The organism is Proteocatella sphenisci DSM 23131 (genome assembly GCF_000423525.1).
Taxonomy (GTDB): Bacteria; Bacillota; Clostridia; order Peptostreptococcales; family Filifactoraceae; genus Proteocatella; species Proteocatella sphenisci.
The window spans coordinates 1-57,671 of record NZ_AUID01000013.1 but is presented as its reverse complement, the minus strand read 5'-3'; the positions used below and the strand labels follow the sequence as shown (position 1 = coordinate 57,671).

Below are 57,671 nucleotides of genomic sequence, written 5' to 3'. Positions count from 1 at the left end.
TATCATTCCATATCTTATGATGAGTTTGATTGGATCTTTACTAAAATCATGTATAGTATTTACATTTTTTTCGCATACCATATCAAGGTGTCCCTGAAGTGCTATCGAAGGAAAATTTTCATATCCAGGCGTGGCTGTTTTTTTTATTATAATGTTGTAAATCTCATCCTGCCAGACTTCAAGATTTCTGTCCTTTGCGAACTTAACCATATAATCGCTTACTTCTTTTTCACTTCCAGAACATCTTGGAATTTTTGAGATTTCTTCAAAGAAATGAAAAACCTTACTTGACTCTAAATTTTCAAAATGATTCATTTTAAATACCTCCCTTAATTTTCATATAATTATGATAACATATTTTTCTGAGAAATCATATGCTATTTCCTAATATCAAATCATATTGACTTTAACATATAAAAGAAGTAATATTTTAGAAGAATTAAGTAATATTATAATGTCAAAATTAAGGGGACAATATGAATTATCAAATAATAAAAACAGATAGAAAGACACTGGCTATTTCAGTTTCAAAAGAGCAAAAAATAATAGTAAGGGCGCCAAAGTGCATTACAAAAAAAGAAGTGGATAATATAGTTAATAATAATATTGACTGGATAAAAAAACAACTTGAGATAATGAAAGAAAGATCTGAAAATGGGGTATTAAGCAGACTTGGCGAAGATGATATCATTAACCTGAAGAAAAAAGCGAAAAGTGTAATTCCAGATAAAGTAAGATACTACTCCCAAATTATGGGTGTAAATCCTCAGGGAATTAAAATAACTTCGGCAAAGACAAGGTGGGGAAGCTGCAGTTCAAAAAACAATCTGTGTTTTTCGTGGAGGTTAATGCTTCTTACAGATGACGTGATAGACTATATTGTCGTTCATGAACTTGCGCATATAAGGGTCAAGAATCATCAAATTAAATTTTATGAAGAAGTGAAAAAATACATGCCAGATTACAAAAAAAGAGAAAGCAAATTGAAAATCCTTCAGAAAGAACTATAGAATCTGATTAAATATATCCGGTTCTTTTTATATACATATTGACATAAAAAACAAATGTGATATACTACATAAATATAGAGTATCCTAAAGCGAGGTGAGTATTATAAATTTATCAAAAAGACAGCTTGAAATAATAGAAATTGTTAAAGAATCAGAGCCGGTTACGAGTGAAACCATAGCTGGAGAGTTAGGACTGACTCGAGCAGCGCTTAGATCTGATTTGAGTGTACTTACGCAACTTGGATACCTGGCTGCAAGGCCCAAAGTTGGTTATATACTTCAGAGAAATGTAAAAGTTTCATCGGAAAATATACTTAATAAAAAAGTGTCACAGGTAATGAGTATAGCAGTAGTAATAGATGAGAAAGAATCACTTCATAATGCAATGGTAAAGTTCTTTCTAGAAGACGTAGGAAGTATATTTGCAGTAAATGAAAAGGGTCTTAGTGGTATAATCTCAAGAAAAGATCTCCTGAAGAGCACAATTGGAGAAAAAGACATTAATTCAGTTCCAGTAAGCATGGCTATGACAAGAATGCCAAATGTGGTTACTGTAGATGAAAATGCAAATGTTCCAGAAGCAATCAACAAACTCATTGTCCATGAAATTGACAGTCTTCCCGTAGTAAGGGCAAGCGACAAATTAGAGTTTACAGAAATAGTAGGAAGATTTACAAAGACAAACGCTACAAAATTACTTGCAGAACTGATAAAAAATTAGATATAAGGAGTATATTTGATGAAATTAAACATATATGTAGTTTCAGACTCTCTGGGAGATACAGCTGAACAAATTGCAAAAGCTTGTGTGGCTCAATTTGATACAGGGAATTATGAAATAAAGAAGCGTTCATATGTACTTGACGAAGAAACTCTCATGCCAATTCTTGAAGAAGCAAAAAACTGCAATTCAATCTTAGTATATACACTTGTAGAACTTGAACTGGTTGAAATGATAAATAAATTTGCTGCTGAATATGGGATTTTGTGTATGGATATAATGGGCGAAACAATGAATGCCATATCAGAAAAATTTTCAATGGAGCCAAGCAGAGAGGCGGGAGTCATAAGAAAGTTGGATAAGGCTTATTTTAAAAGAGTTGAGGCTATAGAATTTGCAGTAAAGTATGACGATGGAAAAGATCCAAGAGGTCTTAAGTTAGCTGATGTAGTAATTTTGGGGATTTCCAGAACGTCAAAGACTCCACTTTCCATGTATCTTGCAAATAAAAATATAAAAGTAGCAAATGTTCCGCTAGTTCCAGAATCTCTTCCACCAAGAGAAATTTATGAGGTATCATCATCTAGGGTAATAGGGCTCATAAATTCTCCAGAAAAATTGAATCAGATAAGAGAAGAAAGACTCAAGGCCCTGGGCCTTACAAGTGGGGCAAATTATGCTTCAATGTCAAGAATACTTGAAGAACTGGATTATGCAGATAAAATAATGAAAAAAATAGGATGTCCGGTGATTGATGTTTCTAACAAGGCAATAGAAGAAACAGCGGATATAATAATTAACATTTTAAAAAAACAGGGTATAAGAATATATAATGATTAACAATTAAAAGGAGAAAACCTATGAAAAAATTTGTCTATAATTTTAAAGAAGGAAATAAGGACATGAAGAGCCTGCTTGGAGGAAAAGGAGCAAACCTTGCAGAGATGACCAATATTGGTCTTAACGTTCCGCCTGGATTTACCGTAACTACCGAAGCTTGCATACAATACGATGAAGAAGGAAAGACGCTTTGGCCACAGCTCCTTGATGAAATTTTTGAAAAACTTGCTCAGCTTGAAGATGAGACAGGAAAAACATTTGGACACGGAGAAAATCCGCTTCTTGTTTCAGTTCGATCAGGATCAGTATTTTCAATGCCTGGAATGATGGATACAATACTTAACCTCGGACTTAATGACGAGACTGTAATTTCTCTTATAAAAAAGAGCGGAAATGAAAGATTCGCATATGATAGCTACAGAAGATTTATACAGATGTTTTCTGATGTAGCAATGGGAGTTTCAAAGTCAAACTTTGAGCATGAACTTGAAAAAATGAAACATGAAAAAGGGTGTGAAAATGATACGGATTTAGATGCGTCCGATCTGAAGCTGCTTGTAGAAAGATATAAAGAAATATACAAAAGAGAACTTAAAACAGATTTTCCACAAGATACAAAAGAACAGCTTAAACTTTCTCTAAAAGCGGTATTTGATTCTTGGAATAACCCTCGTGCAGTAATATACAGAAATCTTAATGAAATTTCGCATAAACTGGGAACTGCTGTTAATATTCAGAGTATGGTATTTGGAAATATGGGCGACAGATCAGGAACAGGAGTTGCATTTACAAGAAATCCTGCTACCGGTGAAAACAAGGTTTTTGGTGAATTCCTTATGAATGCACAGGGCGAAGACGTTGTAGCAGGGATAAGGACTCCTCTTTCAATAGATGAGCTTGAGTCTATAATGCCTGCAGTTTATAATCAGTTCATGAAGACTACTCAGATTCTTGAAAATCATTACAGAGACATGCAAGATATTGAGTTTACGATAGAAGACGAAATACTTTATCTTCTTCAGACAAGAACAGGAAAAAGAACCGCAAAAGCTGCAGTAAATATAGCGGTGGATCTTGTTGAAGAAGGAAAAATCACTAAGTTGGAAAGTGTTGGAAGAATTGATCCGCATATGCTTGAACAACTTCTTCACCCAAGTTTTGACGAAAAAGAAGTAAAAAACCATGAGCTTCTTGCAAAAGGACTTCCTGCATCACCAGGAGCAGCTTCAGGACAGATATATTTTACCGCAGATAGTGCAGTAGAAGCTAAAGAAAAGGGAATTTCAGTAATACTTGTAAGACAGGAAACATCTCCAGAGGACATAGCAGGAATGATCAACTCTGAAGGGATTCTTACGGCAAGAGGAGGCATGACATCTCACGCTGCCGTTGTTGCAAGAGGTATGGGAAAGTGCTGCGTTGCAGGATGTCAGGATATCAGAATAGATGAGCACGCAAAAACTATGAAAGTAAAAGATATGGTTCTTACAGAGGGCGATGTAATATCACTTGATGGATCAACAGGTGGTGTGTATCTTGGAAGCATACCAAAAGCGAGCACGAGTCTTATAGAAAATTTTGAAGTTTTCATGCAGTATGTAAATGATTTTAAGACAATGAAAGTCAGAGCCAATGCAGATAATGCAAGAGATGCAAGAAAAGCTATAGAACTTGGAGCAGAAGGAATAGGACTTTGCAGAACAGAGCATATGTTCTTTGACGAGGAGAGAATCCTAAACGTAAGAAAAATGATAGTAGCAGAGACTCTTGAAGAAAGAGAAGCAGCACTTAAACTTCTCCTTCCATACCAAAAACAGGATTTTATAGAAATATATGAAGTGATGAAAGAACTTCCTGTAACAATAAGACTTCTTGATCCACCGCTTCATGAATTCCTTCCAAATACAGATGAAGATATAAAAGAAGTTGCAGATTCTATTGGAAAAACTTTCGATCATCTTAAGGATGTTGTAGAAAGATTGCATGAGTTTAACCCTATGCTTGGACATAGAGGATGCAGACTTGCGGTAACATATCCTGAAATATACAAGATGCAGGTGAGAGCTATTATAGCAGCAGCTATTGATATGAAAAAAGAAAATATAGACGTAAATCCGGAAATAATGATACCACTTATCTGTGCAAAGTCAGAGCTTGTATATATAAAGACATTCCTTATAGAAGAAATTAACTCGGTATTTGAGGAAACTGGAGAAACGGTTGAATACACTATAGGAACAATGATTGAGGTTCCTAGAGCTGCGATAACAGCAGATGAAATAGCAGAAGAAGCTGAATTCTTCAGTTTTGGAACAAACGACCTGACTCAGATGGGATTTGGATTCTCAAGAGACGATTCAGGTAAATTCCTTGATGATTATACTAAAAAAGGAATATTAGATTACAGTCCATTTGAAACACTTGATATTGCAGGAATAGGCAAGATGGTTAAAATGGCATGCACACTTGGAAGAGAGACGAATCCAGGAATAAAGCTTGGGATTTGTGGAGAGCACGGTGGAGATCCAAAATCTATCGCATTCTGTCAGAGCGTTGGGCTTGATTATGTGAGCTGCTCACCATTTAGAGTACCAATAGCAAGACTTGCAGCAGCTCAGGCAGCAATAGATGATGGTACAGTAAGAGACAAATAAGAACAAATATAGTAGATATAAGTAGAAAATCCTTATATATCAAGTGTTTTAAGGATTAGTTATAGAGTTAAATAGGGTGATACCTCTTAGTAAATTTTGAGGTGTTACCCTTTTTTATCAGAATAATGTATTTCGTAACAGAAAATAAGTTTAGCTATTATAGAACACTTTTTAAGTTTAATTTTGGAACGCTTTGTGTTAGAATAAGAGTATTAAAATTTGGACTTATATGGGGTGTTTAACATTAAATTAGGATATATAAGAGGAGTAGAAAACAGTCGTACATACAAAACACAAATGGACTTTTTAAATAGTTCAAATGTGTATAGGATATTTCATGAGAAGAATGTAGGAAATACAGTATTAAATGAGATGATTGATTATGTAAGAAGTGGAGACACAATCTTTGTGTATAGCATAGATTCATTAGGTAAGAATATCAAATCAATAATTAGGTTTATTGTTCAGACTCAAGAAAAGAATGTTTCCTTATACATAAGGAAAGAAAAATTTGATTCAGCAAGCCAGTTAGGAGAGTATACTTTGAGTGTATTAATTGCACTTGATGATATAAACAGTAAAACAGGTTTAATGGAGAGAACAGAGGCACCAAATGAAAAAGGTAGGATTCCTAGAGAGCTAGTAGATTTAAGGACTTATATGAAACTAAATTATAATATCAGAGAAAGGAAACACATATAATGGAATTTTCTATAGGTTTATATGTAAGGTGAAATAATGGGAAAAGAACAAATACTTAATGAGATAATTGGTTACTATTTAAATTCTTTTGATTTTAATGGATTGCCTGTTTATCAAATGGAGAACTATGATTATAAAATATTATGTGAATTGATAGACCAACAGCTCATCGAAGTGCTCTCCAGCAATGAGGTTTTAAATCCTCATATTAAGGGAGTTAACTTAAACATTCCAGCTGAGACACAAAAATCAAACATATCCCAAAAAACAATGTACTCAGTATTATACCCAACTCCAAAAGCATTAAAGGATATAGCGGTTGATTATGATAGTCCATATACTATTACCATGCAAAAAGGTGAAAATCAATTTAAGATAATATATTTTAATATAGAGATATTAGAGAGATATGCGAATAATCCTAAATTTATATTAATGGATAGTGGGTATAGAGGGAATATATATCCTAAGGATGAATACTGTGATGACAGTTTTATTGAGGATGAATACATAAAAGACTATGGTATGGCTTATATTGAAGGAGAATATTTAGAACGAGCAATTGGTGTTTTTATATGTGATTTAGCAAAGCTATCACCTCGAAAACAGATGCTTTGGAAAGGGTTCGAACTTCATAATCAAAGCCACTGTAAAATAGCCTCTGGTTTTATTGAGAATCTAATACATGGTAAATGGGCAACAAAAGCATGGATTTTTCATGCTTTGATTGACGAAATGAATGTTATTAATGAACAGTGTGAGGCAATGGGTATTCCAAAATTATTTAATAAAACATTTGGAACACATTTTTCAGAAATGCCGGAAGGATATAGAAACATCTTTTTACCTACTCTAAAAAACTACTACGATTTTGTACTTTTACTAGAAAAACTTGTTGTACATAACTTATCATATAAGATATTTCAAAAGTCAGCTCCTTACATTGCTAGTGTTTACCGATTTGATGAAAGTGGTAAAGAAAAAGGCAGTCTTGTAATGTTAGAAGAGTGGATGTGTAAAAATATACGCACTAAAGAGAATATTGAGGATATTATAATAAAACCGTTAAAAAACATACGACGTATACGTCAAATACCAGCTCATGAATTAACATCTAATAAATATGACATTAGTTTGTATCAAAAACAAGTTGATTTAATGAATGATACTTATGGTGCTATTAGGGCGATCAGGCTATTCTTTGCTAATCACCCGATGGTAAAGGATGTTGAAGTTCCAGAGTACTTAATTTCAGGAAGGGATATAGTAAATTATTGAATAGAACTGTGGATAAATATACTGTGAGGTGAGAGATATCAATGAAACTAGAAGACATTCAATATACAATTCCAGAAAAGCCAATTGACGAGAAAGACTTTGACATTGAGAAATGGCGTATTGATAATCCAATAGATTATCTTAAAGCAATATATTTAATTAATACATCATCGAATAAAAATGAAGTCTTTAATGAGATTTATAAAATTACAAGGTTATACATACCAGAAATATTGTTTAAGTATTATTCATTAACGGATGATATAGCTTTAAATGAGCAAAAGCTACAAACATTAGAACAGAAAAAGATATTTATGACTGATGCGAAATATTTGAATGACCCCTTTGATAATAAGGCGTACTTCCATAAGCCAGAGGAACTAAAAAGATTTGATAGGTTAGCTGGTTGTGATGGAAGATTGATAGATGATTTTTCATCTTTTTCAAAAGTATCAGCGTTGACTTCAAATAGTGAAAACTCAATGCCAATGTGGGCACATTATGCAAATAATCATACGGGTTATTGTGTTTCATATGATATGAAGTTGAATAATCAATTATCAGGTTGTACTTTTCCAGTTCAATATACTATATTACAAGTTTGATGGTTAAACAAGTGGAAAATATGATTAGAGAAATTGAAGTACAGTCAAGAAAGGTAAGAAAACAGATATTATTAGATGATTTATCACTGATATATTTGTCATCATTTTTTTGTAATATTAAACACGTTTCATGGAGTTATGAGAACGAGTTTAGATGTACTACAGGTGCAACTGCAAAAGGAATGCCTTACTTTTCAGCAATACCAAAAGAAATATATATCGGTATGAATTGTATGCAGTCATATAAAGACAGCATTATTAAAATAGCAAATAAGTTACAGATACCTGTATATAAAATGAAGTTAGATGAACAGGGATCGGAGTTCAATTTAATTGCAAAAAGGCTTTGAAGTTTTATTGAATTACAAGAAAGTGTAACATAATGTGCAAAAAATAACGATTGGTCTATTTTGATAGCCGCCGCGCAGGCAGCTATAAGCGATGGAACAGTAAGAGACAAATAAGAAAAAGATAGAACTATAAGGCCCTATTGTGAAAAATCACTTTAGGGTCTTATGGTTTGTTAATAAAAGGCAAACGTATATAGGCTATTGGTATATATAGAATTTCGTCCTTGATTTTTGCTGTTTCGTCCTGTTTGTGGTTTTTAAAGTGAGAGTTGGGTTATAATTGCTTTAAAGTTACTAATTATTTCAATCTAATCATTATATTCATACTTCATATTTAAATTTTTATTTTTATGATTATTATTGTTTTTTTGGAAAGTATTATATTAAAAAACATTAGTTGATTCAGAGGAGAATTTTATGAAAAGAATCCTGATGTTTAAACTTATGGATTAATTGAATTTATAACTGGGTATGTAGGAGGAAAACTTATAGACTTTATGCTTTCTGAAATAAGTAGGACATCGTATACAAAAATTGTAACAAGGAACGGAATTAAGTATTGTGTTATTTACGCAGGGAACCCTTGGGGTATAAGTCCCGATTCCTATAGAGTTTATACAAAGTAGAGGATGAGCAATGAGACTATACTCCATAATTAAAGATCTGCTTATTTTGATAACTATAATTCTTTTATTCATTATAAACCCTATATTTGCTATTCTAAGTGACAAGTTTGTCATACCACTTGCACTGTCTGTAGTAATAGTTGTGTATGCTATAAAAAAACGAGTGAATTCAAATGAATACATCTGGAAGAATGTTAACTTGGGATATTTTTTCAGACTGCTCGACAATCCGTGTAAATCTGATTTATACGTAGGTATGTTCACATTAATTTTAGGGAAATACGCAGCTCAGCTACTTGGATTCTCAAATAGTGAGATATTCACTGCGATATTCTTTTCATACTATCTTGTAAAGTGCGTTGTTATAAGCATGAAATATGAGACAACATAATTATAGAGGAGGAGATAAGAATGCAAAAAACAGGAAATAATATATTAATAGGAACTTTAGCGATTATGTTATTTATGTATATTGTATTTTCATTAAATTGCAATACTTTTAAATCTCCTCCTTTATCTGGTTTTGTTGGTACATACATCTTACAAGAAGAATCGAAAACGGAAGGGAGCTTTGCTTATATTGTAAGACATACTATGATCACGGTTCCGCATATAGAAAACAATCCAAACCATTATTATTACTATGAAGACTTTATGAATAACAGTGAGAACAGCATATACAGAGGTACATTTACAAAGTTATCCGAAAATGAATATTTGCTTTCTGGCAGAGATGAATCTGACAGAAATAAAATCACCATAGACAAAAAAGGAAATATCATTTTTGAAAAAAGTGGAGATTTTTACAAAAAATCCAGTGATGCATTTTCGGTTACACCACCGTTAAAACCTTTAATTGAAAACGACATCAATTTAAAGAATGAAGAACCATTGGTCTATGAACCTAATTTAGGAAATTAGTATAATTTTGGAAATTCGTGTAAAATTGAATAGTAGAATTTGAATCATAAAATCCTGTTGCATGAAACTGATGAGGATTTTATGATTTTTAAGATTTAGGATGGATTTTGGAGTATAATGATAAATAAGATTGGCACTTAATTTTAAAAACACGAAGAGAGTTGATATTTGAAGGTAATAGCTAATTTTTTTGTTCATTATGAACATATAAAGAAATTGCAAAAAGCAAATACTGGGGGAGAGCTCATGTTAAAAATAGCCTACTGTGATGATATTAAAAATGAGCGGGATAAAATCATGTCTTCACTTAGTTTTATTGAAGAAAAATGGAAAGAAGAATTCAACATAGCATCTTTTTCCAGTGGGGAAGAGCTTTGTGATGCTTTAGAAACACAAGATTTTCAGGTAATACTATTAGACATACTTATGAATGGAATGGATGGAATTGACACTGCAACAAAAATTCGTTCTATGGGAAAGGAAAGCCTGATTATTTTTATTTCCAGCTACGATAAAAGAATCAAAGAATTATTTGCTTTTCAAACAATAGCATTTATTGATAAACCGATTGATAAAAGTCAGCTAGAATCAGCGCTATTGAAAGCCTGTGAAATCATTCGAAAAGATAAAGAACGTATTTTTACTTACAAAAAGCAAGGAAAATTGCAATGCATTCCGATTCAAGATATTATATATTTTGAAAGTCAAAGAAATAATATAATATTATACTCAACCAAATTTGAAGAAATATACTGTGATACATTGTCAAGTACCTGGTCAAAGCTGCAGAACGTAGACTGTTTTATTATGCCGAGTAAATCTTTTATTTTCAATTTAAAATACGTAAGTGTGAAATCCGATGTTGTGATTATCAAAGGAAGACCACAGACCTATAGCATTGGAGCAAAATATAAGATGGATACAGAGCAAAGATACATGAAATATATTGAAAAGAGGTATTTATAACAATGATATCTATAAGCATGGAGATTTTTTTATATTCTTCGATTAATATTTTATCACTGTATACAATAGATCTTGCGATTAAAATCTTTTTAAAACCAGAAAAAAAGTTAAATAATTACAGAATGTTGTCTTATTTATTTTTTTTATTATTTGGATTTGCAACATATTTTCTGAATACAGAACCTGCGACAAATATATTAATCCAGTTGTTTACAGTTTTTATAATTGCATCTAATTATTCGGGCAGATATTTAGATAAATTTATCATTTCAATTGCATGGGTATTTTTAGGAGTAGTTTCTGAGCTAATTGTAGCAATAATTTATGGAATTTTGCTGAATTTTTCAGTAGAATTGATATTGCAAGATGAATTATCCAGACTGGTGGGAACGATCTTATCCAAAATTGTCACGCTGATTTCAATAAAATTACTGCAAACATATAAATTGAAAAAGGAAGATGGAGACAAGTTTGTTATTTTTGATTCATTTCAAGTTGTTATACTTCCAATCTGCAGTATATTTATAATATATACTTTTAGCACTATTGCTTACAATAAAACAGGAATTATTCAATGGCTGGTAGCCGGTTCGATTGTCAGTCTGGTATTTATAAATATATTCGTATACTATCTTTTTGACAAATTGAAAGAAATTGAAAGAGTAAAGTATGATAATAAATTTTTGAAATCTCAAATGAAATACTACATAGAGCGGGAACAAGTTGTAAGCAATTCTTTTGATAAAATAAGATCAATCAAACATGATTTAAACTATCAATTGCTGTATTTAAAATCAAGGTTAGAAGAAAATACAGAGAAATCGTTGATGGAATTAGAAGACAAACTAAATTTTTTAATTGGCGAAGAATTTAAAGGGGATTTAAAAATTTATACAAAAAATCAGGGATTGAATAGATTGTTAAATTATAAGTTGCAAGAAGCAAGCAATAAAGGAATTGAAACTGATACAAAGATAAATGTCGCAGTAAATGCAGAGATTGATGAAGATAGTCTGTACATTATACTTGGAAACGCAATAGATAATGCCATACAGAACTACAGCTCCGAAGTTTTAACGCAAAAAAGTATAATTATAAGAATATTTGATGATGATGGAAATTTATTTATAAAAATTTCGAATCCATATTCAGGAGTAATAGCATTTGATGGCGGATTACCTGTTACTAAAAAGGAAAATCCTGTTATGCATGGTATAGGAATTAAGAGTATCCAGGAATTAGTAAAAGAACAGAGCGGATACTGCAAAATAACCACAATTAATAATATTTTCTGTCTGGAAATAATGCTATATGATTTTGTTAAGTGAAATACTGAAAGTATCTTTAATCAGATATCTTTCATACTTATTTTATATTTCCATCACACTTCCGTCATATTTGATGGTTATAATAAGGATAAGACATAAGGAATTCAAGCTTACCTTTATATATGATAAGGAGATGAATAGTATGAGAAAGAATATCTTGAAAAAATCGGCAGGCATATTTTTATCTGCTGCGATGATAGTATCTGCAGTATCAGGAGGAGCTGTATATGCAGTTGAAGACAGCAGTATATCCACTGAAAAGTATGGCGCAGCAGCGGCTTCTTCAGACAGCAGCTATACCCTTGAGGAGATGCTTGTCTATGCTGTTGAAGATGAAAATCTTGCGCTTGCAGGGTATCAGATGATAATCGAAAAGTTCGGCGCTCAGAGGCCGTTCACAAACATTGTGAGAGCTGAGCAGAGGCATGTCAGTATGCTGCTTCCTCTTTTTGAAAAATATAAGGTGACTGTACCGGAAAAGGATTGGAAGTCTCTTGTTGAAATGCCACCATCACTACAGGAATCCTATGGCATAGAAATCAAGGCTGAGGAGAATAACATAGCAATGTACGAAAAATTCCTCAAAGAGGACCTGAACGATGATGTGAGAGCAATATTTGAAAGACTCATGAATGCATCCAAAAACCATCTGAGAGCATTTGAAAATGCCGCATCAGGAACATGCACAGGAACAGGCAATGGTACTGGAATGGGGCAGGGACGCAGAAATGGAAATGGCAATGGACAGGGTAGAAGACAGGCTTTATAATTTAAAACTATATGATTCATTATTTAAAAGGCTCGGAAACCATTCTGAGCCTTTTAAAATAGAGATTTATTGAATTTTAGTTACTAATGTTGTTATTCTAAAGTAGCTATAAGCTGATTATCGGTAACACGGTCACCTTCTTTTACAAGTATTTCGGATATAAGGCCATTAGCCTTCGAAAGTACGGTGGTTTCCATTTTCATAGCTTCTATAGTCATTATTGGCTTATTGGCTTCGATAGCGTCTCCTGCTTTTACAAATATCTTAACGACATTTCCAGGAATTGGAGAACCTATATGTTTTGGATTTGTAGAATCTACTTTTCTTTCATCGTACTTGATGATCTCAACTGAATGGTCAAGGATCTCGGTTTCTCTGGATGAACCGTTAACTTCAAAGCTCAGCGTTCTCATTCCGCTTGAATCAGGATCGTTCATTGAAAGGAATTTCATGTTGAGTACTTTACCTGGTTCTATTTCAACATCGACCTCTTCACCGACATCAAGACCATTAAAGAACACATTAGACGGAAGCTTGCTTATGTCGTTATAAAGATCAAGATGTTTGCAGTAATCATCATAAACTTTTGGGTATAGAGAGTAACTTACTACATTTCTTGAGTTTCCTCTGCCATCATAATTTTCATCAAGATATTTTTTGATAGCATCAAAATCTTCAGGAGGAAGAAGTTCCCCAGGCCTGCAGGTAATTGGAGTAGCACCTTTAAGAACAAGTTTTTGAAGTTCTTTAGGGAATCCGCCTTCAGGCTGGCCTATATATCCCATGAAATATTCTATAACTGACTCTGGGAAAGAGACATCTTTTCCTTTTTCCATTATGTTATCCTTGTTGATGTCATTCTTTACCATAAATATAGCCATATCACCAACTATTTTAGAAGATGGCGTTACTTTAACTATATCACCGAAAAGATCGTTAGCTTCTTTAAATGCTGCTTTAACTTCCTGGAACCTGTCTCCCAGACCAAGACTCTGAACTTGAGGAAGTAGGTTTGAATACTGTCCTCCTGGTATTTCATATTTATATATTTCAACAGAAGGGGTTTTTAACTCTGTCTCAAATTTTGAATATATGTTTCTTACGCCAAGATAGTATGCGCTGATTTCATTAAGTTTGTCTATATCAAGGCCGGTGTCTCTAGGAGTATGTCTTAGAGCCTCAACCACAGAGTTAAGTGATGGCTGGCTTGTAAGTCCTGACATTGATTCTATAGCGCAGTCAACTATATCTGCGCCTGCTTCTGCTGCCATAAGCACTGTACTTACCCCATTTCCGGTAGAGTCGTGAGTATGGATTTCAATTGGGATATTAAGCTCTTTTTTTAGGGCAGTTACAAGCTCTTTTGCAGCATAAGGTTTAAGCAGACCTGACATGTCTTTTATTCCTACGATGTGAACTCCCATGCTTTCGAGCTGTTTTGCTTTTTCTATATAATACTGGGTAGTATATTTTGTATTATTAGGATCAAGTATGTTTGAAGTGTAGCATATTGCTCCATGGACAATTTTTCCAGTCTTTAGAGCTTCTTCGATTGGTCTTTCCATGTTCTCTATCCAGTTAAGGCTGTCAAATATTTTAAATACATCTACTCCTCTTTCAGCAGATTGCTTGATAAATTCGGCAACTACATTGTCGGGATAGTTTTTGTAACCTACGGCATTTGAAGATCTAAGGAGCATATGCTGAAGCACATTAGGCATGAGCTTATTTAGTGTTTGCAGTCTTACCCATGGAGATTCTTTGAGGAATCTGTATGCTACGTCAAATGTAGCTCCACCCCATGTCTCCATAGAAAATGTATCTTTAAATACTTCGTTTGCATAAGGGGCTATCTTTACCATGTCGTGAGTACGAAGCCTTGTAGCAATCAGTGACTGGTGTGCATCTCGCATGGTGGTATCAGTAATATACAGCTTCTTTTCATTTTTGATCATCTGAGTGAAGTCTTTTGCACCCATTTTAAGGAACAAGTCTCTAGATCCAGGTGTATCTGTGATTGCAAATTTAGGAATATTAATCATACTTTCATCAAATCTGTTATTAGTACGCTCATTTACGGTTACATTACCAATAAAGTTAATCAGCTTGCTGGCCCTGTCTTTGCTGGCTTTTATATCAAAAAGTTCTGTTGTTTCCTCTATAAAGGAAGTATAACATTTTCCTTCAATAAAACTTGGGTGGTTCAGCACATTTATAAGGAAAGGTGTGTTTGTCTTAACACCTCTTATCCTGAACTCTCTAAGGGATCTGATGACTTTTCTAGTCGCTCCCTGGAAAGTTCTGTCCCATGAAGTGGTTTTTACTAGAAGACTATCATAATATGGGGTTATCTCTGAACCGGTAAAGCCGTTTCCTCCATCTAGACGTATTCCAAATCCTGAACCAGATCGGTAAACAGAAATTTTGCCTGTGTCAGGCATAAAACCTTTTGTAGGATCTTCAGTAGTCAAACGGCACTGAATTGAGTAGCCATTAACTTTTACATCTTCTTGTGACTGTATGTTTATTTCTTCAGATTTTAAAGAATGTCCCATTTCAATAAGAATCTGGCTTTGAACAATGTCTATTCCTGTAATCATTTCAGTAACTGTATGTTCAACTTGAATACGAGGGTTCATTTCTATGAAATAGAAGTTTTCCTGTTCATCAACCAGATACTCAAGTGTTCCCGCGCTCTTGTAGTTTACATGGTTTGCAAGTTTTAGAGCTGACTCAAGGAGCTTCTTTTTTGTATCTTCTTTAAGAGATATAGAGGGGGCAAACTCAATCACCTTCTGATGTCTTCTTTGCAATGAACAATCTCTCTCATAAAGATGAACTATGTTTCCGTAAGCATCTCCAAGGATTTGAACTTCTATATGTTTTGGTTTATGAAGGTATTTTTCTATAAATATCTTGTCATCGCCAAAAGCCTTTATAGATTCATTCATGGCAGATTGAAAATCTGTCTGCATCTGGCTGCTTGACCTTACGATACGCATTCCGCGGCCACCACCACCGTTAGAAGCCTTTACCATTACGGGGTAACCGATTTCTTCGGCAATTCTTATAGCATCTTCTACTGTTTTTATAGCGTCCTTTGTTCCAGGAATAGTGGGAACACCACATATATCAGCTATTTTCTTTGAACTTATCTTGTCACCCATCATCTCCATAGTTTCTACAGAAGGGCCTATAAATTCGATTCCATTGTCGCGACACATTTTTGCAAATAAAGGGTTTTCTGAAAGGAATCCATAACCAGGATGTATAGCATCAACTTTTTTGCTTTTTGCCAGTCTTATGATGCCTTCCATATCAAGATAGGCATCGATAGGACTCTTGTTCTCTCCTATAAGGTAAGATTCATCTGCCTTAGTCCTGAAAAGGGATAATTTGTCTTCTTTGGAATAAATTCCTACAGTTCTAATTCCAAGTTCTGTTAATGCCCTGAATATTCTTATGGCTATTTCTCCGCGGTTTGCTACCATTACTTTTTTAAATTGCTTTATTTCTTGAGACATGTATAAAAAACCTCCTATATTTGCGTTAAATTAGTATCAATATTAAAATGAAGTACAAAAAATTCTTTATATAAATATATCATGCAAGATTGAAATAGTCAATCATGCATTTATATTAAAACTATTTTTTTGAAAATCCATTTGTAACAATAACTTGAGCACTATAAAACACTTTGTTGCAAGAATGGAATTTATGAAATTTATGATTCAATTGTATCAAAAAATAAAAAAATTATGAATCTGTTGAAAAAACTTGTATTTATATATTAAAAAGTGTTATTATTAGTATGGTTATGAATAATTATAAACGTTATATAGAAAACAGAGGTTTCTTATGAGCTTAAAAGTCATTATACTGGCGGCTGGACAGGGAACAAGGATGAAATCTGAACTTCCAAAAGTAATGCATAAAGTATGTGGTCTGCCAATGCTTGAACATGTACTAAACAATACTGAAATAGATAATAGTGAAGCTGTTGTGGTTATTGGACACAAGAGTGAAGTTGTAAAAGACTACTTTGAACAAAGCGTAAAATATGCATATCAGACTGAACAACTGGGCACTGGACATGCTGTGATGATGGCGATAGACTACATTGCAGACGATGATGAGGTGCTTATTGTATGTGGAGACACTCCTCTTATAGAAAAAGAAGTTCTGCAAAATATGTATGATCTTAAAAAACAGGGGAATAAAGCTGTAATAATGACATCATTTGTAAAAGATCCAACTGGGTATGGTAGAATAGTAAAATCCCGTGATAAATTTATAAAGATAGTAGAAGAAAAAGACTCAGACGAAAACCAAAAGAAGATAAATGAGATAAATGCAGGTACCTATATAATAGAAGGAAAACTTTTAAAAAGTGAGCTTGCTAATCTTAGCACTAACAACAGCCAAAATGAATACTATCTTACAGATGTGCTTGAAAATATTGCGATAGCTCATCAGGTCTCAACATTTGTCGTGGACAGTGAATCTATACTGGGTATAAATAGTCGTTTGCAACTTTCTCAGGCAGAGTATGTAATGAGAAAGAGAATAAACGAAGGTCATATGAAAAATGGCGTTACAATGATCAATCCGGACTGTACTTATATAGACAAAAGTGTTATTATTGAAAAGGATTGTATGATACATCCTAATTGTTATATAAAAGGAAGCTCTGTAATTAAAAAAAATACAGAGATAAGAGAAAATACCACGATAGAAAACAGTATCATAGGTGAAAATGTAACTGTAAAATCATCAACAATATTGGATTCGAAAATTGGAAACAATACAACTGTGGGGCCATATGCGTATCTTAGACCTGGAACTAAAATAGGAAACAATTGTAAAATTGGTGACTTTGTAGAATTTAAAAATGCCAGTTTTGGAGATGGTTCAAAAGCTTCTCATCTAAGCTATGTTGGAGATGCGGAAATAGGTTCTAATGTAAATATTGGTTGTGGTGTTGTATTTGTGAATTATGACGGAGAAAATAAATTCAAGACGGTAGTTAAAGACAATTCTTTCATAGGGTCAAATTCAAACCTGGTAGCGCCTGTTACTATAGAAGAAAATGCATTTATTGCGGCTGGATCAACTATAACTCAGGATGTTCCAAAAGGCAATCTTGCAATAGCCAGAGGTCGTCAGGTCAATAAAAATGATTGGAATAATAAGTAAATATAACTTAATAATCTTTAGGAGGAAGTAATGAATACTAGTGGTAATAAGATTAAGATTTTCAGTGGAAATTCTAACAAGGAACTAGCTCAGAAAATAGCATCGCAGTTAGGCGTAGAGCTTGGTGACGCTGTAGTAACAAGATTCAGTGATGGAGAGATTTCTGTAAACATCAATGAGAGTGTGAGAGGTGTTGATGCTTTTATAATTCAATCAACATGTTCTCCTGTAAACAGACATCTAATGGAAATGCTTATTATGATAGATGCATTCAAACGTGCTTCTGCAGGAAGAATAACAGCTGTTATCCCATATTATGGATATGCAAGACAGGACAGAAAAGCGAAAGCAAGAGATCCAATCACAGCGAAACTTGTGGCTAATCTTCTTACCGCTGCAGGCGCAGATAGAATTCTTACAATGGATTTGCATGCAAACCAGATTCAAGGATATTTTGATATACCAGTAGATCATCTTCTAGGTGGAAGAATTTTGATGGAGCATTTTGAGAAGTTGAAAATTGAAGATCTTGTTATTGTATCTCCAGACCATGGAAGTGTTGCAAGGGCAAGGATTTTTGCACAGTACCTGGATTCTCCGATTGCCATTGTAGACAAGAGAAGACCAAAAGACAATGTTTCAGAAGTTATGAACATAATAGGTGATGTAAGAGATAAAAATCTTATTATACTTGATGACATGATAGACACAGCGGGAACACTTTGTAATGCAGCAGAGGCTTTGAAAAAATTTGGAGCAAAGAATATCTATGCATGTTGTACTCACCCTGTACTTTCAGGACCGGCAATAGAAAGACTTCAAAACTCTGATCTTACGGAGATTATAGTTCTTGATACTATACCTCTTCCTGAAGAAAAAAGAATTGATAAAATAAAAGTACTTTCAACGGCGCCACTTTTTGCATCAGCTATTGAAAAAATATTTGACTGTGAGTCTGTGAGTGTTTTATTCTCACCTGAACCACAGAAGTAAATAATAATTAAGAAATATGAAATATGAAATATGAAATATGAAATATGAAAGGGCCTTAATAAGGCTCTTTTTCAGCTGAAAAACAGGAGAAAAAAATGTATCTTATAGTAGGACTTGGAAATCCAGGAAAACAATACGAAACAACAAGACATAACGTGGGATTTGTAGCAGTTGATGAAATAGCAAAAGAACTTGATATAAAAATAGATAAACTAAAGTTCAAATCATTAATAGGAGAAGCAAGGATAGGAAGTGAGAAAATAATACTGGCAAAACCTCAGACATTCATGAATTTGAGTGGTCAGGCGGTGGTAGAACTCATGAACTATTATAAAGTGGATCCTTCTAAAATGATTGTTATATATGACGATATAGATCTTGACACAGGAAGAATAAGAATAAGAAAAAGTGGAAGCTCGGGTACTCATAATGGAATGAGAAATATAATATATATTCTTGGAAATCAGGATTTTCCAAGAATAAGGATAGGTGTTTCAAGGCCCAAACATGGTGAAGATCTTGCAAATTTTGTGCTTGGCAGATTCGATAAAACAGAGGCAGACAATGTTGTTGAATCAATCAAGAATGCTAGAAAAGCTGTAATTGAAACAGTTGAGACTAATCTTGATAAAGCCATGAATATGTATAACAAGTAGAGGTAAAAATGAATAATTATTTAAAAGCAGTACTGGACTCATCAATTGAGTATACAGAAATACTTGATAATATAGATTCTGGAAAAAAATCAGTGCTTGCCACAGGACTTATTGAAAATCAAAGATCGGAAATGTCTTCATTTCTTTTAAGAAAAGGAATTAGACATGCTGTCATTACTCACAGTGATGCAGAGGCACAAAAACTTCACAATGCTTTTATAAAAAAAAGAATAAATTCAGTCTATATACAAAGTGAAGATATTAGATTTTACTCAGTGGAAGCAAAAGATAGAAAACTTGAGGCAGAACTTGTAGAAAGTCTCTACAAGCTTTCCAACAATGACTACGATCTGGCAGTTTTTTCTTCGGATTCGCTTATAAAAAAATATGTACCAAAAGAGTATATATTAAGTAATTCCCAAGATATAGCTTTTGGACAGGTGCTAGACAAAAACCAATTGATTGAAAAATTGATAAATACAGGATATGTAAGAGAACACAAGGTAGAAGGTATAGGGCAGTTTTCCATGAGGGGCGGAATTGTAGATATATTTACGCCAGGAATTGAGAATCCGGTAAGGATAGAACTTTTTGACGATGAAGTGGATTCTATAAGAATATTTGATATTTTCACTCAAAAATCTATAGAAAAAGTAAATAAAGTAAAAATCCTTCCCGCAAGATCATTTATATATCCACAAAATCTTTTACAGGCAATTAAAGAAATTGAAGATGATATAAGTGATGTTACTAATCAAGACATATCTTTTGATCTGGAAAGAATTAAAAACAGGATATACTTTGAAGGTGTTTCAAAATATATCAATTATTTTTATGACAGAGAAAACACTATATTTGATTATGTAAAAGATATTTCTCTTTTTGAAGTTAATGATCCTAACAGGGTAGTTCAAAAACTTGAGAATGTTCATCAAGAATTCAGTGACAATTTTGAAGGAGCACTAGAAAAAGGCTTTGCTATAAAAAGAGAAGGTGAGTTGTTGCTGGCACCATCTTATGTGGTGGAAAAAATAAAAGAGAAAAAAAACATTTTCAATACAGCTGTGACTTCTTCTATAAAGGATTTTCCAGTTGATGCAATAGTTGATTTTGAAACTAGAGAAGCTAAAGTCTTTAACGGGAAGATATTTGACTTTATAAATGAGCTTAAGTATCTAAGAAGTAATGACTATGTGATTTTGATTTCACTTAAAGATGAAGAGTTTACAAAAAACCTTCAAAAAGCACTGAAAGAAAATAACGTGGGTTCTGTAAGAATTAATATAGGCACACAAGAATCGGAGCACTCAAATGTAATATTTACAGATGAGTATTTTGCTGGTGGGTCAATTTATTCAAAGCATAAGCTGGCAATATTTACAAAGAATGAAATATTTAACACTTCAAAAAGTACTGACAGAAAATTCAAAGATAAAGTTAAAACAAGTAAAATAGAGAGTTTTATTGAACTGAAACCAGGAGATTTTGTAGTACATGAAAATTATGGAATCGGGAAATTTGTAGCAGTGGAACAGAAGGAATTTGACAGTATTACAAAAGATTATATCAAAATAATATATGGTGGAGGAGACACTCTATACCTTCCTCTTGAACAAATGTCAAAAATCCAAAGATATATTGGAAACTCTGCAGAAGATGGAATAAAGCTTAGTAAACTAAGTAGTAATGAGTGGAAAAAAACAAGATCAAGAGCTAAGAAAATCATCGAACTTATAGCCAAAGACCTTGTAGAGTTATATGCAAAAAGGGAAAACACCAAAGGCTACAGATATTCACAAGATACTGTATGGCAAAAAGAATTTGAATATGATTTTCCATATGTAGAAACAAACGATCAGCTAAGAGCTATAGAAGACGTTAAAAACGATATGGAGAGCGAAAAGGTAATGGACCGTCTTATATGTGGAGACGTTGGGTATGGCAAGACAGAAGTGGCAATCAGGGCCATATTCAAGGCTTGTATGGAATCCAAGCAGTGCGCATTTCTTGTACCCACGACAATCTTGAGTCAACAACATTACAATACAATAAAAGAAAGATTTGAAAATTTTCCTATTAAAGTAGAGGTTTTAAGCAGGTTTAGAACTACCAAAGATCAAGAAAAGATTATAGAAAAGATATCTTCAGGTGAAGTGGATGTAGTTATAGGAACGCATAGATTACTTTCAAAAGACATAAAATTCAAAGATCTGGGACTGATAGTAGTTGATGAAGAGCAGCGTTTTGGTGTCAAGGACAAGGAAAAACTCAAAAAACTCAGAACTAACTCAGATGTAATAAGTCTTTCGGCAACTCCTATTCCGCGAACACTGCATATGTCGCTCAGTGGCATAAGGGATATGAGTTTATTAGAAGAACCGCCAAGAGAACGTCAAGCCATAATAACATATGTGATGGAAGCAAGGGAGAGTATAATAGCAGATGCTATAGAAAGAGAGATACACAGGGGAGGCCAAATTTATTTTGTATATAACCGTGTACAGACTATAGAAAAAATGTATCAAATGCTGCAAAGGATAGTTCCTTCGGCCAGAATAGCAGTAGCGCATGGACAGATGAGTCCAAGAAAATTGGAAAAGATAGTAAATGGATTTACAAATAAAGAATATGATGTGCTTATATCTACAACAATAATAGAAACTGGTATGGACATAAGTAACGCAAATACAATGATAGTATATGATGCAGACAAAATGGGTCTTTCTCAGCTATATCAGCTTAGAGGCAGAGTGGGCAGGAGCTCAAGGCAAGGATATGCATATTTTATGTACGAGAAAGACAAAGTCTTAACCGAAGTATCAGAAAAAAGACTTAAGACCATAAAAGAATTTACGGAATTTGGATCCGGATTTAAAGTTGCAATGAGAGATTTAGAAATAAGAGGAGCAGGAACACTCCTTGGAGAAACTCAGCATGGGCATATAGCAGATATAGGCTACGAAATGTATGTAAAAATGCTTGAACAAGAAATAATGAGACTAAAAGGTGAGACTGTAGAAGAAGATGTACCTGAAACTGAAGTGGCAATAAAATTGAATGCATATATACCAAATGACTATATAGAAAATGAGATGGATAAGATCGAGGTATATAAAAAAATATCCAGCATATCTAATCAAGAAGACAAGATGGATATTGAAATAGAAATTGAAGATAGATTCTCGGATATGCCATTTTCAGTAAGCGCGCTGATAGAAGTAGCCTACATTAGATCGCTTGGTAAAAAACTTAAGATAGCAAAAATTGTAAAAGACAAGAATACAATCTCATTTATTTCAAGAGAAGGTAAGATCATAGTGAAAAAGGACTTTGGAAAACTCCAAGATTACAAGTTGGTTAAAAGCATAGCGCAGTATCTTGAAAAGATGGTATAATTACAGAGTGAAAAATTAAATCTGAATTTAAGGAGATTGTTATGAAAAACAAGTTTTTTAAAATATTTTTGATGGCACTTTTAACTTCGCTTATTTTTACGGGGTGCAAAACCAGTGGCGAAGACGTAGTAGCTGTTGTTAATGGTACAAAAATAACCAAATCCGATTTTGAAAAAACCACTTTAAAAGTAGGCAAAGAATATGAAGCGATTTTTGGAGAAGAAATCTGGACCAGTGAAGTTGAGGGTGGAAAGACTTTCAAAGAGGAATTTGACAATGAAATATTAAATGTAATGATAAGTCAGGAAATAGTGTATCAGGAAGCTGAAAAACAAGGTATTACGGTTACTGATGAAGAAGTTGCAAATGAAATGAATTCATACATGCAGTTTATAGAAGATGTGGATGAATATAATAAATTCATGGAAGAAAATGGGATAGATGAGGAGTTTTTAAAAGATCATTTAAAAAAGACACTTATTTATGATAAGTACAGAAACAAAATCATGAGTGAAACTCAAACAAATGAAAATGAACTAAAAGAGCATTATAATACTCATATTGACGAATATAAAAAAGAGGAGATAAAGGCATCTCATATACTGATAACGACTCTTAATGATATGGGAGAACCTCTGTCAGAAGAAGAATCTGCCAAAAAAGAAGCAAAGGCAGCTGATATATTGAGTAAAATAAATCAGGGAGAGAATTTTGAAGCTTTGGCAAAGGAATATTCTGATGACAAAGCGTCAGCAAAAAATGGCGGAGACCTTGGATATTTTGCAAAAGGTGTAATGGTTCCAGAATTTGAAAAAGTAGCTTTTGAACTTGAAAAAGGCCAGGTATCAAATGTCGTAAAGTCATCATTTGGATATCATATAATAAAAGTATATGAGAAAAGAGAAGAAATAACGACATTTGAAGAAGAAAAAGAAAATATACTTGGATCAATAAGATATGAAATCTATGATAAAAAAATGGAAGAACTTAAAAAAGCTTCTAAAATTGAAATATTTGACGACATAATAAACAAATAGTGAGAGGTTAAGATGAGTGAAGAGAAAAAAAGTACATTTCTAAAAGGTGCTGTTATATTAGGCTTGGCTGGTGTAGTGGTTAAGATACTTGGGGCAGCTTTCAGGATTCCAATAACATGGATAATAACTTCGGAAGGACTGGGTTATTATCAGACAGCATATCCAATCTATGTGCTTCTGATATCAATAGCTACATCTGGATTCCCAGTTGCTATTTCTAAAATGGTTTCCGCAAGAAGAGCCCTTGGGGATAACAGAGGAGCTTACAGGGTATTTAAAATAATATTTATGATTCTTCTTGGAATGGGTGTAATCACATCTACTGTAATGCTTTTCAGTGCAAGATATATTGTTACAGTCATGCTTCAAAACCCAAAGGCATATCTTGCTCTTTTAATGCTCGTACCTGCCATACTGCTCGTACCTGTCATGGCTGCATTTAGAGGGTATTTCCAAGGATTAAATAATATGAATCCTTCGGCTATATCTCAGATAGCAGAGCAATTTGCCAGAGTGGTTTTTGGAGTGGGGCTGGCCCTTATATTTGTCCCAAAAGGACTTGAATATGGGGCGGCTGGCGCTACTTTTGGTGCAACGGCAGGAGCGGTATGTGGTTTATCTGTAATGCTATATATTTATTACAAAAACAAAACAACAAGAAACAATGAACTTGAAAACAGTCCTGTTTTTCCACGTGAAAAAACCGCGGATATATTAGCAGAACTTATCACCATTGCACTGCCTATTATAATAGGAGCTTTGGTAATGCCTACGATGAACACCATAGACCTGGCACTTGTAATGAGAAGACTGGTTTCTGGAGGATTTACACATGCTCAGGCAAACACCATGTATGCTCAGCTTACCGGGATAGCTGCAACGCTTATAAACCTTCCACAAGTTATTACAGGAGCAATAGCAATAAGTCTTGTGCCAGTTATTTCATCTGCATATGCAGTAAATGATTTAAAAAGGACAAGAGATAATACAAATCTTGCTATAAGACTCAGTCTTCTTATAGGGCTTCCGTGCGCAGTAGGACTATTTGTACTTGCAACACCTATTATAGGATTGCTTTATCCAAACGAACCTTCATCTGTAGGAGGCATACTTGCAATAATGTCTATAGGGGTGGTGTTCCTTAGTCTTATACAGTCATTTACATCAGTTCTACAAGGAATTGGTAAGGCCCACATTCCGGTATTGAATCTTTTTATAGGTGCGGGTGTAAAATTCATTATGACTTATGTGCTTACTGCGATCCCGTCACTTAATGTAAAGGGTGCAGCAATAAGTACAGTAGTTGCATATATAGTAGCAGCAGTTCTGGATTATTTCTCTGTTAAGAAATATCTTGGACTAAAATTCAGTGCTAGAGACTTTCTAATGAGACCACTTGTTACAGCTGGAATAATGGGAATAATTACGAGGCTTGTATATATTGTTATAGTCCCAGTAATTGGTAATTCTATTGCTACACTTATGGCAGTAGCTGTTGGTGGTGTTGTATATGTAGTGACTCTTTTCATTACAAAGACCATAACAAGAGAAGATCTGCAGGACCTACCAAAGGGTAAAAATATAATTGGAAAACTCGAAAAAATGAAGCTTCTAAAATAAGTTTATGCAAAAAAATCTGACTGATGCCAAAAGGGCCCCATTGTCAGATTTTTTTGTATAAATAAATGCATAAAAAAATAAAAAATTTGTGTAGACAAACCTGTTTGATGGATGTATAATGATTCAGTCCCGGACAGGAATTATAAATAAAACAAATTATAAATAGTTGCAAAAACAATTACATGCATAAGCTTATAAAAAAACAAGCTTGTGCATGTAGTTATTTTTTGCAGTTAAAGGAGCGAAAATGGAAAATGCTGTAATTCAATCTGCAAATCAACTGATGGAGCTGGTAGGGCTTGTCATACTTGCAGGATTAATCTTTGGTAAGATAAGTGAAGTTATAAAAATGCCAGATGTAGTACTTTATATACTGGCTGGGATAATTCTTGGACCCAACCTTTTAAATTGGATAAATATAGGTAAATATCCCGTAGAGAACCAGTTGATTCTTTCTTTTGGAGCTGCATATATACTCTATGATGGGGGAAGAGAAATTGATTTTAAGATTCTCAATAAAGTAAAGGTATCTGTTTCACTACTGGCCACTTTGGGAGTTATAATCTCCACTGTGATTGTAGGTTATGTGGCTACTAAAGCGTTCAAAATACCGCTGGAGTATGGTCTTTTAATGGCATCTGTAATAGCCTCTACGGATCCTTCGGTACTGGTACCTCTTTTTAAGACTATGAATATAAGCAACAAGCTTAAACAGACAATAATCTCTGAATCAGCATTTAATGATGCGGCAGGAGCTGTTATAACATTTTCAATCATAGGTATAATAATGGGAGGAGAATTTTCAATCTCAGCAGGAATTTTTGAGGTTGCAAAATCCATTATAGGCGGAGTGATTGTAGGTGGGGCTATAGGGTATCTGAGTCATATATTTATAGACGAAAAGAAGTTTGGAATACTGAGAGAATCTCCTTCAGAAATAATTATAGTTGCAGTAACTGGAGCATACCTTATTTCAGAAAAATTTGGATTCAGCGGATTTATGGCAGTATTTATAGTAGGTATGTTTTGTGGAAATAAAAAAATGTTTGATTTTTGGATTCCAGAAAATTCCTTTCAAACTCATTTGAGATTTAAAGAAGTGTTTACTATAATCCTCAGGATGATGATATTTGTTTTACTGGGAACACAGCTGGAATTTGTGAATCTTTTCAAGAATCTTACTCCTGCTCTAATAGTAGTTGCTGTTCTAATTTTTGTGGCACGTCCAATTTCGGTTATACTAAGCGTTATTGTTGATAGAAAAGCCCAGTGGAAATGGCAGGAAATTGTATATATGATGTGGGTAAGAGAAACTGGGGTAATTCCAGCAGCTCTTTCTGGTATGATAATGACCATGGGAATAAAACATGCAGATATAATATCTTCGGTTACATTTGCAACTATATTGATAACACTTACACTTCAGGCAAGCACATCAAAATTACTTGCCAGAGTCCTTAAACTTGAAACGGATAATGCGAAAGCATTATAGTTCATTCTAAATGAACATAATGATATAACAATTATTAATAAATGCTATAAGTATTATCCATAAGAAAAGAGTGCTTGAACATAGACTGTTGGTATTTTCTGATATATAATAAGTCAGTCCTTATAGGGCTGGCTTTATTTATTTGGAAAGGAAAACACTATGAAAAGAACATTTTTAAAAATAATTGCGATTTCAGTAGCTTCAATGCTCGCTGTTACGGGTTGCAGCAGTAATGCTCCTGATGCTGAACCTGAAAAAACTTTATACAAAACCGTATCAACAGAGGAGCTGAATGGAAATTTGGATGATGAAAACTGGGTTATAGTAGATGCCAGAGACAATAATGCCTTCAATGGCTGGGCACTTGACGGAGTTTCAAGAGGCGGACATATAGAAGGCGCAGTGGATTTTTCTGCGAATTGGCTTCTTGTTGAGAAAGAAGGAAAAGAAGAGATGCTTCAGGAAGCTCTTGAAACTAAAGGGATACTTCCTGATAAAAATGTAGTTCTATATGACGCTAACTCAGCGGATTCACTGGCTGTTGCAGATTATCTTTCAGCCAAAGGATATGAAAATATATACACATATGATGTAAAAGAGTGGGCAGCTGATGAAAACAAGCCAATGGTTCAGTTCCCAGGATATGAGCTGCTTGTTCCTGCGAGTATTGTAAAAGATCTGATTGATGGGGATACTCCAGAAACATTCACAGAGGGCAAAACTGTCAAGATGATAGAAGCGAGTTGGGGAGAAGAAAAGGAATCGTATGCAAACGGCCATATTCCCGGTGCGATTCATATAAATACAGATTCAATTGAACCGCCTCCATCGTGGATGCTTGCAGAGGATGAAACTCTCTTAAATGTAATGCTTGAAAATGGAATAAGCAAGAATGATACAGTAGTAGTGAGCGGTGGAGCGCAAATGGCAGCCTACAGAGTAGCACTTGTGCTCAGATATGCAGGTGTTGAGGATGTACGTGTCCTTAATGGAGGAGCCGCAGCATGGACTTCGGCAGGATATGAACTTGAAACGACCTCCAACAAACCGGTATCGATAACTGATTTTGGAGGAGATTTTCCTGGTAATCCGGATATAATTGATACTATAGACGAGCTTCAACAAATGCTTCCATCGGAAACTTTTACACTTGTTGATAACAGAACATGGGATGAATATATCGGAAAAACTTCAGGATACAGCTATCATGATAAAATGGGACGTATTCCAGGAGCGGTTTTTGGATATGCAGGAAAGAGCGATTCGAACTCGCTTGATTATTTTAGAAATATAGATGACACTATGCGAAATGCAGATGAAATAATTGCAATGTGGCAAGGTGAAGGAATCAACACTCAAAATCATCTTTCGTTTATGTGTGGAAGCGGATGGAGAGCGGCAGAAGTCCTTTACTATGCAAATGTAGCAGGTCTAAATGATGTATCGTTATACAGTGACGGATGGATTGGATGGTCAAATGCAGATCTTGCTTCAGAAACAGGAGAACCTGTAAAGTAATGAACAAAATAATAAATGTAGCAGTAATTTTTATTGAAGTATCAGTTGTGGCTTTGCTATTTATACTTGAGACAATGTCTGGACAAAAAGCTGGAGTAAATCATCATGTCCTTGCAAGAAAAATACAATGGAACGAAAAATATTTTACTCCAGAAAACATTAAAATACTAACATTTGGATTAATAGCAATTATACTATTTGCTATTTTTATCCAGATTGTCTCTGGCAAAAAAAAGCAAATAGTAAAACAAGGAAAAATTCTTTGGACTCACAATGTTGCGGCCATCTTGGCAGTCAGTATTGCTGTTCTGAGCTTAAAGAACAGGTTTTTTATGAGTTTAAACACATCGGGATATATAACATTTGCTTCAATTGCGATATTTATTTTTGAGATTTTCCTAATAATATATTTAGTTGTAATTGAGAATAAATATAAATAGTAGTTATTTTTAAGGAGTTTATAATGAATGTTGATAAAAAAAGATCAATTATGCTTAAAACAGGTCTTGTTGCCGTATTAGTACTTGTATATGTGCTTTCTGAATCTGTTCAAAAAAACATTAAACAGGTTATTTTTATTATGAGTAATTTAGATGTAGGGCTGGTAAAAGGATACATACTGTCATTTGGAATCTGGGCCCCTGTAATATCATTTTTTCTAATGATATTTCAATCAATTGCGGCACCGTTGCCGGCATTTTTAATAACATTTGCTAATGCTGGACTCTTCGGGTGGGTAAAAGGCGCGATACTCTCGTGGTCAAGTGCAATGGCTGGAGCGGCATTGTGTTTCTTTATTGCAAAGTTTTATGGAAGAAGTGCGGTGGAAAAGCTTTCAAGCAAGTTTGCTCTGGAGGGAATAGATAATTTTTTTGAGAAGTACGGTAATTACGCAATACTTATCGCAAGGCTTCTGCCTTTTATGTCCTTTGATATAGTGAGTTATGCAGCAGGACTTACATCTATGAGCTTCTGGTCTTTCTTTTGGGCTACAGGTTTAGGTCAACTCCCGGCTACTATAATATATTCTTATATTGGAGGTATGCTTACCGGAGGTATGAAGAAATTCGTATTTGGGCTTTTGATGATGTTTTCGATGAGTATACTAGTGTTTTTAATTAAAAAAGTCTGGGATGAAAAAAATACAAAGAAAAAAAATAAAGGTGGAGAGAATGAAATTGGTTAAAAGAAAAATTAGTATTGCAATGTCACTTTTACTTGCATCTATGCTTATATTTAGTGGATGCAGCGGCACGGATGAATCCAGTGGGCAAGGTTCAGAAGGCAAAGTTACAGAACTCGCGGCAGATCTTTCGATTTATGAAAATGGAGACTTATTTATAAGTCCTCAAGAACTCAATGAAATAATGGGGGACTCAAATGTAATAATATTTGATGGAAACAAACCTGACGTTTATGCAAAAGGTCATATTCCTGGAGCCTATGGAGTTGGTTTTCATTCTTTTTCAAATGTGGAAGGTAAACCAGGAGACCCGCTTTGGGGAACAACTCTTGACAAAGACCAGCTAAAAGCTAAACTTGAGTCTTATGGAGTTACTAATGACAAAACAGTAGTATTTTATTCAGATGTTCTTCCTGGACCAGGTCCTGATGGAAGAAATGTTTGGCAAATGAGAATGGCTGGACTTGAAAACGTAAAATTACTTTATGGGGGATTTCCAAAATGGAAAGAACTTGGATATGAAGTGACAAATGAGGTTTCTCCAGAACCAATCCCATCTGAGGGCCTTGAACTTAAGGACTTTGATGAGAGCTACTCAGCGTCAAAAGATTACGTATATGAAAATCTGTATAAAACAGTAATAATAGATGCAAGAAGTGAGGGTGAATATAAAGGCAGTCAGAAGTCAGGAGAAGCCAGAGGTGGTCATATAACAGGATCAAAGCACTTGTTGTGGTCATCTATTCTAAATGAAGATGCAACTCCAAAATCTCCAGAAGAAATAATTCAAATTATGGGTGATCTTGGTGTTACGCCAGAAGATGACTTTGTTGTTTACTGAACTATGGGTATAAGATCTGGATATATGTCCACGGTCCTCAGAGCAGTTGGCTTTGAGAAAGTAAGAAACTATGAGGCTTCAATCTACGAATGGTCGGCAGATGATAGCATGCCTATGGAAAAATAGTAACTAAAACAGCTAAAAACAGGTAGAAGTATCCGACAATAACTTGGATACTTCTACCTGTTTTTCTTGATTTTTAATTAAAGCCTTCTCATAAACTCCTGTTTTAAAAGATCCTGATCCTTCATTACTTCATTAAGTTCTTCAAGCATGGAGGGCACATCTTCATTAAGATTTCCATAAAGTGAGAAATAATTTGAAGCATGATTACTCCTGAAAACTGTGCCAGGGCTATCGATATTCTTTAAAAAGATTATCATTTCTTCTATAATTTCTTTTGGAGTAAGAAGTTTGAAACTCCCGCTTGAAAGTTCGTCCCACATGTCAGTGTCAGGCTCAACCATAAGAGAAAGAAAGCCTATATAATCTGGGTTCATCAGGCTAAGTGCTTTTGCAGTGTCGAGTGCGTGCTCTGCTTTGAGTTCCTGACCGCCAAGACCAGATATTGCAGTTACTGATACAAGGATATTGGATTTTTTTGCTTTTTTGCCAGCTTTGACAATATCTGAAGCGCTTTCACCTTTGTTTATCCTGCAAAGTATTTCATCGTTTCCAGATTCCAGCCCCAGATATATGATACCAAGTCCGAGCGACTTTAACTTGTCAAGTTCTTGATTTGTCTTTATGTTCACACTCTTAGATGTAGCATATATCCCAACTCTTTCGCATTCAGGGAAAATGGTCTGGATTGCTAAGAGTATCCTTGTAAGCTTCTCGGTGCTCAGTATAAGGGCATCGCCATCAGCAAGGAATATTCTTTTTATATGTGAATACATGGTTCTTGCGATTTTAAGATCTTTTTCTATTTCTGAGAAATCTCGTGCTCTGAACTGTTTTTCTTTGTACATAGAACAAAAACTGCATTTGTTATGAGAACAACCTATAGTTGCCTGTATAATCAGACTTCTTGCTTCACTTGGCGGTCTAAAAACCGCACCTTCATAATTTATCATAATGACCTCCATGGTATTTTAAATTTGCCTGCAATTAATATAAATTATAGAACATAAACATAAGATATGTCTATATGAAAATATTCATTGACAAACATCTTAAAACTTGATAAAATACTTTGTAGACATTCCGCACGAAAAAGGTATTAAATCCGAAGAGGTGCCTATGACGGCGAGACTTAATTATGAGGAGGTGTAATATGTACGCAATAATCGAAACTGGTGGAAAGCAGTATATGGCTAAAGTAGGGGATACTCTATATGTAGAAAAACTTACTGCAAACGAAGGTGAAGAAATAACAATCAAAACTGTAGCGATATCAAAAGATGGAAATCTTGTTACTGGCGACAATGCTGGATCTGTAACTGCAAAAGTTGTTTCTCACGGAAAGGCTAAGAAGATCATAGTTTTCAAATATAAAGCTAAAAAAGACTATAGAAGAAAACAAGGACACAGACAGCCATACACAAAAATAACTATTGAAGCTATAAATGCATAAGATATGATTGACATAAGCATTTATAAAAACAGTATGCACAAGACAGAAAAGATTATAGTATCTGGACATGCAAACTATGCAAAACATGGAGAAGATATTGTCTGTGCGGCAGTATCGGTATTAGCCCAAACCATACTTATAGGACTGGTAGAAGTGCTACAACAAGACGTTGAATACGAAATATCTGATGGATATCTCGAGTTCAGCCTGGAAAATAAAAATGATAACGATTCAATAAATGCACTATTAGATACTTTTGAGCTTGGAATAGAAAATCTTATTCAAGAATACGGAAGTTATTTAAAATTAAAAAAAGAGGAGGTGCAGTAGTATGATGATAAGAATTAATCTTCAACTTTTTGCCAGTAAAAAAGGAGTTGGATCTTCAAGAAATGGTCGTGACTCTGCGTCAAAAAGACTTGGCGTTAAAAGAGCCGACGGAGAAGTTGTAACAGCGGGTTCAATATTAATGAGACAAAGAGGAACTAAAATACATCCAGGAACTAATGTTGGCAAAGGTGGCGATGACACCCTGTTTGCATTAATAGACGGAGTAGTTAAGTTTGAAAGAAAAGATAAAAAACGTAAACAAGTAAGTATATATACAGCTTAATAACAAAAAAAAGAGTGCGCATGCGCTCTTTTTTAATTTACAAATTAAAAAATTCAAAAAAAGGAGATGCTAATGGCAATCAATATAGTGTTAGTTGAGCCAGAAATTCCTCAAAATACTGGAAATATAATTAGAACATGCGCGTGTACAAATGCAGTGCTGCATTTGATAAAACCTCTTGGTTTTTCTATGGATGAAAAGCAAATGAAAAGAGCAGGGTTAGACTACATTGATCTTGTAAATATAAAGCTTTATGAGAATTTTGAAGAATTTGAAAGTAAGAATCCAAATGCAGATTACCATCTATTTTCAACTAAGTCACCAAAAAAACATTATGATGTTAACTACGAAGATGAATGTTATCTTATATTTGGTAAGGAAACAAAAGGACTTTCAGAAGAGATACTTGAAAAATATCCCGAAAAAATGATCCGAATTCCTATGGTAAATGAAGAAAGAGTAAGGTCTTTGAATTTATCAAATTCAGTGGCGATAGGTGTTTATGAAGCAATAAGACAGCTTGGTAGTGATGAAATGAGATGATGATAAAAAAATGTTGAAAAATTATGAAAAAAAGTATTGATAATTTTTTGTTTTTATATTAGAATATCAATATAGATATTATTCATAGGAAATATAAAACTTAATTATAAGGTTGAATGACGGATTAGGGAGAGTACTCACACGGGGTCACCGAAGGGACAAGTTGAAAAATGCCATTTTTCAATGAATTTCTCAGGTAAAAGGACTTAATTCTGACAACACTCTGGTACTACAGAGGGAATCTCGGCGAGATTCCCTCATTTTTTACTTATTAGGAAAACGTTATACCAGAGAATTAAATTATTAAAATTAAGGCATAGGATGGTAAAAAATGATTATATTAACAAACAACAATAATGTAAAAGAGTTTTTTGAACCAATGAGCAAATACCAAGTAGAATTTGTAGAAGGCGGATATGGTGAAGTGCTTTACAAAGTCAGAGATTATGTTCACAAAAACTACAAACTACTGACACATCCTTTGTCTGGGAGCATAAAACCAAATGAGACACCTTATAAATCAATAGCGATTGAACAAGGGACAGAATTGGATATATTTTCACTCGAACTTATTGGTAATGCTGTAGCTGTTTATGAAAAATTGCAGCATGACTTAAAAACACCTATGTGGGTGGAAAGAATTCTAGATGATTTCAGAGTTATTGATTTGGACCTAATTAAAAATGCATTAATAAAATAAAAATTTAGGAGGAAAAGAAATGTCAAAAATTTATGATCTTATAATAATCGGTGCAGGACCAGCAGGACTTTCAGCAGGACTTTATGGGGCAAGAGCAAGACTTAGTACTTTAATAATTGAAAAAGACAAAACAGGCGGACAGATTGCGACTACAGATGAAGTTGCAAACTACCCAGGATCAATAGAAAACGCAACTGGACCATCTCTTGTTGCAAGAATGGTTGAGCAATGTGAGGAATTTGGAGCAGAAAGAACAAAAGACACAGTAATTGATTTTGACTTTGAAAACAAAGTTAAAATAATTAAATGTGAAAAACAAGAGTATAGAGCTAAATCAGTTATAATAGCTACAGGAGCGACTCCAAAGAAACTTGGATGTCCAGGAGAAAAAGAACTTACAGGAAAAGGCGTTTCTTATTGCGCGACTTGTGACGGAGCATTCTTTGAAGATATGGAAGTATTCGTAGTTGGAGGAGGGGACTCAGCAGTAGAAGAGGCAATGTTCCTTACAAAATTCGCTTCAAAAGTTACTATAGTTCACAGAAGAGATGCCCTTAGAGCTGCAAAATCAATTCAGGAAAAAGCAATGGCAAATCCTAAAATAGAATTTAAATGGGATACGGTAATAGAAGAGGTTAAGGGAGACGGAATTGTTGAATCAGTAGTTTTCAAAAATGTGAAAACAGGAGAACTAGAGCAACATGACGCAGACGAAGAGTTTGGTACATTTGGAATATTTGTGTTCACAGGATATGATCCTCAGACAAAAGTTTTCCAGGGAAAACTTAACACAAGCAAGCAAGGATATATCATAGGTGATGAGCTTATGAAAACAAACTTTGAAGGAGTATTTGTGGCAGGAGACTGCAGAGAAAAACTTCTTAGACAAGTTGTTACAGCTACAGCTGATGGAGCAATTGCAGCAGTTATGGCAGAAAAATATGTCGAAGAAAATGAATTTTAGTATATCATTTTAGTATATCATTACAATTCATTTTTAAATATAATAAAGCCAACAAAAAAATTACTTTTTTTATAATTGAGGAGGAAAAAATGTTTATATTTGACAAAGATAACTTTGAAGCTGAAGTGCTACAAGCGGAAGGATATGTATTCGTAGATTTCTGGAGCGAAGGATGCGAGCCATGTAAAGCTCTTATGCCTGATGTAGAAAAACTTTCTGAGACTTACGGATCTCAAATTAAATTTGGAAAGCTTGATTCAACAAAAGCAAGAAGACTTTCAATAAAAGAAAAAGTTCTTGGACTTCCAACAATGGCAGTATACAAGGATGGCGCAAAAATCGATGAGCTTACAAAAGATGATGCAACTGTTGCAAACATCGAAGCAATGATCAAAAAATACATTTAATTAAAAACGTATTTTAAGATAAACTATAAAAAATATATCAAGGGAAACCAGGAGGTGGCTATATGCGTTTAGAAGTTGGAAATATCTTCATAAAAGACATACAATTTGCTGACACAACTAAGGTTGAAAATGGAGTGCTGTATGTTAACAAAGAAGAGCTAGTTAACTTACTTTCAGTAGATGAGCATATAAAATCAATTGATTTAGAGATAGTAAAGCCAGGTGACAGTGTAAGAATAACACCGGTAAAAGACGTAATTGAACCAAGAGTTAAGGTTGAAGGAAACGGTGGGATATTCCCAGGATTCCTAAGCAAAGTTGACGTGGTTGGACAAGGTAAAACAAATGTGCTTAAGGGTGCAGCTGTTGTAACTACAGGAAAAATTGTTGGATTCCAAGAAGGAATTATCGATATGACTGGTCCAGGAGCGGAGTATACTCCTTTCTCAAAAACATGCAACCTGGTTGTAATAGCAGAACCAGTTGATGGACTTCTTCAACATGCACACGAAGAAGCTGTAAGAATAGTAGGATTCAAAGCTGCAAAATATCTTGGAGAAGCAGGAAAAACTGTAACACCAGATGAAGTAACTGTATATGAGACAAAACCTCTTTTTGAGCAAGCGGCTCAGTATCCAGATCTTCCAAAGGTAGCTTATGTGTATATGCTTCAAACTCAAGGACTTCTTCATGACACATATGTATATGGAGTAGATGCCAAGAAAATAGTTCCTACAATAATATATCCAACAGAAATAATGGACGGAGCGATAGTATCAGGAAACTGTGTATCAGCTTGCGACAAGAACCCAACTTATGTTCATATGAACAGCCCAATAATCCATGACCTTTACAAACTTCACGGTAAAGAGTACAACTTTATGGGAGTTATAATAACAAACGAAAATGTATACCTTGCAGACAAAGAGAGATCTTCAAACTGGTCAGCTAAACTTGCAGAATTTATGGGACTAGATGCAGTTATAATATCAGAAGAAGGATTTGGTAACCCAGATACAGACCTTATGATGAACTGTAAGAAGATATCTGCAAAAGGAATCAAAACTGTAATAGTAACTGATGAGTATGCTGGTAGAGACGGAGCTTCTCAGTCACTTGCTGACTCTGATCCATCAGGAGATGCTTGTATATCAAACGGAAACGCAAACATGATTATAGTACTTCCAAAACTTGACAAGATAATAGGACACATAGATGTTGTTGATTATATAGCTGGAGGATTTGCTGGATCAATAAGAGAAGACGGATCATTAGAAGTTGAGATTCAAGCTATAACAGGAGCAACAAGTGAAGTGGGATTTGGACATCTAACTGCAAGAACATACTAATAAATAAATAACCACTAAAAATAAAAATAAAAATCACAGGAGGAACACAATGAGCTTTTTTGAAGGAAAAAAACTAATAATCATTGGCGACCGTGACGGAATTCCGGGTCCTGCCATAGAAGAATGTGTAAAAGGAAAAGATGCAGAAGTAATATACTCATCTACAGAATGCTTTGTCTGAACTGCTGCTGGGGCGATGGACTTAGAAAACCAAAAACGTGTTAAAGATGCTGCCGATGAGTTTGGCGCAGAAAACGTAATGGTATTTATAGGTGCATCAGAAGCCGAGTCTGCTGGTTTAGCAGCTGAAACAGTAACAGCCGGAGATCCAACATTTGCAGGTCCTTTAGCAGGAGTAGCACTAGGTCTTGCAGTATACCACGTGGTAGAGTCTGAATTCAAAGATGCAGTTGATGCAGATATATTTGAAGATCAGATAGGCATGATGGAAATGGTACTGAATGTTGATGAAATAGTAGAAGAAATGAGAAGCATCAGAAGCGAATTCTGTAAATTCTAATTTCGGTTGTTATACAATATAACTAAGGAGGCTATAATATGGGAAAAGTGAGAGTAGTCCATTATATCAACCAGTTCTATGCTGGAATAGGTGGAGAAGATAAAGCGGGAACTGAACCACACATTTTTGAAGGTATGCCACCAATAAGTGTACAGCTTCAAAAGAATTTAGGAGAAGAAGTTGAAATAGTTGCAACAGTAGTTTGTGGAGACTCTTATTTCAATGAAAATCTTGAAACTGCAAAAGAGCAGGTACTTGCACTTATTAAATCGGCTAACCCTGATATGCTAATAGCAGGACCGGCATTTAATGCAGGAAGATACGGAATGGCTTGTGGCGCAGTAGCTACAATGGTTCAAGAAGAACTGGGAATTAAAGTTGCAACAGCAATGTACGAAGAAAACCCAGGTGTAGACGTATTTAGAAAACAACTATATATAGTAAGAACTTCAGATTCAGCTGCAGGAATGAGAAAAGCACTTCCAGCGCTGGCAGGTTTTGCACTTAAAGTTATTAAGGGCGAAGACCTTGGGTCACCTGCAGAAGGCGGCTACATCGAAAGAGGAATACGTGTTAATATGTTTGATGCAAAAAGAGGAGCTACAAGAGCTGTAGAAATGCTTGTTGCTAAACTTAAAGGTGAAGAATTCACTACAGAGTATCCAATGCCAACATTTGACAGAGTAGCTCCAAATCAGCCTATAATTGACATGTCAAAGGCTAAAATTGCAATAGTTACTTCAGGTGGTATTGTTCCTAAGGGAAATCCTGACAGAATAGAATCATCTTCTGCTCAAAAATATGGAAAATATGATATATCAAAATTCGATGATCTTACAGAAGCTGATCATGAAACTGCTCACGGTGGACATGACCCGGTTTATGCAAATCAAGACCCAGACAGAGTTATTCCAGTTGACGTTCTAAGAGATCTTGAAAAAGAAGGCGTTATAGGAAAACTTCATGATTATTTCTACTCAACAGTAGGAAATGGAACATCAGTTGCAAGCTCTAAGAAATTCGCTGCAGCAATAGCAGAAGACCTTCTTGCAGCAAAAGTAGATGCAGTAATACTTACATCTACGTGAGGTACTTGTACTCGTTGCGGAGCAACGATGGTAAAAGAGATAGAAAGAGCGGGAATCCCGGTAGTTCACATGTGTACAGTAGTACCTATATCTCTGACAGTTGGAGCAAACAGAATAATCCCAGCTATAGCAATACCTCATCCACTTGGAAATCCTGCACTGGATGCAAAAGAAGAAAAAGCACTTAGAAGAAAACTTGTTCTTAGAGCACTTAAAGCACTACAGACAGAAGTTCACGTTCAGACAGTATTTGAAGACTAGTTACAAATTAAATTGGATTAGATGGGCTACATAAAGCCCATCTAATTTTTAATAATAAGACCATAATGGAGGATAAAAAATGTCTAAAGCCGTACTGAAAAATGCAAGTTATGTACTAGTTCATACGCCAGATATGATAGTTAATAATGGAACCACATGTCAGATGGAAATAAAATCAAACCCAGACTCAGAATTTCTCAAGGCAGTTAAGAATCATATAAGAAGCTACGATGAAGTAGTTTCATACCTGCCAAATCAGTCATATATAGGAAATCTTCATCCTCAAGAGCTTGAAAACTATTCACAGCCATGGTTCAAGCATAAAATGGAAAATGCATCAAGATACGGAAAATATGGTGAAATACAGCCACAGGCAGAGTTTATCGCCATGATGAAGATATCTGATGCTTTTGATCTTGTAAAGCTTACAAAAGAATTTACTCAAATGGTAGTTGAAAAAATCAAAGCAGATCCTATATTTACAGAGCAAGATCTTGCTTGTTTCAAGACAGGTGAAGAATTTGAAGTTGTAGAAATGCTTGTTAATAAAGAACATTCAGAGCCTATTGAGCATGAAGGCAAACTAGTTGGATGTGTAAAAAGAGCTCATGACGTGGACCTTAACCTTACATCGCATGTAATGTTTGAAAACCTTGTAGTTAAGGCATCCGGTGTTCTAGCTGCAAGGCATCTTATAAAAAATGCAGGAATTTCTCCATCAGAAATTGAATACGTAATTGAGTGTTCAGAAGAAGCCTGCGGAGATATGAACCAGAGAGGCGGAGGAAACTTTGCTAAAGCTATAGCTGAAAGTGCGGGATTTGTAAACGCTACAGGATCAGACCTTAGAGGATTCTGTGCAGCGCCAGCTCACTCTGTTATATCTGCAGCAGCGCTTGTAAAAGCTGGAGTATACAAAAATGTAGTGGTAGTAGCTGGTGGAGCTACAGCAAAACTTGGAATGAATGCAAAAGACCACATAAAAAAAGATGCACCAGTACTTGAAGATGTACTTGGTGGATTTGCTATACTTGTTTCAGAAGATGATGGAGTATCTCCATTCCTTAACACTGACCTTGTTGGAAGACATACAGTAGGAACAGGATCATCTCCACAGGCTGTAATAACTTCGCTTATTACTATGCCTCTAGACAAAGGAAATCTGAAAATAACTGACATAGATAAATACTCAGTAGAAATGCAAAACCCAGATATAACAAAACTTGCAGGAGCAGGAGATGTTCCAGAAGCAAACTATAAAATGATAGCTGCTCTTGGAGTAAAAAGAGGAGAGCTTGAAAAATCACAGCTTTTAGAATTTGGAAAGAAACACGGAATGCCAGGATTTGCACCAACACAAGGTCATATTCCGTCAGGAGTACCATTTGTAGGATTTGCAATAGATGAAATGAAAGCTGGAAATCTTGAAAAAGTCATGGTAGTAGGTAAAGGATCATTATTCCTTGGAAGAATGACAAATCTGTTTGACGGAGTTTCATTCGTTATGGAAAGCAATAAGGGAATAGAAGAAGACGTAAAAGGTATAGACGAAGGTAAAATAAAACTTCTAATCGCGGATGCAATGAGAAAACTTGCTCAAAATCTTGCTGAATAGGGGGGCATGAGATGAATAATACAATCGCAAAGGTATTTGAAGAAATTGCAAGTGCCATTGAGAGTGGAAGCTTTGCTCAGAAAAAGAAAGTTGCACTTACAACACTTGGAAGTGAACACGGAGAAGAGACTCTTATTGAGGGCGCAAAACTTGCAAAAAAACTTTATCCTAACATGGATATAGTTTTAATAGGAATGAAAAATAATACAGGATTCGAGACATATGAAACAGATTGTCAAGATGAGATGTATAAAATAATGGAAGAAAAACTTGATTCTGGAGAAATAAGTGCATGTGTAACTATGCATTATAATTTCCCAATTGGAGTATCAACCGTTGGAAGAGTTATGACTCCATCTAAAGGAAAAGAGATGATTATTGCTACTACAACTGGAACTACATCTCCACACAGAATTGAAGCAATGGTAAAAAATACTATTGGAGGCATAATTGCTGCAAAAGCTATCGGTATTGAAGAACCTAAAGTAGGGATACTAAACCTTGATGGTGCCAGAACGGTTGAAAAAGTCCTTAAAGAAATCAAAGATAAAGGTTACAATATAAACTTCACAGAATCAAAAAGAAGTGACGGTGGAGTAGTAATGAGAGGTAACGACCTGCTTCTTGGAACTCCAGATGTAATGGTCACTGATTCGCTTACAGGAAATGTACTCATGAAGATGTTCTCTTCTTTCATGAGTGGTGGAGAATATGAAGTTTCAGGTTACGGATATGGACCAGGTATAGGTGAAGGTTTCAACAGAAACATTCTTATCATATCAAGAGCTTCTGGAGCACCTGTAATAGCCAACGCATTAAAATATGCATTTGATATTTCAAATGGCGATATAAACAAGATTGCTAAAAAAGAATACGAAAAACTAAAAAATATTGGTTGGACAGACATTATTGCAAAAAATACTGCAAAAAAAGAAACTAAGTCTGAAACGGATGAAGTAGTTGCACCTGAAAAAGAAGTTGTAACTGGCCAGATATCAGGAGTTGATATAATGGAACTTGAAGACGCAGTTCATGTACTTTGGAAAAATAAAGTATATGCAGAAAGTGGAATGGGTTGTACGGGACCTATTATACTAGTTGCTGAAGCAAATATAGAAAAAGCAAAAGAAATCCTGAATAAAGAAGGTTTTGCTACAGCATAAGAAGTTAATAAAAAATAAATGTTGAGATAAATCTCAACATTTATTTTTGTTCATATTTTGACATTAAGTCTTGTAAATAAATTTTGTCTATGATAAACTAGATAGGTAATTTATGAGTTTTTGGGGAGGTGTGCAAAGAGTGAGAACAGGATTATTATTAGTTGAAATTATAGTGAGTTTAGTATTGATAGTAACGGTGTTATTACAATCAGGAAACAGAGCTGGACTGGGAGTTATAAGCGGTGGAGCTGAACAACTTACAGGAAACAAAGCTAGAGGCGCTGATGTAGTATTTAGAAAGATTACTGCAATAGCAGCAGTATTGTTTATATTAATAGCTGTTATACTTGTTGCTTTACAGTAATTAAATGTATATTTATTAAATATGTTTGTTTTTTGGTCTGCTTATGGCATGCCTTGTTAAGTTGTGCTTTTTAAGCACTTCAATAAAATTTAATTATATTCAGGGAGGTTTAAGTTAAATGGAAAATATTTTAATGCTAGTTCCTGTTTCAGGAGTATTAGCACTTTTGTTTGCACTTGTGCTTACAAACAAAATTAACAAAGTTGATGCAGGAACTGATAGAATGAAAGAAATTGCATCTTATATCCATGAGGGATCTATGGCATTCCTTACAAGAGAGTATAAAGCACTTGTAGTGTTTGTATTGGCATTATTTGTAATATTAATATTCGGAATAGGTTACCTTACAGCAATATGTTTCTTATTTGGAGCTGTTTTTTCAACACTTGCAGGATTTTTTGGAATGCAAGTTGCGACAAGAGCTAACGTAAGAACTGCAAACGCTGCAAGATTGGGCGGAATGAATCAAGCTCTTTCAGTTGCATTCTCAGGCGGAGCCGTAATGGGAATGTGTGTTGTTGGACTTGGGATAATTGGAGTAGGAGTACTTTACATAGTGCTTACTTCAATGGGAATAGATCCATCAGAAGTAGCTTCGATACTTACAGGTTTTGGACTTGGAGCTTCTTCACTTGCACTATTTGGACGTGTTGGTGGTGGTATATATACAAAAGCAGCAGACGTTGGAGCAGACCTTGTTGGTAAGGTTGAAGCTGGAATACCAGAAGATGACCCTAGAAACCCAGCAGTTATAGCAGATAACGTTGGTGATAACGTTGGTGACGTTGCTGGAATGGGAGCAGACCTTTTTGAATCATATGTAGGTTCAATAATATCAGCAATAACACTTGGAATAATAGCAACAAATCCAGCAGGAGAAACATATGGAGTAATAGGAGCAATATTCCCACTTACTATATCTGCAGTAGGTATACTTGCATCTATACTGGGAACATTCTTCGTAAAAGGAGATGATAATTCAGATCCACAAAAAGCACTTCACATGGGAACTTATGTTTCTGGAGCTATAACAATGATTGCGGCATTCCTTCTTTCAAGATATATGCTAGGAAACACAACAGGATTCTTCGCAATATTAATAGGTCTTATTGTAGGAACTTTAATAGGACATGTAACAGAGATTTATACTTCAGCAGAACACAAACATGTTCAAAAAATTGCAAAGCAAGCTGAAACTGGCCCTGCAACTACAATCATATCTGGACTTGCAGTTGGTATGCAGTCTACAGCAGTTCCAATAATCCTTATTTCAGTAGGAATACTTGGATCATACTGGGCAGCAGGATTATACGGAATAGCACTTGCAGCAGTAGGAATGCTTGCTACAGCAGGTATGACAATTGCGGTTGATGCTTACGGACCAATAGCAGATAATGCTGGTGGTATAGCAGAAATGTGTGATCTTCCTCCAGAAGTAAGACAAATAACTGATAAACTTGACTCAGTAGGAAATACTACAGCAGCGATAGGTAAAGGATTTGCAATTGGTTCAGCTGCACTTACTTCACTAGCGCTCTTTGCATCATATACAGCAGTAACAGGACTTACTTCAATATCTATAACTAAACCAGAAGTAATAGTAGGTATGCTTATAGGTGGTATGTTGCCATTCCTTTTCTCAGCAATTACTATGGAAGCGGTTGGTAAAGCTGCATTTGAAATGATTGAAGAAGTTAGAAGACAGTTCAAGACAATTCCAGGAATAATGGAAGGAACTGGAAAGCCAGACTATGCAAAATGCGTTGATATATCAACAGCAGCAGCGCTTAGAGAAATGGTAATTCCAGGTATTCTTGCAGTACTTTCACCAATAGCTACAGGACTTATCTTGGGTACTGAAGCACTTGGAGGACTACTTGGAGGTGCACTTGTAGCTGGAGTTCTTATGGCGATAATGATGTCAAATGCAGGTGGAGCATGGGATAATGCTAAAAAATACATCGAGCAGGGAGCACATGGCGGAAAAGGATCAGAGCCACATAAAGCGGCAGTTGTTGGGGACACAGTTGGAGATCCATTCAAGGATACATCTGGACCATCAATAAATATCCTTATAAAGCTTATGACTATAGTATCACTTGTATTCGCACCATTATTCGTGCAATACGGTGGAATACTTCTTTCAGTACTAAAACTTGGTTAATAAGAAAAATATTTAAGAATAGATTTTCAATCCTGACTTTGGAGAATATCTCCGGGTCGGGATTTTTTTTGCAAAAAAAGTTATTGACATATGCCAATAACGGAGTATAATGAAAAATATAGATGGCATAAGCCATAAAATAAAAAGGAGGCAATGATATGCCAAGAAAAGATGGAACAGGTCCAATGGGACAAGGCAAGATGAGTGGCAGAGGTATGGGTTTTTGTAATACATCTGATGTTCAAGAAACTGAAATGAATCCAGGAGTGGGTAGAAGAAGTGGACAGGGAATGGGTCAAGGAGCGGGTAGAGGAAGAAGATCTGGAGCATGCTCAAATGTTAACAAAAGATGCTCCAGAGGATTCGGAAGAGGAATGTAATTTAGATTAGACAGGAGAAAAATATGAAAATAGCAATGCCAGTAGACATGAGCAGCATGGATAGTAACGTATGTATATCTTTTGGAAGAACACCATATTTTCTTATATATGATACAGATAAAAAAGAAAGTGTTTTTCTGGAAAATACAGCGGCTCAAAGTCCAGGGGGAGCGGGAATAAAAGCAGCTCAGATAATTGTTGATAATAAAGTTGATGCGCTTCTTACTCCAAGATGTGGTGAAAATGCGGCAATGGTAATAAATGCGGCTAATATAAAACTTTACAAGACTACAAGTAACTCTATCAATGAAAACATAGCGTCTTTTAATGAAGGGAAACTATCTTTACTTGAAGAAATCCATCAAGGATTTCATGGACATGGAGGCAATTAGTATGGATATAGCGGTGCTAAGTGGCAAGGGGGGAACCGGTAAGACGCTTTTGTCGGTAAACCTTGCGGCTGCTGCAGAAAAATCGGTCTATATTGATTGTGACGTTGAAGAACCAAATGGATACCTTTTCTTTAAACCGGAAAATATCGAAACTGAAAAAGTTTCAGTAAAGATTCCGTATGTAAATAAAGAGCTTTGTGACGGCTGCAGAAAATGCGTAGATTTTTGCAAATTTAATGCATTGGCTTTAGTAGGGAAATATCCATTTGTATTTGAAGAAATATGCCATTCATGTGGAGGTTGTGTAATTGTATGTCCTCAAGGAGCAATGTCTGAAAAAGATAAAGTTATTGGAGAAATACAAAAAGGTAGATCTGAAAATGTTGAGGTAGTAACAGGAATGTTAAACACCGGGGAAGCTTCAGGAATCCCTATAATAAAGAAGATATTACCAGAAAAAAACAATAAAAAAGATGTACTTAATGTAATTGACTGTCCACCAGGAAGTGCCTGTATAGTAATGGAAAGCATAAAGGATGCTGATTATTGCATTTTGGTTGCTGAACCTACAATATTTGGAACTCACAATCTAAAAATGGTATATGATCTTGTGAAACTTTTTGACAAGCCGTATGGGGTTGTACTAAACAAGTGTCTTGAAGGAGAAAATCCTTCGGAAAAGTTTTGTATGGAAAATAGCATTAAGATTTTAGGTAAAATCCCATTTGACAGTGAAATTGGTGAAATCAATTCAAATGCAGAAATTCTGGTGAGAGAAGATGATAAGTATAAGAAACTTTTTGCAAATCTTCTGGAGACGGTAATAGGGGAGGTGCAAAATGAAACAATTGCTAATTCTTAGTGGAAAAGGTGGCACTGGAAAAACAACTGTTGCGGGAGCATTTATAAAGCTCCTTAATGCAAGGGCATACGCAGACTGTGATGTCGATGCGCCAAATCTGCATTTGATAATGAATGAGTCTGAAGAACCAGCAAAAAAAGATTATTTTGGGCTTCAAAAAGCAGAAATAGACTCTGATATATGTATTGGATGTGATTTGTGCAGACAAAGCTGCAGATTTGATGCCATAACAGTAAATGGAAGTCATCAGGTAGATTATTATGCATGCGAAGGATGCGGCGTCTGTGAGCTGGTATGCCCCGTAAATGCGGTGACTCTAAAATCAGCAGTTGCTGGAGAATTGATGCTTTATTCTAATCCGGACAGAGCATTTTCTACCGCACAGCTAAAAATGGGCAGTGGCACTTCAGGAATGCTTGTAACCGAAGTTAAAAAGCAGATGAGCTCTGCAGCGCTCAATGCTGACATAGGAATTATTGACGGATCTCCGGGAATAGGATGCCCCGTCATAGCTTCAATCAGCGGAGTAGATATGGTTCTTATTGTTTCAGAACCATCGATATCGGGAATAAGTGACATGAAAAGAGTTATAAAGACTGCAGAGTCTTTTCAGACAAAAATAGCAGTATGTATAAATAAATATGATACAAATCTGGAAAATTCAAAGAAAATTGAAGAATTCTGTAGCGAAAAAAATATAGCCTTCACGGGTAAAATACCTTTTGACCCTGATGCAGTCAAAGCAATTAACAGAGGCTTAACAGTTATTGATTTGGATTGCCCATCAGGACGAGGCGTAAGACAAGTTTATAAAAACACTTTAGGAATATTTAATTAAATGGAGGATAAGATGATTAAAATAGCGGTAGCAAGTGAGAATGAAACAGTAACGGAGCATTTTGGACATTGTATAAATTTCAATATATTTGAAACTGAAAATTATGAAATATTAAAACAAGAATCTATACCGAATCCGGGACATAAACCGGGATTTCTACCTAATTTCCTTAATGAAATGGGAGTAAACGTAGTCATATCAGGTGGAATGGGCGGAGGAGCAATAGAGATTTTTAATGAAAAGGGTATTGAGGTAATAGTGGGAGCAAGAGGTCAGGCTGATGAAGCTGTAACTTCTTATCTTAAGGGAAATCTTAAATCTACTGGTTCAGTTTGTCATGATCACAATCATAGTGATGAGTGCGGAAATTAATTCAAAACAGGGGGGCATTAATGCTCCTCTTTTTTATTTAATACATAATTATAAAAGGAGGAGATGAAAAATGGATATGAAATATGTATATGGTCCTGTTCCATCGAGAAGACTTGGAATTTCACTTGGAATCAGCCCTATTCCAAAGAAGACATGCAATTATTCTTGTATTTACTGCCAGCTGGGAAGAACTGATAAAATGACAAACACTCGTCAAATGTTTTTTCCTGTAAAAGATATAATTAAAGAGTTTGATGATTTTTTAAAAAAAGATGTTTCTTTTGATGTGGTAACTATTGTAGGTGAAGGAGAACCCTCGCTGTATCTTGGGCTCGGAAGTTTGATATCTGAAATTAAGGAAAGAACATCTAAACCTGTGGCAGTAATAACCAATGGGGCCCTTTTATATGATGCTGATTTAAGAGATGAATTAAATAAGGCCGATATTGTACTTCCGACTCTGGATGCATATGATGAGGATACGTTTTCAAGAATAAACAGAGCTCATAAAAATATCAGTTTTAAAAATGTAAGCCAAGGTCTGAAAGCTTTTTCAAAGGAGTATAAAGGCCAGTTGTGGATTGAAATAATGCTTGTCAAAGGCATAAATGACGACGATGAATCACTTAAGAAATACAAAAGCATCTTGAGTGAGCTCAAATATGACAGACTGTATATAAATACTCCAGTAAGACCTCCGGCGGAATCAGACGTTGAGGCTATTGATAATGAACGTATGAAAACTGCTGTAGAAATCCTAAATGGAATCTCTATTGATTTACTGGAATCTGAAGGCTTCTACAGTGAAATATCAGACGATCTTGAAGCGATAGTCAGTATAATAAAGCGTCATCCTATGAATCAGTTCGAGGTAGAAGGATTTTTGGAGTCCAGAAATTGTCCAAGAATAAAAGAAATAGTTGAAAACCTTAGAAATGACGAAAGAATGAATGTTATAAACTACAAGGGATATGATACATTCAGATTGAAATAGGAGTGTAAATATGAATGAAAACGAAATGGTTTTTTACCCACAAGATGAAATGAATACGGTTTTGCTTCCCGTAACCATAGGATGTTCGTATAACAGATGCTCATTTTGCTCCATGTATAAGGATAATGAATACGCACATATACCACTGACTGACATAGAAAACCATCTTATAAATGGAAATATATACACTGAAAGAATATTTCTGACAGGTGCAGACCCTATGTCTATTGGTTTTGAAAAGATGAAAATCATTCTTGAAATGATTAGAAAACACATCCCATATTGTGGGTGTGTTGCTTCATATGCTTCGTTAAAAAACATCTCAATGTATTCACCCAAAGAGCTTTCGGAGCTCCATGACCTGGGCCTTAGAATGCTATATATAGGGTTTGAAACAGGTCGAGATGACATATTAAAACTTATGAACAAAGGTCATACCGCAGAAGAAGCTGTCAAACAGGCAAAAAAACTCAATGAAGCGAAACTGCAGTTTAATTCGATTCTTATGTATGGCATAGCGGGAGAAGGGCAGTGCATTGAAAATGCAAGAGTAAGCGCAGAAATGCTGAACCAGTTTATTACAACAAGAATCATAATGATGAATCTCACCGTATTTCATGGGACAGAGCTGACGCAAATGATATCAAGAGGCGACTTTAAAGCAGCAGGACGAACCGAAAGACTATTGGAGATGAAGACTCTAATTGAAAACATTGTGCCTCTTAAGCCGACAATATTTGATACGACCCATCCAACCAACATAATAAAGATAAAAGGCACACTTCCTCAGGATAAGGAAAAGCTTATTTCTATGATAAAGATATGATTTAAGCAGAGATTAATTAATATCGTCATTCACATTAAGTGTCTGGCGATATTTTTTACATAAATTTCCACAAATAAGTCCTTTAATCTGATATACTTAATATATGATTCACAAAAAAGACTGGAGATATATTATGAAAAATAGATTGATACTTCTTGATGGAAATTCCCTTTTTAACAGGGCTTATTTTGCGATTCCACCACTTATGAATAAGGATGGATTTTATACAAATGCAATATATGGATTTGCGATGATGCTCAATAACATACTTGAAAACTACAAGCCAACACATATGGCAATAGCATTTGACCTCAAGGCTCCGACTTTCAGACATAAGTCTTATGACCAATACAAGGCTACCAGAAAAGGCATGTCAGATGAGCTTAGGATGCAAGTCGAGCCACTTAAAAAAATGGTGGATGCCTATGGGATAACAAGGGTTGAATTTGAAGGTTATGAGGCAGATGACATAATCGGAACGCTTTCAAGTTTTGCTGAAAAAGATGGATTTGAAGTAATGATAGTTACTGGTGATAAAGATGCCCTTCAGCTTGCATCACCAACTACGGCTGTGTATATAACCAAAAAAGGAATAACTGAGCTTGAAAAATACACAGACGCAGAGGTACTTGAAAAATATGAGCTCACTCCTAAAGAATTTATAGACCTCAAAGCTCTAATGGGAGACAAATCAGACAATATAAAAGGCGTTGCAGGAATTGGAGAAAAAACAGGAATAAAACTTATAAAAGAATATAAGTCTGTAGAGGGCATATACGAACATATAGAAGAAATCAAGGGAAATGTCAAAACAAAGCTTGAAAATGACAGAGAATCAGCATTTTTGAGCAAAAAACTGGCTACCATAGTCAGGGACATGCCTATTGAAGCAGACATGGATGAACTTCTTGTAAAATCACTCAATTACGAAGAGCTTTCAGACATGTTCAGGGAGTTTGAGTTTACCATACTTCTCAATAAACTCAAAAAAGTCCAGCTCAGCAATTCTTCTGAGACACTTGATAGTGGTAAGGTAGAGATTATACATGATATAAAAAGAGCAGAAATCTTTCATGAATATGACAATGGCCTGCTTGACTCAATTGAAAATGCAGATATAATAATAAATGTTCAGGCTGAAAAAAGTGAAGAAAGCAACTGCTATGACATAGACAAGCTATATATAAAGAATTTAAATAGCATTTATGTAATAAAATCAGAAAATATAATAGATGCCAAAGCGCTTCTTGAGAATCCTTCAAATAGAATCATAGGGCATGGACTCAAAAACATATACAAATCACTTAAAAAATGCGGCATAAGGGTCGCTAATCTATATTTTGATATAGAGATAGGGGAGTATCTGATTGATTCTAATAACACTAATTTCACCCTTGAATACCTGAATAACAAATATGGGCTGGAAAATTTTGAGAGCCTTGAAGATATCCTCGGAAAAGGCAAAAAAGAGCTGAAAATGTTGTTTGCAGATCCCAAAAGGCTTGCAGATTACTATATAAATTCAATGTACTCAATAGAGAGTTGCTACAAGATTATGAGCCCTGAAATTGAAAAACAGGAACTCACATTTGTATTTAATGAAATAGAGATGAAACTGGTAAGGGTATTATCAGACATGGAAGAAGAGGGGTTTCTAGTTGACACAGCTCTTCTCAAAAAGCTTTCTTTGCAGTATGAGCATGAGATTGCAGAGCTTGAAAATAACATTTATTCTCTTGCAGGAGAAGCATTTAATATCAATTCTCCAAAACAGCTTGGGGTGATACTCTTTGACAAACTGGCCCTTCCTGTAATAAAAAAGACAAAGACAGGTTATTCTACAAATATAGAGGTGCTTGAAGCCCTTCAGGGAAAACATGAAATAATAGACCATATTATGGAGTACAGACAGATAACCAAGCTCAAATCAACATATATAGATGGACTACTTAATATAACAAACGAAAAGACCGGCAGAATCCACACCACATTTAATCAGACAATAGCTTCAACGGGCAGACTTTCTTCTTCAGACCCAAATCTTCAGAATATACCAGTAAGAACAGAACGAGGAAGAGCCCTAAGAGAAGTTTTTATATCAAAAAAAGACTATCTTCTGGTAGATTCGGATTATTCACAGATAGAACTGAGGATACTTGCCCATCTTGCAAAAGATGAGATTATGCTCGATTCATTCAGAAAATATGAAGATATCCATACAAGAACAGCATCAGAGGTATTTAATGTAGCTTTAGATGAGGTAACCCCAGAGCTTAGAAGTGCTGCAAAAGCAGTTAACTTTGGAATAGTTTACGGAATAAGTGATTTTGGGCTTTCAAACAATCTTGGAATAAGCAAAAGTGAGGCAAAAAAATACATTGAGACGTATCTGGACAAGTATACAAACATAAAGTCCTTTCTAAGTGATGTAGTTACAGAAGTAGAGCATACAGGGTATTCAACTACGATTTTTGGAAGAAAGAGATATATACCAGAGCTTAAAGCCAAAAATATGATGGTAAGAAATTTTGGAAAAAGACTGGCAATGAACACTCCTATTCAAGGAGGGGCCGCAGATATAATAAAGCTGGCCATGATTAAGGTATATGAATATCTGCAAGAATCAGGAGTAGATGCAAAGCTTATTCTTCAAGTACATGACGAACTAATACTTGAAGTGAGAGAAGATGTAGCTATCGAACTTGAGGACAAGATAAAAGAGATAATGGAAAACGTGGTGCAGCTTCTTGTAGAGCTTAAGGTAGACATAAAAACTGGTAAAAACTGGCTGGAGACCAAATAAAGAGCAGAATGAAAAAAATCGGAATAACAGGAAATATAGGAAGCGGAAAATCGCAGGTGACAAGCTACCTTTTATCCAGGGGATATAAGGTTTTGGATGCAGATGCACTGGTTGCACAAATTTACAACAATCCTGAATTCATATCCAAAATGATAAAAGTTTTTGGAGAATCTATCATATCTATAGACGATTCACAATCACTTGACAAGAAAATCATATCATCCATAGTATTTAATAATCATGAAAAATTAAAATTGCTAAACGAGACTATAGGCCCATATATAAAAAATAAAATGGATGAAACTATGGAAAAATACCAAAAGACAGAAGATATCGTTTTTCTTGACATACCACTTCTTTATGAAAAAAAAATGCAGCATGATCTTGACGCTGTTATCCTGGTATACTGTGAGGATAATGAAAGATACAAGCGCGCAGCAATTAGAGATAAGAAAACACAAGAAGAAATAAAAAGGGTAGACTCATTTCAGATGAATCAGTCTGAAAAGCTTGAAATGGCAGATTATATAGCTGACAACAGCACAGAAATATCTAATCTTAACAGGCAGATAGAGGAAATTTTAAATAAAATAAAAATTGATAAAAGGTAGACAAATGGAAGAAAAAAAGATAGTAAGAAGAGATAAAAAAGATATAACAGACAATAAAATTAAACAAAAAAAGATACTTTTTGGAGTTGGACTAGCAATTTTCGCTGTGCTATATGTTTTTTTGCTTACTTTAGATATGGACAAAAAAAGTGATATAGAAACTGAAGAAATCAAAAATTCACCGGTTCAAGAAGAAGTTAAATCAGAAAATGTTGCTGGCTCCAAACCTGTTGACGGAGGAACCATAAATTTGTCGGTTTCAAGATTTAGTACAGTTAATCCTATTGAAAACAAAGAGAAATCGCTGGACAGTATCTTAAGACTTGTATATGACTCGCTTTTTGAATATGATCCTAATTACAACCTGCAAAATGAACTGGCATCAGATTATTCCTTCAACGAAAATGCTTCGGAGCTTACTATAAATATTAACTCTAATGCCAAGTGGCATGATGGAAGTAAAGTGACAGGCTTTGATGTAGAGTATACGGTAAATTTGATAAAGAAGAATCCTCAAAGCTCATATAGCTCACTTGTATCAAATATAGAATCTATGACTGCCAGAAGCGGCAGCATCATCTTGAAACTCAAAAATTCAAATTCACTTGAGATATATAATATGATTTTTCCCCTCATAAGTTCAAAATCAGAAAATAACAAAAGCGCAGTATTTAATGATGGCAGCTTTGGAGTAATCGGAAACGGAATGTACAAAGTAATAGAGTACAAGCAGGGAAAGCAATTCACACTACAAAGGAATCCACTATATTATGGAGCAAAGCCCCATATAGAAAATATTGAAGTAAGTATTTTCGATTCAAAGGATATAAGGCAAAATATGTTTATAGCTTCAAACATCGATATGATAGACAGTGATTATTACCAGCTCAGCAAATATCAGTATGATATATTTAAAGTACAGAAGTTTGAAAACAGAAAATTTGAGATGATTATCTTCAATTCAGCAAATGCTCCATTTGATCAAAGAGCCAACAGAATAGAAATAGCCAAGATAATTGATCTTGAAAAAACAGTACAAGATGCTTATCGTGGAACATTAAATATTAATTTAATGCCTGTAAATACAAAATCTGATCTTAATCTTGCCACAGAAAACATATACAGCTTAAAAACAGATGAACTTAAATATGAATCAAAGCTTAAGCTACAAGATAAGATAGTTATTCTTACTGATAAAGACGATCCTATGAAACACAGGCTTGCATATATCATAAAGAATACGATAGAGACCTCGGGAATAAGTCCAGATGTTCAAGTCAGGGCTGTTGCAAAAACCGAGCTTGGAGAAATAGTTGCTGCAAAGAATTTTAATATACTGGTAGCTGAGTATAATGTACCTGTGGACAAAAATGTTACAAGGATAATCAATACCTACAGCTCAGTATTTGCAGGATACAATCCAAAAGAAATAAATACTATGATGATGCAAGTAAAGGCAACACCTTCAAAAGAAGCTCAAAAAACAAAATATAAAAAAATTCAAGAAGACATAATAAAAAATATTCCATATATTGGAGTTGGATACAAAAATGACTATATGATAATAAACAAAAGGTTATCGGGTGAGCTTGAACCTACAGAGTTTGAAATATATAATGGAATAGAAAATATTTATATTCCCAGTTGACAAAATAAAAAAATAACTGTACAATAATCAAGTCGGGCGAGCGTGCTGGAACCGGCAGACAGGCATGCTTGAGGGGCATGTGTATGAATTTACGTGTGGGTTCGAGTCCCATCGCTCGCACCAGAAAAAGTCATGTATGGGTATTTGAACTCATACATGACTTTTAATTTTATCTGTGATAAAATTAATCAAATATAAAATTGAAATGTACGGAGGAAAATTGAAAATGTCTGACGAATTTAAATATAAAACAATAGCAGATTATTCATACGATTGGGAAACCTGGGAAGATAAAAACGGAAAATTCCAGTATATATCTCCGTCATGTAAAAGGATATCAGGCTATGATGCGAAAGAGTTTCTAGATGACCCTGGCTTATTTGAATCTATAATATTACAAGAAGATTTTAAAATATGGGAAAGTCATCGTCTTGAAATACATAATCGAGGAAAAATGTTTAAAAAACAGTTTAGAATACTTCATAAAGACGGTTATATTATATGGATAGAGCATGTATGCAGAGCGGTAATAGATGAAAATGGATTTTATCTGGGATACAGAGCAAACAACAGGGACATCACGCCATACAAGAACTCGATAGACACTATAATTAAAAATGAGCTGCAGTTTGAAAGGATAATAGATAGCCTACCTTTTTCTCTTTCCATTATAACTCTTGATGGCACAGTACTTTATGTAAATCCAAAAGGGATGGAATATTTTGAAACACAAGCAGATGTAATAGGTCAAAGAGCGGCTATGATGCACTGGGTAAACCCTGATAGAAGACTAATATGGCTTGAGAAGATAAAGAATGAAGGAATAGTAACGGATTTTGAGATGAATATCAGGACTACTTCGGGTAAAGAGCTTTGGGCTATGGGAAGTGGCATAATCATAGAGTATCAGGGGAAACAATGTGTACTTTCGAGTCAGCATGATATAACAGAACGAAAAGAAATGGAAGAGGCACTCCGAAAGAGCGAAGAACAATACAAGCTACTTTTTGAAAACGCTGCTGAATCAGTAGTAATAATACAAGATGGGAAGGTAGTTCTAAGTAATGAAATGGCGACTGTCCTAACAGGTTATTCATCAGAAGAGCTTAGAAGAATACATTTTGTAAACTATATATATCCTGACGATGCTGAGATTGTAGTCGCAAATCATATGAAAAGATTAAAGGATGAATCCGTAGACCGAATCTACAGTTACAGGATTTTAAAAAAAGGTGGATATGTACGCTGGGTAGAAATGAATTCTCTTAAAATTAATTGGGAGGGAAGACCGGCCACATTTAATTTATTAAGTGACATAACGGAAAGAAAACATGCAGAAGACGCCTTAAGAGAGAGTGAAGAAAAATACCGTCTTCTTTTTGAAAATGCAGTAGAAGCTATTCTTGTAATTCAAAATGAGCAGATAAAAATATGCAATCCTATGACATCATCACTTACAGGATATAGTCAGGAAGAACTGGTTAAAATGAAATTTACGGATTTTGTTTATGAAGAGGATAAGGAAAATACACTAATCTTTCATAAAAAAAGACTTAAGGGTATGACTGATGGCACCAAACAGCAGTTTAGAATAATGAATAAGGGCAAGGAAATAAGATGGATTGAATCAGATGGAATAAAGATAGACTGGAATGGCGAGGAGGCAAGCCTTCACTTTGCTATAGATATAACGGAGCGTAAATCTACAGAGGAAAAAATCCTATATCTCAGCTATTTTGATCAGCTTACCGGACTATATAACAGAAGATTTTACGAAGAAGAACTCAAAAGGATAGATACAAAAAGAAATCTGCCGCTAACACTTGTAATGGCAGATGTAAACGGCTTGAAACTTACAAACGATGCCTTTGGACATATATCTGGAGATATGTTACTCAAAGCCGTTGCCGATACTATGAAAAAAGAGCTCAGAGCAGATGACATTCTTGCAAGAATAGGCGGAGATGAATTTGTTCTACTTCTTCCGAAGACAGATAATATAGCGGCTCGATTAATTGTAAACAGGTTGAAGGAAAATATATCTAAAATAGTCATAGACAAAATATCTGCATCCGTATCATTCGGGTTCGAGACGAAAGAATCAGAATATGAGGATATGGAAAAAGTATTCTCTCAAGCAGAAGATCATATGTATAGAAGAAAGCTGTTGGAAAGTGGAAGTATGAAAAGTGAAATGATAACTCTTATAACCAGAGGTCTTTATGAAAGAGATAAAAATGAGCAGTCCCACAGCGAAAGAGTGGCAGAACTTTGCAAGAAAATTGCAGAAGCTATGAATTTTGAGGGACATCAGATCGGAGAAATATCACTGCTAGGAATGCTCCATGATATAGGTAAAATAGGATTAGACCAAAACATAGTGAACGGCATTATTAAGCTTAATGAAAGAGAATGGAAGGATATAAAAAAACATCCTGAAACAGGATATCATATATTAAAATCAGTTAGCGAATTTTCTCACATAGCAGATTATGTGCTTTGTCATCACGAGAGGCCTGACGGAAAGGGATACCCCAGAGGTCTTAAAGGTAATAATATTCCAATTCAATCTAGGATACTGAGTATAGCTGAGGCGTATGATTCTATGATAAACAAGCATTATAAAGAGCCTATAACCGTACTAGATGCAGTAAATGAATTGATATTAAACATGGGAACACAATTTGATGAAAAAATAGTTAAAATCTTCATAGAAAAGGTATTAAATCATAAGAATCATTAAAAAACCGAGATAATCATAACTTATGAATTGAGTATATAAATGATGATTATTCAGCTTTTACTTGATTATTGCGCATAGCTTTCGGCCTGTGAGCTAGCGAGTTTCAATTTGATGAAAGGTATAAGTTAATTATGGCTAATAAAAAAGTTAAAAAAATCAAATTGTCTTTAGACATGGAAATATGCAGCGATTTGGTAAATTATATACAAGAATGTCAGCAACAAGAAATTGATGTAGAAAATGTATGTGTAAAAGCTTTTAACGCAGAAGATGTAAATTTTAGCGGGACTTCCTTCGAAAATGTGTGTTTTGATCATTGTGACTTCTCCAATGTAAACCTGAGCAGGTGTTCATTTTACAAGGTTGTATTTACTGCGTGTACTTTTCCTGATTGCGTTTTTACAAATAGCTGGTTTAGGCAATGTCTTTTTGAAAATTCACAATTTAAGGGCTGCTCATTTAATGAATCACAATTTAAGGATGTTACTATTTGTGACAGCAATATGAGTTATGCTAATTTTACATCAGACAAATTTGAGGCGTGTGAGATTATAAAATCAGATATGTCAAATTCTTTTTTTGCTCAATGTACGTTAAAAAACTTTTTTGTTAATGACACACTCTTTATACGCACAGAATTTTTTCAAACAGCACTTAAGGGCATAGATTTTAGTGACTGTATCCTCGAAGGAATTTCCGTCTCAGCAGGTGCAACAGAGTTAAAAGGTGTCATTGTAAACATTTATCAGGCTGCGGAGCTATCGAAACTAATGGGTATAGTGATTAAAGACAGCTAGGAATTATTTAGATATGATTTAATACATGTACCGAGAATTCCCCCTCCTCTAAACTACCTTTCTCGTCTTAACGAGAGTGAAGGCGGTGGGATGAATCGGTTTATGAATGTTTAGAACACTTCTGCAGGGGTATAATATAATCAGTCGTAATAGGAAAGGATACTTATAATATGGATAGATTAGACAATAATGCACATTCAGTATTTTCCTTATACTATCATCTGGTTATGGTTACTAAATACCGGAGAAAAGTGTTTGATTCGAAAATTTCAGACAGAGCTAAGAACATATTTGAATACATTTGTCCAAAGTATAATATTACACTGCTGGAATGGAACCACGACATGGATCATGTCCACATATTGTTCAAATCACAT

At 34.8% G+C, this 57,671-nt stretch carries 54 protein-coding genes, 1 tRNA gene and 1 riboswitch (1 of these 56 running past the window's edge); of the genes, 52 read left to right on the top strand and 3 right to left on the bottom strand.

Annotated elements, in window-relative coordinates:
• Positions 1 to 315 carry the 5' end (the start) of an aminoacyl-histidine dipeptidase gene (locus G558_RS0106390; protein WP_028829436.1) on the bottom strand. 1,149 nt of this gene lie to the left of the window's left edge, so the window shows 315 of its 1,464 coding nt (coding positions 1-315); the start codon lies at positions 313 to 315; the stop codon falls past the left edge of the window.
• A 161-nt stretch (positions 316 to 476) separates the two neighbouring features.
• Between G558_RS0106390 and G558_RS0106385 the strand changes: the two genes are divergently transcribed.
• From G558_RS0106385 to G558_RS13835, 13 genes are all read left to right on the top strand, one after another.
• Positions 477 to 1,010: a M48 family metallopeptidase gene (locus G558_RS0106385; RefSeq protein ID WP_028829435.1), complete on the top strand. Its 534-nt coding sequence runs from the start codon at positions 477 to 479 to the stop codon at positions 1,008 to 1,010.
• Between the two features lie 94 nt (positions 1,011 to 1,104).
• Positions 1,105 to 1,731: a helix-turn-helix transcriptional regulator gene (locus G558_RS0106380; protein WP_028829434.1), complete on the top strand. Its 627-nt coding sequence runs from the start codon at positions 1,105 to 1,107 to the stop codon at positions 1,729 to 1,731.
• 15 nt (positions 1,732 to 1,746) lie between these two features.
• Positions 1,747 to 2,571, top strand: a complete 825-nt coding sequence (locus tag G558_RS0106375; RefSeq protein ID WP_207636202.1) for a pyruvate, water dikinase regulatory protein — start codon at positions 1,747 to 1,749, stop codon at positions 2,569 to 2,571.
• A gap of 20 nt (positions 2,572 to 2,591) precedes the next feature.
• Positions 2,592 to 5,225, top strand: coding sequence for a pyruvate, phosphate dikinase (gene ppdK / locus G558_RS0106370; RefSeq protein WP_028829432.1), 2,634 nt, complete (start codon positions 2,592 to 2,594; stop codon positions 5,223 to 5,225).
• Positions 5,226 to 5,444: 219 nt separating this feature from the next.
• Positions 5,445 to 5,927: a recombinase family protein gene (locus tag G558_RS13370; protein ID WP_051188522.1), complete on the top strand. Its 483-nt coding sequence runs from the start codon at positions 5,445 to 5,447 to the stop codon at positions 5,925 to 5,927.
• A 36-nt stretch (positions 5,928 to 5,963) separates the two neighbouring features.
• Complete coding sequence (locus G558_RS0106360) at positions 5,964 to 7,205, top strand: hypothetical protein (RefSeq protein WP_028829431.1); 1,242 nt, start codon at positions 5,964 to 5,966, stop codon at positions 7,203 to 7,205.
• A 41-nt stretch (positions 7,206 to 7,246) separates the two neighbouring features.
• Positions 7,247 to 7,810 carry a DUF2971 domain-containing protein gene (locus G558_RS13365; RefSeq protein ID WP_028829430.1) on the top strand — a complete coding sequence of 188 codons (564 nt, stop codon included), beginning with the start codon at positions 7,247 to 7,249 and terminating at the stop codon, positions 7,808 to 7,810.
• Positions 7,811 to 7,830: 20 nt separating this feature from the next.
• Positions 7,831 to 8,160: a hypothetical protein gene (locus G558_RS0106350; protein ID WP_028829429.1), complete on the top strand. Its 330-nt coding sequence runs from the start codon at positions 7,831 to 7,833 to the stop codon at positions 8,158 to 8,160.
• 636 nt (positions 8,161 to 8,796) lie between these two features.
• Positions 8,797 to 9,177 (top strand): hypothetical protein, encoded by a 381-nt coding sequence (locus tag G558_RS0106345; RefSeq protein WP_028829428.1) that lies wholly within the window; start codon positions 8,797 to 8,799, stop codon positions 9,175 to 9,177.
• A 20-nt stretch (positions 9,178 to 9,197) separates the two neighbouring features.
• Positions 9,198 to 9,707: a hypothetical protein gene (locus G558_RS0106340; RefSeq protein WP_028829427.1), complete on the top strand. Its 510-nt coding sequence runs from the start codon at positions 9,198 to 9,200 to the stop codon at positions 9,705 to 9,707.
• A gap of 246 nt (positions 9,708 to 9,953) precedes the next feature.
• Positions 9,954 to 10,673 carry a LytR/AlgR family response regulator transcription factor gene (locus G558_RS0106335; protein ID WP_156888525.1) on the top strand — a complete coding sequence of 240 codons (720 nt, stop codon included), beginning with the start codon at positions 9,954 to 9,956 and terminating at the stop codon, positions 10,671 to 10,673.
• Positions 10,674 to 10,675: 2 nt separating this feature from the next.
• Positions 10,676 to 12,001, top strand: coding sequence for a GHKL domain-containing protein (locus tag G558_RS0106330; RefSeq protein WP_028829425.1), 1,326 nt, complete (start codon positions 10,676 to 10,678; stop codon positions 11,999 to 12,001).
• Between the two features lie 142 nt (positions 12,002 to 12,143).
• On the top strand, positions 12,144 to 12,770 hold the full coding sequence (locus G558_RS13835; RefSeq protein ID WP_051188520.1) for a ferritin-like domain-containing protein: 627 nt from the start codon (positions 12,144 to 12,146) through the stop codon (positions 12,768 to 12,770).
• Between the two features lie 92 nt (positions 12,771 to 12,862).
• Here the strand turns inward: G558_RS13835 and G558_RS0106320 are convergent, their stop codons facing one another.
• On the bottom strand, positions 12,863 to 16,294 hold the full coding sequence (locus tag G558_RS0106320; RefSeq protein WP_028829423.1) for a pyruvate carboxylase: 3,432 nt from the start codon (positions 16,292 to 16,294) through the stop codon (positions 12,863 to 12,865).
• Positions 16,295 to 16,628: 334 nt separating this feature from the next.
• On the opposite strand from G558_RS0106320, the gene glmU reads away from it, so the two are divergent.
• The 11 genes from glmU to G558_RS0106265 all read left to right on the top strand — a co-directional run bounded on the left by glmU (position 16,629) and on the right by G558_RS0106265 (position 30,701).
• On the top strand, positions 16,629 to 17,966 hold the full coding sequence (gene glmU / locus G558_RS0106315) for a bifunctional UDP-N-acetylglucosamine diphosphorylase/glucosamine-1-phosphate N-acetyltransferase GlmU (protein WP_028829422.1): 1,338 nt from the start codon (positions 16,629 to 16,631) through the stop codon (positions 17,964 to 17,966).
• A 30-nt stretch (positions 17,967 to 17,996) separates the two neighbouring features.
• Positions 17,997 to 18,959, top strand: coding sequence for a ribose-phosphate diphosphokinase (locus tag G558_RS0106310; RefSeq protein ID WP_028829421.1), 963 nt, complete (start codon positions 17,997 to 17,999; stop codon positions 18,957 to 18,959).
• Positions 18,960 to 19,054: 95 nt separating this feature from the next.
• Positions 19,055 to 19,615 carry an aminoacyl-tRNA hydrolase gene (gene pth, locus G558_RS0106305; RefSeq protein ID WP_028829420.1) on the top strand — a complete coding sequence of 187 codons (561 nt, stop codon included), beginning with the start codon at positions 19,055 to 19,057 and terminating at the stop codon, positions 19,613 to 19,615.
• Between the two features lie 8 nt (positions 19,616 to 19,623).
• Positions 19,624 to 23,010 (top strand): transcription-repair coupling factor, encoded by a 3,387-nt coding sequence (gene mfd / locus G558_RS0106300; protein WP_028829419.1) that lies wholly within the window; start codon positions 19,624 to 19,626, stop codon positions 23,008 to 23,010.
• Between the two features lie 41 nt (positions 23,011 to 23,051).
• Positions 23,052 to 24,047, top strand: a complete 996-nt coding sequence (locus G558_RS12570; protein WP_051188519.1) for a peptidylprolyl isomerase — start codon at positions 23,052 to 23,054, stop codon at positions 24,045 to 24,047.
• Positions 24,048 to 24,059: 12 nt separating this feature from the next.
• The gene (locus G558_RS0106290) at positions 24,060 to 25,667 is read left to right on the top strand and encodes a putative polysaccharide biosynthesis protein (protein ID WP_028829418.1); all 1,608 of its coding nucleotides are present in this window, start codon (positions 24,060 to 24,062) and stop codon (positions 25,665 to 25,667) included.
• Positions 25,668 to 25,914: 247 nt separating this feature from the next.
• Positions 25,915 to 27,159 carry a cation:proton antiporter gene (locus tag G558_RS0106285; RefSeq protein ID WP_028829417.1) on the top strand — a complete coding sequence of 415 codons (1,245 nt, stop codon included), beginning with the start codon at positions 25,915 to 25,917 and terminating at the stop codon, positions 27,157 to 27,159.
• Between the two features lie 159 nt (positions 27,160 to 27,318).
• Entirely contained in the window at positions 27,319 to 28,677 is a 1,359-nt protein-coding gene (locus tag G558_RS0106280; protein ID WP_028829416.1) for a sulfurtransferase, read from the top strand.
• The gene (locus tag G558_RS0106275; RefSeq protein ID WP_028829415.1) at positions 28,677 to 29,117 is read left to right on the top strand and encodes a hypothetical protein; all 441 of its coding nucleotides are present in this window, start codon (positions 28,677 to 28,679) and stop codon (positions 29,115 to 29,117) included. Before G558_RS0106280 ends, G558_RS0106275 begins: the two co-directional genes overlap by 1 nt.
• Before the next feature lie 23 nt (positions 29,118 to 29,140).
• The gene (locus G558_RS0106270; RefSeq protein ID WP_084502835.1) at positions 29,141 to 29,863 is read left to right on the top strand and encodes a TVP38/TMEM64 family protein; all 723 of its coding nucleotides are present in this window, start codon (positions 29,141 to 29,143) and stop codon (positions 29,861 to 29,863) included.
• Complete coding sequence (locus G558_RS0106265; protein WP_036931715.1) at positions 29,850 to 30,701, top strand: sulfurtransferase; 852 nt, start codon at positions 29,850 to 29,852, stop codon at positions 30,699 to 30,701. The genes G558_RS0106270 and G558_RS0106265 overlap by 14 nt, the downstream gene beginning before the upstream one ends.
• Before the next feature lie 203 nt (positions 30,702 to 30,904).
• Here G558_RS0106265 and G558_RS0106255 read toward each other — a convergent pair whose 3' ends face one another.
• Complete coding sequence (locus G558_RS0106255) at positions 30,905 to 31,777, bottom strand: radical SAM protein (RefSeq protein ID WP_330363811.1); 873 nt, start codon at positions 31,775 to 31,777, stop codon at positions 30,905 to 30,907.
• A 200-nt stretch (positions 31,778 to 31,977) separates the two neighbouring features.
• Between G558_RS0106255 and rplU the strand changes: the two genes are divergently transcribed.
• The 28 genes from rplU to tnpA form a co-directional block, all read left to right on the top strand.
• Positions 31,978 to 32,277 (top strand): 50S ribosomal protein L21, encoded by a 300-nt coding sequence (gene rplU / locus G558_RS0106250; protein WP_028829411.1) that lies wholly within the window; start codon positions 31,978 to 31,980, stop codon positions 32,275 to 32,277.
• Positions 32,278 to 32,280: 3 nt separating this feature from the next.
• Positions 32,281 to 32,607, top strand: coding sequence for a ribosomal-processing cysteine protease Prp (locus G558_RS0106245; protein ID WP_028829410.1), 327 nt, complete (start codon positions 32,281 to 32,283; stop codon positions 32,605 to 32,607).
• Positions 32,608 to 32,611: 4 nt separating this feature from the next.
• Positions 32,612 to 32,890: a 50S ribosomal protein L27 gene (gene rpmA / locus G558_RS0106240; RefSeq protein WP_028829409.1), complete on the top strand. Its 279-nt coding sequence runs from the start codon at positions 32,612 to 32,614 to the stop codon at positions 32,888 to 32,890.
• A gap of 72 nt (positions 32,891 to 32,962) precedes the next feature.
• Positions 32,963 to 33,433, top strand: a complete 471-nt coding sequence (locus G558_RS0106235) for a tRNA (cytidine(34)-2'-O)-methyltransferase (RefSeq protein ID WP_028829408.1) — start codon at positions 32,963 to 32,965, stop codon at positions 33,431 to 33,433.
• 116 nt (positions 33,434 to 33,549) lie between these two features.
• Positions 33,550 to 33,651, top strand: a riboswitch (glycine riboswitch).
• A gap of 113 nt (positions 33,652 to 33,764) precedes the next feature.
• Positions 33,765 to 34,133, top strand: a complete 369-nt coding sequence (locus tag G558_RS0106230; RefSeq protein WP_028829407.1) for a GrdX family protein — start codon at positions 33,765 to 33,767, stop codon at positions 34,131 to 34,133.
• Positions 34,134 to 34,152: 19 nt separating this feature from the next.
• The gene (gene trxB / locus G558_RS0106225; protein ID WP_028829406.1) at positions 34,153 to 35,097 is read left to right on the top strand and encodes a thioredoxin-disulfide reductase; all 945 of its coding nucleotides are present in this window, start codon (positions 34,153 to 34,155) and stop codon (positions 35,095 to 35,097) included.
• Positions 35,098 to 35,186: 89 nt separating this feature from the next.
• Positions 35,187 to 35,504: a thioredoxin TrxA gene (gene trxA, locus G558_RS0106220; RefSeq protein ID WP_028829405.1), complete on the top strand. Its 318-nt coding sequence runs from the start codon at positions 35,187 to 35,189 to the stop codon at positions 35,502 to 35,504.
• 62 nt (positions 35,505 to 35,566) lie between these two features.
• The gene (locus tag G558_RS0106215) at positions 35,567 to 36,853 is read left to right on the top strand and encodes a glycine/sarcosine/betaine reductase component B subunit (RefSeq protein WP_028829404.1); all 1,287 of its coding nucleotides are present in this window, start codon (positions 35,567 to 35,569) and stop codon (positions 36,851 to 36,853) included.
• A gap of 49 nt (positions 36,854 to 36,902) precedes the next feature.
• Positions 36,903 to 37,373: a glycine/sarcosine/betaine reductase complex selenoprotein A gene (gene grdA / locus G558_RS0106205; protein ID WP_084502834.1), complete on the top strand. Its 471-nt coding sequence runs from the start codon at positions 36,903 to 36,905 to the stop codon at positions 37,371 to 37,373.
• 38 nt (positions 37,374 to 37,411) lie between these two features.
• Complete coding sequence (gene grdB / locus G558_RS0106200) at positions 37,412 to 38,722, top strand: glycine reductase complex selenoprotein B (protein WP_084502833.1); 1,311 nt, start codon at positions 37,412 to 37,414, stop codon at positions 38,720 to 38,722.
• 79 nt (positions 38,723 to 38,801) lie between these two features.
• On the top strand, positions 38,802 to 40,337 hold the full coding sequence (grdC, locus tag G558_RS0106190; protein WP_028829400.1) for a glycine/sarcosine/betaine reductase complex component C subunit beta: 1,536 nt from the start codon (positions 38,802 to 38,804) through the stop codon (positions 40,335 to 40,337).
• A gap of 11 nt (positions 40,338 to 40,348) precedes the next feature.
• On the top strand, positions 40,349 to 41,500 hold the full coding sequence (gene grdD, locus G558_RS0106185) for a glycine/sarcosine/betaine reductase complex component C subunit alpha (RefSeq protein ID WP_036931712.1): 1,152 nt from the start codon (positions 40,349 to 40,351) through the stop codon (positions 41,498 to 41,500).
• Positions 41,501 to 41,639: 139 nt separating this feature from the next.
• Complete coding sequence (gene secG / locus G558_RS0106180) at positions 41,640 to 41,864, top strand: preprotein translocase subunit SecG (protein ID WP_028829398.1); 225 nt, start codon at positions 41,640 to 41,642, stop codon at positions 41,862 to 41,864.
• Between the two features lie 118 nt (positions 41,865 to 41,982).
• Positions 41,983 to 44,028 (top strand): sodium-translocating pyrophosphatase, encoded by a 2,046-nt coding sequence (locus G558_RS0106175; RefSeq protein WP_028829397.1) that lies wholly within the window; start codon positions 41,983 to 41,985, stop codon positions 44,026 to 44,028.
• Between the two features lie 158 nt (positions 44,029 to 44,186).
• Positions 44,187 to 44,408: a DUF5320 domain-containing protein gene (locus tag G558_RS12565; RefSeq protein ID WP_036931710.1), complete on the top strand. Its 222-nt coding sequence runs from the start codon at positions 44,187 to 44,189 to the stop codon at positions 44,406 to 44,408.
• Between the two features lie 23 nt (positions 44,409 to 44,431).
• On the top strand, positions 44,432 to 44,800 hold the full coding sequence (locus G558_RS0106165) for a NifB/NifX family molybdenum-iron cluster-binding protein (RefSeq protein WP_028829396.1): 369 nt from the start codon (positions 44,432 to 44,434) through the stop codon (positions 44,798 to 44,800).
• Between the two features lies 1 nt (position 44,801).
• Complete coding sequence (locus tag G558_RS0106160; protein ID WP_028829395.1) at positions 44,802 to 45,662, top strand: nucleotide-binding protein; 861 nt, start codon at positions 44,802 to 44,804, stop codon at positions 45,660 to 45,662.
• Positions 45,640 to 46,500: an ATP-binding protein gene (locus G558_RS0106155; protein WP_028829394.1), complete on the top strand. Its 861-nt coding sequence runs from the start codon at positions 45,640 to 45,642 to the stop codon at positions 46,498 to 46,500. The genes G558_RS0106160 and G558_RS0106155 overlap by 23 nt, the downstream gene beginning before the upstream one ends.
• A gap of 12 nt (positions 46,501 to 46,512) precedes the next feature.
• Entirely contained in the window at positions 46,513 to 46,872 is a 360-nt protein-coding gene (locus G558_RS0106150) for a NifB/NifX family molybdenum-iron cluster-binding protein (RefSeq protein WP_028829393.1), read from the top strand.
• Between the two features lie 70 nt (positions 46,873 to 46,942).
• The gene (locus tag G558_RS0106145; RefSeq protein ID WP_028829392.1) at positions 46,943 to 47,866 is read left to right on the top strand and encodes a radical SAM protein; all 924 of its coding nucleotides are present in this window, start codon (positions 46,943 to 46,945) and stop codon (positions 47,864 to 47,866) included.
• 10 nt (positions 47,867 to 47,876) lie between these two features.
• Positions 47,877 to 48,692: a radical SAM protein gene (locus G558_RS0106140; protein WP_028829391.1), complete on the top strand. Its 816-nt coding sequence runs from the start codon at positions 47,877 to 47,879 to the stop codon at positions 48,690 to 48,692.
• Between the two features lie 133 nt (positions 48,693 to 48,825).
• Positions 48,826 to 51,495, top strand: coding sequence for a DNA polymerase I (polA, locus tag G558_RS0106135; protein ID WP_028829390.1), 2,670 nt, complete (start codon positions 48,826 to 48,828; stop codon positions 51,493 to 51,495).
• An 8-nt stretch (positions 51,496 to 51,503) separates the two neighbouring features.
• Positions 51,504 to 52,106: a dephospho-CoA kinase gene (coaE, locus tag G558_RS0106130; protein ID WP_028829389.1), complete on the top strand. Its 603-nt coding sequence runs from the start codon at positions 51,504 to 51,506 to the stop codon at positions 52,104 to 52,106.
• A gap of 4 nt (positions 52,107 to 52,110) precedes the next feature.
• Complete coding sequence (locus tag G558_RS0106125) at positions 52,111 to 53,754, top strand: ABC transporter substrate-binding protein (RefSeq protein WP_028829388.1); 1,644 nt, start codon at positions 52,111 to 52,113, stop codon at positions 53,752 to 53,754.
• Between the two features lie 36 nt (positions 53,755 to 53,790).
• Positions 53,791 to 53,877 (top strand) — tRNA-Leu (locus tag G558_RS0106120).
• A gap of 103 nt (positions 53,878 to 53,980) precedes the next feature.
• Positions 53,981 to 56,497 carry a PAS domain S-box protein gene (locus tag G558_RS12560; protein WP_051188518.1) on the top strand — a complete coding sequence of 839 codons (2,517 nt, stop codon included), beginning with the start codon at positions 53,981 to 53,983 and terminating at the stop codon, positions 56,495 to 56,497.
• A 131-nt stretch (positions 56,498 to 56,628) separates the two neighbouring features.
• A complete protein-coding gene (locus G558_RS0106110) occupies positions 56,629 to 57,294 on the top strand; it encodes a pentapeptide repeat-containing protein (RefSeq protein WP_028829387.1) in 666 nt (221 codons plus the stop codon).
• Between the two features lie 170 nt (positions 57,295 to 57,464).
• A partial coding sequence (tnpA, locus tag G558_RS12555; RefSeq protein ID WP_036931708.1) for an IS200/IS605 family transposase occupies positions 57,465 to 57,671 on the top strand: 207 nt, incomplete at its 3' end.

Coding starts and splice junctions, on each gene's coding strand:
- glmU (WP_028829422.1), top strand. CDS start 16,629: ATGAGCTTAAAAGTCATTATACTGGCGGCTGGACAGGGAACAAGGATG.
- G558_RS0106175 (WP_028829397.1), top strand. CDS start 41,983: ATGGAAAATATTTTAATGCTAGTTCCTGTTTCAGGAGTATTAGCACTT.
- G558_RS0106255 (WP_330363811.1), bottom strand. CDS start 31,777: ATGATAAATTATGAAGGTGCGGTTTTTAGACCGCCAAGTGAAGCAAGA.
- G558_RS0106290 (WP_028829418.1), top strand. CDS start 24,060: ATGAGTGAAGAGAAAAAAAGTACATTTCTAAAAGGTGCTGTTATATTA.
- G558_RS0106165 (WP_028829396.1), top strand. CDS start 44,432: ATGAAAATAGCAATGCCAGTAGACATGAGCAGCATGGATAGTAACGTA.
- G558_RS0106360 (WP_028829431.1), top strand. CDS start 5,964: ATGGGAAAAGAACAAATACTTAATGAGATAATTGGTTACTATTTAAAT.
- grdD (WP_036931712.1), top strand. CDS start 40,349: ATGAATAATACAATCGCAAAGGTATTTGAAGAAATTGCAAGTGCCATT.
- pth (WP_028829420.1), top strand. CDS start 19,055: ATGTATCTTATAGTAGGACTTGGAAATCCAGGAAAACAATACGAAACA.
- G558_RS0106350 (WP_028829429.1), top strand. CDS start 7,831: ATGATTAGAGAAATTGAAGTACAGTCAAGAAAGGTAAGAAAACAGATA.
- G558_RS0106265 (WP_036931715.1), top strand. CDS start 29,850: ATGAAATTGGTTAAAAGAAAAATTAGTATTGCAATGTCACTTTTACTT.
- grdC (WP_028829400.1), top strand. CDS start 38,802: ATGTCTAAAGCCGTACTGAAAAATGCAAGTTATGTACTAGTTCATACG.
- rplU (WP_028829411.1), top strand. CDS start 31,978: ATGTACGCAATAATCGAAACTGGTGGAAAGCAGTATATGGCTAAAGTA.
- G558_RS0106110 (WP_028829387.1), top strand. CDS start 56,629: ATGGCTAATAAAAAAGTTAAAAAAATCAAATTGTCTTTAGACATGGAA.
- G558_RS0106280 (WP_028829416.1), top strand. CDS start 27,319: ATGAAAAGAACATTTTTAAAAATAATTGCGATTTCAGTAGCTTCAATG.
- G558_RS0106330 (WP_028829425.1), top strand. CDS start 10,676: ATGATATCTATAAGCATGGAGATTTTTTTATATTCTTCGATTAATATT.
- G558_RS0106145 (WP_028829392.1), top strand. CDS start 46,943: ATGGATATGAAATATGTATATGGTCCTGTTCCATCGAGAAGACTTGGA.
- trxB (WP_028829406.1), top strand. CDS start 34,153: ATGTCAAAAATTTATGATCTTATAATAATCGGTGCAGGACCAGCAGGA.
- G558_RS0106285 (WP_028829417.1), top strand. CDS start 25,915: ATGGAAAATGCTGTAATTCAATCTGCAAATCAACTGATGGAGCTGGTA.
- coaE (WP_028829389.1), top strand. CDS start 51,504: ATGAAAAAAATCGGAATAACAGGAAATATAGGAAGCGGAAAATCGCAG.
- G558_RS13365 (WP_028829430.1), top strand. CDS start 7,247: ATGAAACTAGAAGACATTCAATATACAATTCCAGAAAAGCCAATTGAC.
- G558_RS0106345 (WP_028829428.1), top strand. CDS start 8,797: ATGAGACTATACTCCATAATTAAAGATCTGCTTATTTTGATAACTATA.
- G558_RS0106340 (WP_028829427.1), top strand. CDS start 9,198: ATGCAAAAAACAGGAAATAATATATTAATAGGAACTTTAGCGATTATG.
- G558_RS12560 (WP_051188518.1), top strand. CDS start 53,981: ATGTCTGACGAATTTAAATATAAAACAATAGCAGATTATTCATACGAT.
- G558_RS0106245 (WP_028829410.1), top strand. CDS start 32,281: ATGATTGACATAAGCATTTATAAAAACAGTATGCACAAGACAGAAAAG.
- G558_RS0106335 (WP_156888525.1), top strand. CDS start 9,954: ATGTTAAAAATAGCCTACTGTGATGATATTAAAAATGAGCGGGATAAA.
- mfd (WP_028829419.1), top strand. CDS start 19,624: ATGAATAATTATTTAAAAGCAGTACTGGACTCATCAATTGAGTATACA.
- G558_RS0106230 (WP_028829407.1), top strand. CDS start 33,765: ATGATTATATTAACAAACAACAATAATGTAAAAGAGTTTTTTGAACCA.
- rpmA (WP_028829409.1), top strand. CDS start 32,612: ATGATAAGAATTAATCTTCAACTTTTTGCCAGTAAAAAAGGAGTTGGA.
- G558_RS0106275 (WP_028829415.1), top strand. CDS start 28,677: ATGAACAAAATAATAAATGTAGCAGTAATTTTTATTGAAGTATCAGTT.
- G558_RS0106310 (WP_028829421.1), top strand. CDS start 17,997: ATGAATACTAGTGGTAATAAGATTAAGATTTTCAGTGGAAATTCTAAC.
- G558_RS0106385 (WP_028829435.1), top strand. CDS start 477: ATGAATTATCAAATAATAAAAACAGATAGAAAGACACTGGCTATTTCA.
- G558_RS0106215 (WP_028829404.1), top strand. CDS start 35,567: ATGCGTTTAGAAGTTGGAAATATCTTCATAAAAGACATACAATTTGCT.
- G558_RS12565 (WP_036931710.1), top strand. CDS start 44,187: ATGCCAAGAAAAGATGGAACAGGTCCAATGGGACAAGGCAAGATGAGT.
- G558_RS0106150 (WP_028829393.1), top strand. CDS start 46,513: ATGATTAAAATAGCGGTAGCAAGTGAGAATGAAACAGTAACGGAGCAT.
- G558_RS12570 (WP_051188519.1), top strand. CDS start 23,052: ATGAAAAACAAGTTTTTTAAAATATTTTTGATGGCACTTTTAACTTCG.
- G558_RS0106160 (WP_028829395.1), top strand. CDS start 44,802: ATGGATATAGCGGTGCTAAGTGGCAAGGGGGGAACCGGTAAGACGCTT.
- G558_RS0106125 (WP_028829388.1), top strand. CDS start 52,111: ATGGAAGAAAAAAAGATAGTAAGAAGAGATAAAAAAGATATAACAGAC.
- ppdK (WP_028829432.1), top strand. CDS start 2,592: ATGAAAAAATTTGTCTATAATTTTAAAGAAGGAAATAAGGACATGAAG.
- G558_RS13835 (WP_051188520.1), top strand. CDS start 12,144: ATGAGAAAGAATATCTTGAAAAAATCGGCAGGCATATTTTTATCTGCT.
- G558_RS0106140 (WP_028829391.1), top strand. CDS start 47,877: ATGAATGAAAACGAAATGGTTTTTTACCCACAAGATGAAATGAATACG.
- G558_RS0106270 (WP_084502835.1), top strand. CDS start 29,141: ATGAATGTTGATAAAAAAAGATCAATTATGCTTAAAACAGGTCTTGTT.
- trxA (WP_028829405.1), top strand. CDS start 35,187: ATGTTTATATTTGACAAAGATAACTTTGAAGCTGAAGTGCTACAAGCG.
- G558_RS0106155 (WP_028829394.1), top strand. CDS start 45,640: ATGAAACAATTGCTAATTCTTAGTGGAAAAGGTGGCACTGGAAAAACA.
- polA (WP_028829390.1), top strand. CDS start 48,826: ATGAAAAATAGATTGATACTTCTTGATGGAAATTCCCTTTTTAACAGG.
- G558_RS0106235 (WP_028829408.1), top strand. CDS start 32,963: ATGGCAATCAATATAGTGTTAGTTGAGCCAGAAATTCCTCAAAATACT.
- G558_RS0106320 (WP_028829423.1), bottom strand. CDS start 16,294: ATGTCTCAAGAAATAAAGCAATTTAAAAAAGTAATGGTAGCAAACCGC.